This window comes from Paenibacillus sp. 2TAB23 (assembly GCF_052115165.1).
Lineage (GTDB): Bacteria > Bacillota > Bacilli > Paenibacillales > Paenibacillaceae > Pristimantibacillus.
Window position 1 is genome coordinate 57672 of the sequence record NZ_JBFRGD010000006.1, and the last position, 57671, is coordinate 115342.

Sequence of the window (57671 nt, forward strand, 5' to 3'; positions counted from 1 at the left end):
TTCTTCTTCGCGATAGATAAGATTCAAATGGTTTTGCATCGATACAAATCGGGTCCATCCATTTTTTTCGGCAACAAACAATGCCTTCTGGAACTGCCAGGCAAACATGGCTGAAGCACCAATGTATCTTGCTTTGCCTGCCTTCACGACATCATGCAGGGCTTCCATCGTTTCTTCTATCGGAGTATGGTAATCCCAGCGATGGATTTGATAAAGGTCTACGTAATCCGTTCCGAGTCGTTTGAGGCTTTTATCTATTTCACTCATAATTGCCTTACGCGAGAGTCCGGCACCGTTTGGACCTTGATGCATGCGGAAATGCACCTTAGTCGCGATAACAATTTCATCTCGGTTGGCGTACTCCTTCAAAGCCCGGCCAACGATTTCTTCGCTAGTACCATCTGAATATACATTCGCGGTATCAAAAAAATTAATGCCAAGCTCAAGCGATTTTTTGATAAAGGGACGGCTTTGCTCTTCATTAAGCACCCAAGGATGCGTCCAACGCTCCGCTACGCCATAGCTCATGCAGCCAAGACAAAGCCGAGATACGTCCAAGCCTGTATTTCCGAGTTTCACATATTCCATTTCAATATTCCTCACTTTCAGCTAGTTATTATTTCCTTCAACTATGGTTACCATTTGGTCTGCAAAAGCGAACCTTTCATTTCTCCAGAACAACTTTGTTCTCTCCGCCTGTGCAACTCAATTATGAGTTCAACTTATATAGACGACAGAGCTTTCTAAATCAAGGATGTAAGGGCGATAATTCTATATCCATTTTGTCGGCAACTAGCGTGTAGAACTCTGGAAGCCTCGGGTCTGAAGAACTAGGTATTTCTTCGAATGCCCTTATAAATAACCCTGCTGCGCCGATCGCAGTTATAATCTCGCCGACTGTCCAGCTTCGCACCAAAACCTTGCCAAGTTCAGACCGCTCATTCTCGGGCAGCAGCTTAGCAAAAGCCACTTCTCCCTCTTTCAGACGCTCATCAAAGTAAAAACCGTTGGGCTCTGTGAGGTTAGGCGTATTCATCCATGCACGTGCGAAAGGATGGAAGTCAGTCAAAATAAACCGGCCATTTCCCTTTAATTTACGACGAACGACAGCAAAGATGGAGCTGAGATCCGCAAAATAGTGCAATATGCCGAACTCCATCAAGACGATGTCATATACGCCTAGCTTCTCCTCATTCGGGATATGCAAAACATCGGCACAGATATAGTCGAGCTCTACTCCGGCGGCCGCGGCAGTCTGAATCGCGTACTTCCGATTATCGTCTGATATATCTACAACAGTAACATCAGCACCTAGCAGTGCCAGTGAAATGGCTTTACGACCGTGCGAGCCCAGGAGGTTAATTACTCTTTTGCCTGCTGGATCTCCCATATACTTTAACCAGTAACGGAGATGATACTTGTGTTCTCGCTTCAACTGCACGGCAAGTTCATCTGGTGTTCCATAGGCTTGAACCCATGCCTGGTACGCTTTCGTTCCCCACGCAAGCTTATTCGCAATGGCCATCTCTTCCTGCACGCATATACCTCCTGCTACATAGTCACCTGACGTTGGTATATAGTACCATTTATAAGGTAACTGTCAACATTTTTATCATTTCTGAAGCATACGAGGAGAGTCGAAGACGGCTATTTTATAACACTGCTTGTGAAAAATGCGCATGGTCTGTGAAGTGCATGTTGCGATAAAAAAGAAGAACTACCCTTTACGGATAATTCTTCCTCGATCTATTCAGATCACGCCATGCTATCGTACGCTTCCAAACTTCTTATTGCTGCTTATATTACAGCTATAGTGCTTTCCTCAACAATGGCGAGCCCCCAGCTATCTAACTCGATTTGCTCGCCAGAAATGATATTCCTGCCTGACAATAGCTCTATCCCGTTCCCATGAGGGTAAGGAAAGGACTTTGAATCACTTGAATAGTTAAAGTAATAGCGAATGGTCCGCCCCGCTTCATTGACTCCGCTCTTAACGATCAACGGGAAGCGAAGGTCCTGGTCAGGACCGTATAATCCTGCCGCCTTGCAGGCTCTCTCTAACACTTTGCCCGCAACCTCAGGACTTGGCAGGCAGCCGATATAAGTAGCTGTACCAAGGCCGTACTGGTTTTCCGTAATGGCTGCATAAGTACCCCAGTGAGGATGATCATACCAAGCGAGTACCTCCGCCATTGTTGGCGTCAGAAGCTCCATCCAGACCTCGACGCGGTTAGACTCCTCTTCAACGCCAAAAGGATTCCCTTTGAGTGAAACCGTATTCGGCTGCACGAACTGACTATACTGAACGCCGCAAGCCTTTTCAATGATTCCGGGCTGCATTCCGGTTCGGACCTTAATATGCTCATTAGCGAAACCGCTCTTAAACGTATATACAGCATGCCCGCCATTTTCCACGTATTGGTTTAGCTTCTCAAGAAGCTCGTCTGGAGCCGCGTAAAGCGCTGGCACAACAATCAGGTCATAGTTCCCGAACGACTCAGCAGAGCTCGGATTCAGTATATCGCAGCCAATGTTCATCTCATACAGCCGATCATAGAGCAGACGAACGATTTCATTGTAGCCTACTTCGCCTCCAGGCAACTTGAACCATTCCATTGCGGTTAACGCTTCGTTGCTGACAAGCAACGCGGCACGGTTTTTCTTTTTCAAATCGATGAGATTAGCAGATAGCCGCTTGAAGTCTCGACCAATCGTGACCGCTTCTTCATAAGTTGGATTCGTACCCATATCATGGCTGAGCAAGCCCTTCCAATACGTTTCAATGGAGTTGTGTATGGAATGCCAATGCCAATATTCGACCATATTGGCTCCGGAAGCCAGATGGCTAAAGGCTTGCAGCCGCAGCTGTCCAGGATAAGGCGTCCAATTCGGAAAGGCCTGCGCTTGCGTCTCAAGCACGAAGTAATTTTTCCCTTTTAGGGAACGTGTGGAGTCCCCTCCAAATGAGATTTCCTTGCCTGTCAGCTCATCCTGCGAAGGATGATAGATATCGACTCCCGCAATATCGAGTGCCTTTGCTGCTTCGAAGTGATCTACATCCTTCTGGACGCCAAATGAATACCCCCGCCAGTCAAAATCGAAGTTATGCGTCACGAACTGATCAGTACGTTTATATTCATTGACAATGGAAACCTGCCAGGCTAGAAAATCAGTAACCAGCTGACGTTGGAATCGGGAGAATTCTGCACCGAGACTGCCATTGATGGTACCAACCACGGACGGGAAATCCTCCCAGCTATTTATTCGGTTGCTCCAGTAGTCGAGGCCAAAATGCTGATTAAGCCGCTCCGTCGTTCCGAATTTTTCTTTCATATATTTAATGAACCGAAATTGAACATTAGGGCCGCTTGTCCCGTAATGCTTCGTTTCATTATCCACCTGATAACCAATAACCGCAGGATGGCTGCATACCCTTGCAATCAGCTTGCGAATAATCCTTTCCGCATAAAAGAGATAAGTCGAATTGATGATATCCATATTCTGTCTTGCTCCATAACGGCCAGGTCCATTCGGAGTCTCAGCCAGCACATCCGGATGCTCTTTCACCATCCATGTCGGCACGGCATACGTCGGCGTTCCGACGATAACGTGAATGCCAGCTTTATGCATAGCATCGAGCACACGGTCAACACTGGCAAAGTCGAAGATACCATTTTGCGGTTCATGCGTACTCCATGTCGATTCCGCAATGCGGACAAGATTAATGCCGGCAGCTTTCATCATGCGAATGTCTTCCTCAAGCCGTTCATAAGGCATATACTCGTCGTAATAAGCCACACCGTATAATAATTGTTGCATCTTCCATCTCTCCTTTTATGGCCTCTTGTTTTTTGTCACCTTTATTTTAAAGGACAAGCGAGCTTGTTTAAATGATAAAAACATGCGACCTCTATTAAAATATTGTCATTCCTATCATTTTAACCAACCATTAAATAATGTTATCATTAATAATCATACAAAATATTGCGATACAAGGAGATCGTCATGAACGAACATATCTTTTTGCCAAAGCCATTATTCACTAGGCACGCATGCTTTCCGGATTATATCGGCGGTTTTAGCGATAATCCCGATCATATGGTCAACCGTGAATTCCAAACCAAAGAATTTGATCTCCATCGCAATTATAATTTACATCTTGTGCTGGATGGCAAAGGATACCTTGTCACGGAAGGTAAACGTTATGAGGTATGGAAAGGTCAAGGTTTTCTGTATGGGCCCGGCATGAGACAACGATATTATTCCGATTCCAGCGAGCCTTGGAGCATTCGGTGGGTTCATTTTTACGGGGAACGGCTAGAGGAGCTTTTAGATGGCAGAGGTCTTGGTGAGCCTTGGTTATTTTCCTTATCTGACTTGTCGCCTACCGAGAGCTTAATGAATAAATTGCTAGCATTAGGCAGAACTTATCAGATTGATGATGAATATGCCGTAGCTTCTACTTTATACGAACTTTTAACAAGGCTCCAGGCAACCTCTGATCGACTGAATGTTCCCATTAATTACGCTTCCGATAAAATCCGTGCCGCTGCCAATTACGTTCGAAACCATAGCCATGAGTCTTTCTCAATCGAAAAGGCGGCCGCTCTCGCTGGATACAGCACGCATTATTTCAGTCGTAAATTCGGCCAGACATTCGGACAATCTTTTCCGGATTTTTTACTGGAATCCCGCATGATCCAAGCCAAACGCCTGCTTGCTTCAACTCGGCTATCCATCAAGCAGATCGCACTGGAAACGGGCTTCTCCCAAGCGAGCTACTTCAGCTCCTGCTTCCGACAGCTTGAGGGAATGACGCCTTTAAACTTCCGAAGCATCCATCTGATTGGCGAAGAGCAATAAGGATCGAAAAAAAGAAGCGGATGTCCAAGACGATCCGCTTCTTCCATAATTAAATGATAAATAATGGTCATTTTACACTCTTTGCATTTATCTTTAGACATAGTAGGCTAGCGTTTTTAGATTGTTTTTTTCGATTATTGCGTTGTTCCGGCTGTTTTGCTTGTAATCGAGACTTTTCCGATTTGTGGATTCCAAGCATTTGCCGTGTCTTGCATGAAAACAATTTTCAGGTACTTTGTCCCCGCTGGCAACGATTCATTAAAGCTTGCTTTATTCCAATTTCCCATCGTGCCAAGAAGTTCGTTTTTTATAGGTGTAACTTGTGTGTAGGTGATATTATCCGGCGATGAGTAAAAGTGAAAGTCTGTGATCGGCTCACTAGGCAAATACCACGAATCGATAGCAAACTTTTCCATGTCCATGTTTGCAAACGACTTGTAGACGATATATTCATTCAAATTTTTAAAACGCGCCACTCGAGATGCGTCGCCTTCCATCCTAAACGCATTAGCCGTGTCGAACAACAGGCTCGCCGTGCGGGAAAATATATTCGTATAATCATTCAGATCATCGACTACAGTCACCGTATTGATCGGCGGAGAAGGCGGCGCTAACGGGTCATACTGAATGGATAACTTATGGGAAATTCCATCCTTAACCTGTGTGTTAACTTCAAACTTGAGCGTAGGACTAAGCTGCAATATAGTGACTGACGGATCTTTCGAAATAATAGAAATACCGGATTTTGCAATTTCGTACGTAATCTTGTTCTGCGTATGTGTCGGATCAGACACGGCGATATCCAGTACGCCAGCTTGTTCCTTCAGCATGATAGAAGAAGCATTATAAGCGACAAAATCGCCTGCAATGCCTGCCGTCCAGAAATTAGCGCCTGTAATGCCCAAAACTTTATCTTTTACCGCCTGCACATTGGCATTATTCACGATGATTTCAATATCGGGATTGCTGCTGTAAGCGGTGGTTTGTGCTGCATTCTTGTTCGGCAGAAGTACGTATGCATAATCCTTATTGATAGGGTTAACGCCATGATCAAACCAAAGCGTCATATATTTTTTGGTTACTGATCCGAGTCCCGAGTTGCTAATATCCAGCCAGCTGCCGTTTCTCGCTTCTCTCAGACCTTTAATCGTCGCAGGTTGCGGGAAATAATATCCGCCTGTGCCTTCCAAATATACGGATGAGACAACGGTCATATCTTCCTTCCAGCCAAGCCCCGCCGGTTTGGCTGCCCCATTAACCACCAGCTCCTCATTCCCGTTATATTGGATGGTATGATGCAAGGGATTCAACACCGCTCCAAGTGGATTAGGCGCATAGAATTGAATCTCTGAAAGACGGTTGTATAGATCGGCATCGTTTCCGTGAAATACGATTTTAATATATCTAGCTGTTGTATCTGGAAAGTCATAAGCAACTACTTCCGAGGTCAATACGTCGTTCTGACCGCTGAATATAGTCGTCCATGTGGCGTCGTCGGTAGAGGTCTGAAGATCAAAAGAATAATGTCGAGATAGGCCTGCAAAAAAGCTTATTCCCGCATACCCGACCTGCATGCTGCTGCCAAGGTCATATTTCAGAAATTGTCCATCACCTAACGATGAATAGCGTGTTGTGATATCGGAATCGATTGTTTCTAGACGATTCGTTGCAGACAGTGCAGTCAAAGGGGCCACCGAAAGCGGGATAATGACATTCCCCTGCGTATTCGGAGCATAAATGTGAAGCTCTGTAATGTGGTTAAAATCGTTGGACGAATTTCCATAGCTAATAACTTTTACATATCTTGCCTGAGTGTCTGGGAAATCGTACACTTTAATATCGGCCGCGCTTCCTCCTGTCGTTGACTCACCGCTAAAGACCGTGGTCCATGATGTATTATTGTTCGACACTTTGATATCGAACGTTGTAGCTCTAGATACCTGACCAAGGAAATTGATACCCAAATATCCGACTGGCTGTACTTTGCCAAGGTCGTACTGGATCCACTCCCCTTCACCTAAGGAGGACCATTTTGAATCCAGATTATTATCCAACGTATTAATCGGCAGATTGCCATCATTTCTGCTATCGCTTACGGCAAATACTTTATGCCGCAAAGGTTCGTTTGCGATTGGTGTCGATGCTGGGGAATAAATATCAATCCCCTTGGAAATGCTCGCTTTGTTTAGCATCCGATTCTCAATCGTCGTCTCGATTTTCCTGCCGTCCGTACTGTTGATTCCACTGCCTAGGGCAACAATTTCATCGTCAAACATAAACCATGATTTTTTGGCTTTCAGCGTGTTGCCAGCCGCTTTCAAGTCCATTCCAGCTGTCGCGTAAGACTGGAGCAGCTCCGTTCCTCCTGTCCATATATTGGGGCTTAAATAATTCATGTTTGAATTATTGGCTCTAGTCATCGTATCCACCGTAGTACCAGGCAAACGGTACAAGTTGACCGTTGGCCAATAGTCGGTATATTGAATGAGATCATGATTGTACAGGTATGTCATGCCTTCGCTTGTATACCATCCCTTTTTATTATCGCCTATACCATCCGTTGAAATGACGGATTCGTAATTGGCCATGCGCTTGGAGGACATGCTGACACCGAATCCAAATCCCTCTTTCAGATGGACCGCTCTGTCCATCCCCGCGAACATTTTCGTTATTACCTGTTCGCCCCTCGGAATGACATTCGGGTCATTCAACACAGACTTTGCCAATAACATATTGCTTAAATTCAGATCTTTATAAAATCCGACCAAGCTATTCTGCTGCATCCAATACTTAACCATTTCTTTCATTCTCTGACCGTCGGCGGGCGGCGCTGACTCTGACAATCGCAAAATCGCACCCATAATTTTATGTCCCGTCACCTGATCCTGATTATAGGATCTAGCAATTTCTCGACCTCTAACCATATCCATCATGGCACCTTTGTAGATCAATGGCTCATACGAGTCATATACCCATTGATATACATTGTTTAGTCCTGCGTAAGTAGGATACCATTGTGAGTCAGCCAGCAAGTAGATAATATTGGAGATATCCTGAATCAGGGACGCTCCATACCCGCCATTGTAGGCGAAATTCTGATGCTGTACGAATGAGCCGTCTTTGTAGAAGCCGTCACCTGTTGTCACGTAATCCATCACTTGGGATAAAGCATCACTTGCGTTCGATAATTTGGTATCCGATTTCAAAATAATACCTTGCACAGCGAGATATGAAGCTTTCCAGACGCGGTTAGCGCCCGTAATTTCTGCACTTGGAACATTAGGATTATGCATCGTAACCTTGGTATGATCCGGAGAGAAATGTTGAATCATGTTCATATAATTGGTAATTCTCTCTGGCGTCTCCATCAATTCATCATACATGAGCAATACGGCATCCGAGAGCTGAATAGGCGTACCGATTTCGAGGTCATACCAATTAATCCATGTAGGCACTGGATACACCGTTGCATTGTAACGATTCATATACATCCATTCCAGTGCGCCGAGAATATCGGTTTTTAAGGCTGAATTGCCATAAAGACTCGAGCCCACGCTCTTATAGGCGATTGCCATCTCCTTGATTCGCAAATAGTTTTGCGTCAAATGATAGGGATTGCTAATTAGATTGGCATCATAAAGATCGGACCACAAATATAGCCGGTTAGGCGTTTTATTTAAGCTTCCCCAGCTGGTTTGACCGAGCATATTCACTTTATGTGCGACGTCCGGATCAGAGGCATTATATCCTGATCCTCCGGTCAGAGTAGCCATGTACTTGATTCTTAATTCGTCATATGCATCGTTGGTGTCTGCGCTTACTCTGCTTATATTCCCTATACCCGCTTGTCCAAATACCGAGAAAATTAGAGCCAAAATCAAGAGAGCGCCCAGCCTCGGCCTGAATGTTTTCAACATACGAAACACCGTCCCTTTCGAATTAAACGATTAGTCATTTTTATTACTACTAGCATCTTCCACACTGTTTGTCTGCAGCCTTAATTTGAATGCGTTTTCATTTTGCGGGAAACAAATTCATCATTCATTCACCCCCTTTCGACATTTATTATTTCATCCATCATCCGGTATGGACATGGCTGTATTTCAATAACATGAACTTTTATTAGGCATCGTGAGCATTTTGAAAGGGAATCCATCTGGCATGCTCCCTTTACTGCTGACCATGCAGCTCTATCCTCTATTTTGTACGCAAAAAGGCCAGATACACATGGCGTGTACCTGACCTTTTTAATAGGCTGCTTGCAGTTAATTGAACATCAATGGTGCTGCAGCTTTCAAAGAGTATTCAAAGCGATCAGCCGCAAATAGGTTCATTTGCAAAGGCAAGCAACTGGAAGGGATTTCAAGTAAGCACTGTCGAATAAGTAATGGGCAGATCCCTTGCTCGAAACAGCTTCAAACCATTTGGAAGGAGTGATCCTACTTGCGGTTTCTGAAAACGGATATTCGCCAGCCGTTAGCATTTATTTCAGCAGGACATTTGCAATCGCTTCGCTCTTGGACACATTCCCGCCGCGTGATCGACAGCTTCGAAATTATTATCGGCGTCAAAGGAACGCAGTATATTCAGCAGCAGAACGAACGTTTCGAAGTCGGACCAGGAAACGTACTGCTTCTTCTGCCGGGCGAAACGCACTTCGGCTACCAGCCGAGCGAAGGAGAGCTTACGTTCTACTGGGTGCATTTCCTATGTCCGGAGAACGCAACCATTTGCAAAGAGGAGGAGTGGCTCGAGGATAGAACCCTACGGGAGTCCGAAGAGCTGCTAACGATCAAAAACGAATATGCCTATTTGCCTCTATTTTTCCGATGCGGTCATCCAGACAAAATTGATATCCTGTTCCACCAGCTTCAGCATTTAGCCAACTCCAAGCTTATCCACTACTCTGCCCTGCACTACCGGATGACTTCTTTATTCTTAGAGCTGGCAGAGCAGGCGGATTCGGGCCATGCAACCGGCGCTCTCATACCGCCTGATCCATTGGTCGCCGAAATTGTAGAATGGATTCGCATCCATACGGCGGAGCCGCTAACAGCTTCCATTATCGCTGACAAATACGGGTACAACCGGGACTATCTTTCCAGACAGTTCAAACGCTTTTTAGGCAGAAACCTGCATGAGTATATTTTGGCGCAAAAATTGTTCAAAGCGAAATCACTGCTGGCCGGAACCAACCGAACCGTCAAGCAGATTGCGCATGACGTAGGTATTCCGGACGAAAAATACTTCATACGCCTCTTTCGCAAGCACGAGCATCTTACGCCAACCGGCTATCGCAATGCCTACTATCTGAAACATATGAACGTCGAATAAACGATCATCTCAATAGAAAACCTTCGCCAAGCTCATCCAGCGGATCAAGAATGAATTCGCACGACGCAACCAATCTGGCGCGTGCGGTCAAAGCCCAGACTAGTTCCCGGTCATCTTCCTCCATACCGTCTGTTGATAATAGCATGCATTCTACTAACCCGCCTGCAAGCCCAATGAACCGATAGGGGACACAGCTATTCGCCCCTTCGCCGCGCAGCTTGGCGAGCATTGCTCCGACCGCGGCCATGTGTGGAGCGCGCAGTAAAGTGCCATCGCGGCCGATAGCTGCGAGCACCAACTCGATGCCGTTCCTCTCCTCCGCGAGCAGCGCTGTTCTACCTGCTTCGCAGTTTCCTATATATCCTTCAATCTCATGAGCGTTGTGGGGATGAAGCGACAACCCGGCGTCGAGGGCCCGAACAACCCTGTACGAATCGAGCTCCAACAAAGCCAGCCGGCATATGGCAGACCGTCTGTTTTCACCGTCCGCTGGGCCAACCGCAATTGATCCATTCTCCGTCTCAAACACGATTCCGTCGGCATTTGCCAGCAATCCGGTTTCCGTCAAAGCCGAAGAAGCACCCAGCGCATCCATTCCGTCAACGCAGCAGGGTCCTTCCGAATCGAATATCATCAAGCCGTAATCGCCTTTTCGCGATGACGTCACAACACCGATTCGCATGGCAGCATGCCCTCTTGGCTCATGCTGCAGCCAGCGGAGTGGCGAACGTTTTGCATGCCATAACCGCAAAGCTTTTTCCGATATTGTCTCTAACTTGCTGTCCTCCGTGATATCGAACAGTACTCGAAGCGGCCAGCCAGCGACATGCACGTCCAACGGTTTGGCCATTCTACTGAATTTCATATTTTAAGTATTCTCCCTTCAATGATCATTTGGAGGCACGAACAAAAAACCTTCGTTGAGCGGATCTTCCGGATTGGAATAAAACGTATGCATGCCCATAATCCTAGCTGATCCGGCAATTTCCGTTACAACGGCCTGCTGCATTCCGATCATCGTCTGTTCCACCACTCTGCCATGAAACAATGAACCGACGATGCTTTCGTATACGAACGTCTCGTTAAGTCCGATTTTACCCTGCGCGAATAGTGCTGCCAGCTTAGCCGAAGTACCTGTGCCGCAAGGCGAGCGGTCGATGCCTCCCGGAGGCACGACGACCGCATTGCGTAAATCCGCGTTTGCATGCCGGGCATCGCCATAGAACTCGACATGTGTCACTCCTCGTATAAACGGAGATTCAGGATGCTCAACGACCAAGCTCTTATTAATCACTTGCCGAATGAGAACCGCTTGCCTAATGATAGCTGCCGCATTCGAGGGCTCAAGCTGCAATCCGCAAGTGCGGGCGTCTATGATCGCGAAGAAATTACCCCCGTAAGCAATCTCGCATGCCACGTCTCCGAGCCCTGGAACGTATACGCTGCTTACGCTATGCAGGAATGCTGGAATATTGCGGAACGCCACCTGGAGAGCGGTCCCTTCCTTGACTGTCACCTCCGCTCGAACAAGTCCAGCGGGTGTATCCAGCCTAATAACCGTTATCGGCTCCTCTACCGGCACAAGTCCGCATTCGACTAATGCGGTGCAAAAACCGATCGTATCGTGTCCGCACATTGGCAAGTAGCCTCCTGTTTCAATATAAATGACGCCTACGTCGGCTTCTTTATGACAAGGCGCCACCAAGCATGCCCCTGACATCACCTCATGTCCGCGAGGCTCGTTCATCAACAGCCGCCGAACGCCGTCATGATTATGTTTCATGTCGAGCATCTTCTCCGCCATCGTCGTTCCTTCAAGCTTCGGCATGCCGCTTATAATCGTTCGAGTCGGATTGCCTCCCGTATGGGTGTCAATGGTGCGGTACACGCGCGTTGCGTTCATGGCCGCCATCCCCTTCTTTCTTATTGAATCGGCTGAAACTCAAAGGTTCCGCCGGAATGCATGTCGTCTTGGCATCCGTAAGCAATTCTCCCATCAGCTTGCCGGTTACGGCAGCTAGGCTGATGCCGTCTCCTTCGTGTCCAGCTGCAATATAGAACCCCGGCAGATCTTCCACCTCGGATACGATCGGCAAATGGTCGGGTGTCCAAGGACGCAAGCCGGTATATGTGCGTATGATTTGGAAATCAGACAACGCGGGATAAAAACGGAGCAGTCGTCTGGCCATACAGGCGATGACTTCCGGCCGTACCGTCGTATCGAAACGAGCGAATTGCCTGCTGGAGCCGATGAGAAAGTTCTGGCTTTCGGTCGGCTCGAAGACGAGTGCCACGCCGTATTGTTCTGTCAAGTAATCGACTTGACGAGTGCCTCCGAATTTGGACATCAAGTAACCGAATTCCATCACCTTTCGAATACCGACCGGCTGCTGCCTGGAAGCGACAATGAGGTGCCCCTTGCGTGGAGTAATCGGAACGTCTACGCCGACCATTCCTCCGATCGTTGGCGCCCAGCAGCCAGCAGCGTTGACAACCTTGCCCGCAACCCAGGTGCCTTGGTCCGTTTCGACGGCATAACCATTTCCGCTCAGCTTCGCTACGTTTTGCACGGTCGTCCCCAAACCGATTACCGCACCGAGACGTCTCGCCTCATCGGCAAGCGCATAGGTCAGCAAATAGGGATTTACCGTCGAATCGGAACCGCATTCCAGGCCGCCGGGCAGATCGTCCGCGAAATAGCGAGACTCCTGGCGTATTTCGTAACGGTCGAGCATCCTAAACGGCAGCCCTAGACTGGCTTGCCGTGTTACCCAGTTTCGCGCCGCTTCCATTTCCGCTTCTGTCTCGCACACGAACACGCTGCCGGGAGCACGGTATTCGAACGGCTGCTCCAGCACCTGTGCCAGCTCCGCGACGATGCGCTGGCTCTCGAGCGACATTAGACTATCAAATCCGGGTTCCTTGTCGATGGCGAGAATATTCCCGTCGCATCGCGACGACGTTCCTTGGGCAATCTCTCCGCGTTCAAGCAAGGCGACGGACAAACCCGCCTTAGCTGCAAAATAAGCCACGGACGCACCAATAATGCCGCCTCCTATGACAAGCACATCCGCATGCCGTTTAATGGTCAAATGCTCCACCTACCGATACATATATTTACACTTTCAGTTGACAGTGTAATAATTAAGATACACTTTTCAAGGGAGGGGACCCTCGTTGCAACCATCTGCTACTGTGCATGATCAATCCGATCCATTCCATGAGCTGATCGGAAAAAGTCCGGCTTTGCTCTCTGTTATCGATATGGCACGCAGGCTCGCACATACTACCGCCACCGTGACGCTAACGGGAGAAACCGGAGTCGGCAAAGAAGTGTTCGCAAGGGGAATTCATTCCCTTCGCGAAGCGGCCGGCTCCCCGTTCGTTGCCGTTAATTGCGGCGCCTTGATGGCCAGCCTTGCCGAAAGCGAGCTGTTCGGCTATGAGAAAGGCGCGTTCTCCGGAGCGGATCCAAGGGGCAAATCCGGCAAGGTCGCGATCGCCCGTGGCGGCACGCTGTTCCTGGACGAAATCGGGGAGCTGCCGCTCGATTTGCAAGCGAAGCTGCTGCGTATTCTCGAAGACCGCGAATATTATCCGGTCGGCGGAACGCGTACCCTCCACTCAGACTGCCGTTTCATTGCAGCAACCAATCGCGATTTGGCCCTGCTCGTGGAACAGGGCAAGTTTAGGGAAGATCTGTATTATCGTTTATGCGTACTTGAGCTGGACATTCCGCCCCTGCGTCACCGTACCGAGGACATTCCCCTCCTCGCCGAGCTGTTCGCAAGACGGTTCGGCTGCGCCATGCCATTAGACAATGGATTGCATTTACTGCTTGCTCAGCATCCATGGCCGGGTAATGTCCGCGAGCTCCGGAATGCGATCGAGCGTTTATGCGTGTTGTCCGCAGGCGACTCGCTTAAAGCCGAGCATCTGCCTCCCGCGGTGCTGCGCAGCGCCGCTCGTTGGGAGCCACTCTCCGAGCAGCAAGCCGATATAACCCCCTCCTTGCCGAAGCAAGGTGCATTATCCGATTGGCTCGCGAATTATGAACGCCGTTTTATTGAGTCCGCGCTTCAGGAAACAAACGGCAATAAGCAGGCAGCCGCCCAGCTTCTAGGCATTTCACGAATGACGCTCTATAAGCGCATCAGTACGCTGTTCGGAAACGATTCAGCGAACTAAAGGCGTATCAGCTGCTTCGGGAATCGGGTGAGCTGCTCCACGAAGCCATCCTCATCAACATACAGATCATCTTCAATCCGAACCCCGCCTAAGCCGGGAATGTAAATGCCCGGCTCGATCGTCAGCAGCATGCCGCTTGCGATAGGCTGTTCATTCCAGCCGTGTACGGAAGGCGGCTCGTGGATCTCCATGCCGAGGCCGTGGCCGACGCGATGAGGAAATCGTTCTCCGTAGCCGCGACTTTTAATCCACGACCTTGCCGCTTCATCGACCGAAGCCAGCGGTGCTCCTGGATGCAGGGCGGCAATCGCCCGCCGATTTGCCTCCAGAACCGTTTCGTATATCCGCTCTTGCTCCGCCGTCCCCTGACCGACAAGGAACGTCCGAGTCATATCCGATAAGTAACCTTTATGAACCACACCCATATCGACGAGCAAAATATCGCCCTCGACGATCACATATTCTGAGGTTTCTCCATGAGGCAGCGAAGATCGTTCGCCTCCCAGCACCGTCGTCTTGAAGGCGGGGCCATCCCCTCCTGCCAGCACAATCTGCCTATCGATTTCCTCCGCAAGCTCATTTTCCTTCATCCGTCGGCGGAAAAAACCTAAGGCTGCTTCGAGTGCGGCATCCGCGAAGCCTGCCGCCGCTTTCACGAGATCCGCCTCTGCCCGCGTCTTACGGCCACGCAGCTGCCCGATGTCCACGCCGATATCGACGAACTCCGTGTTCGGCCATAACGCTATCAGCTCTTCAGCCGTTTTCCACGTCAATGTTTCTTTTTCGATGCCGCAGCGATTCGGCTCCCCGCCGCAATTTTCCATTAACGCTTCGGTCGCGGGCTTCCCGTCTGGAATGGGCACCAGCTTATCGATCCCCTGCACCATGCTTGCCTTTGTCTTATCCAATTCCGGAACGTACAATATCGTGGTTCCGTCAGTCTTTATCCATAGCGCCATAAATCGTTCCATAGGATCCGATCGGAATCCCGTTAAATACGCGATAGACGCCGGAGATATCACGATTGTCCCCTCTATGGCCCTCCTCTCCAGCTTTTCCAACAGCAAGCTCCTTCTGTTCCGGTACAGCATATTCAAATGGAATCCCACCTTACTTGAGCGGATTGGGAAGGCAGCAGCCCTCGTCATTACTAACAGCTGCAAAAACAATGCCACGAGCTGTACCCCTGCGAATTTTTCTACAGCTTCTTCGGCTGCCAAGAGATATCGATTTAAAATGAATGAAATTTCCCTTACGGCATCATCGGATGGCATGAAATTTGCATCTACATGAAGTATCCAGAGAGTTCGACAAGGAGGCTGTTTACATGAACGAAGCATCGATTATCGTATGCAGATGCGAGGAGGTCACATTGGAGCATATCCGTGAAACCTTACGCCAGCATGGCTGCTCTGCGCGCGAGACTAAGCTGCGCACGCGTGCAGGCATGGGAATATGCGGCGGCCGTACATGCCGGCCGCTGCTTGATCGCTTGGCGATTATGCCGGGTGGAAACTTTCCCTCCGAGCTCCCATTAAAGGTCCAGCCGCCGGTTCGTCCGGTGTCTTTCGCCGATTGGGGACAATCATTATGAGCTACGGCAGAATCGAACACCATCCCGTTTTTGGACCTCTCCCTCCCGCAGAAACCGTGTCCTTTTCCTTCGATGGGAGAAATTATAAGGCGCGCGAGGGCGAAAGCATCGCCGCCGCGCTGCTTGCAGGCGGCATTCGGACGCTGAGGCTCCATGAGGAGCACGGGTCGCCTAGGGGCATTTACTGCAACATCGGTCATTGCATGGAATGCCGAGTAACGATTGGCGGCATCACCGGCATTCGCGCTTGCCTAACGCCGGTGAAGGACGGCATGGATGTTCGTTCCGGAACCATCCTCCCAACGCCGTTCCGACAAATGGAGGAGGCAGAGAGGAGACCTTCCCTATGAACTGTTTATACGATCTTATCGTCGTCGGTGCGGGACCAGCTGGCTTGGCGGCGGCATGTTCTGCCGCGCAAGCCGGTTTGAAGGTGCTGCTGCTGGACGAATTCATGAAGCCTGGCGGCCGTCTGCTCGGACAACTGCATCAGGAGCCTAGCGGTGCCTGGTGGAACGGCATTCGGGAAGCCGAATTGCTCGTGCTCGGCGCCCGGGAAGCAGGTGCCGATATCGAAACGGGAGTGTCCGTAACCGGCTTGGAGAGGACCATCGATAATGGTTGGACGTTATGGACAAACCAACGGTGCTATCGCACGCCATTCGTCCTGCTCGCTACCGGCGCCGCCGAATCGGCGAACCCTTTGCCGGGATGGACGCTGCCCGGCGTCATGTCGATCGGGGCTGCGCAGGTGATGACCAATGTGCAGCGCGTTCGCATCGGGAATCGAGGCATCGTCATCGGCATGAGCGTGCTTGCCATGGCCATCGTATCCGAGCTGCGCCTAGCCGGTATCGACTTGGCAGCGATCGTACTGCCGCCCGGCAATGCGCTCAGCGGCAAGGCTTCCGATCCGAAAGCCGTACTTGGCTCGCTGCTGCGTTTCGCGGATCTAGCGCCGAACGCGATGCTCAAATACGGCGCGAAGCTTCTACAGAGCAGTATGCTGCGCAATCTCGCCTTGAGCCTATATCCAAAGCAAGGGATTCGAATGTTGGACGTACCGCTTCAGCTTCGCCGCTGCGCGATCGAAATTGTCGGAAGGGAAGCCGTTGAAGGCGTGCTCATCGCCGACGTCACACCGCGCGGAGAACCTATTGCCGGCAGCGAACGCGTCGTGGAGGCCGACTTCGTCTGCATCGCTGGCGGATTGTACCCGCTCGCGGAGCTCGCCGCCGTCGCCGGCTGCCCTTTCCGCTACGTACCGGAGCTTGGCGGACATGTCCCTATGCATGGCGAGAACATGCAAACACCGCTTCCCGGACTCTACGTCGCCGGCAACATTACTGGCGTAGAGAGTGCCAAGGTCGCCATTGCGCAGGGAACGGTGGCTGGTCTTGCAATCGCGATCAGCGCCGCATCTGCGAAAGCTCCCGATGAAGCCGAAATCAAAGATGCCATGGAGCATGTCAAACGGACAAGACGGGAAGCGCTCATTCAGTTTCATCCCGACATCGCCAATAGCCGAGCGAAATTGTATCAATCATAATTCGTCTAGCGCTCTCGCAAACAAGCCGCCTTCCGGGTGTTTCAACCCGGAAGGCGGCTTTCGTCATAACAATGGTCAGCTATTGAATAGAGCTGTGATTTCCGATCCGCTCAGTGAGCGGTTGTAAATACGGAAATCGTCTATTCCGCCGCTCAAATAGGCGTCACCGGAGTATTGTGAGCGGCCTAAATAATTTTGCGTCGTATTTCCGAGATTCGAGGGCTTGAGCGTCATGCTCGTATTCGTCGCTACGGATACACCGTCCACATACATCGTTCCAGTCGTCCCGTTCAACGTTATAGCAACATGCTTCCACACGCCGGTCGGGAATGCCGTCGTTGTCGATAATCTTTGCTCCCCGCCGCTGCCGCTCGTCGTAATCGCGAACCGTAGTCCCGCTCCGCCAGGTCGCGGCGTCAGGAACATATTCGACGTAGACCCTGTACCGAAGTCGAATATGCGCGTCCAGTTCGATGTATTGTCCACTTTGACCCAAGTCGCAATCGTGAAATCATTCAATCCGCTGACGATGCCGCTAGGCAGGCTTCCATAGCCGGTCGTTCCATTAAAAAGAACAGCATTGGCCGCATGGCCAGCGGCCCAAGTTGCGCCGCCGCTGAGTGCCGCGTTTAAGCCGTTGCCAGAGGCATCGGCGGCAGTCGTGCCGCTCGTTTCATTGAATAAGTATTGCGCAACCAGGTCCGTCGGCGGCTGTGTACCGTTCAAGCTGATTGTGAACGTCTTCGTAACCGGCACGCTAAGCGTGTCATAGTCCCGTAATTGCACGGTGAATGTATAGCTGTTCTGTGGCGCGCTGCCCGAGATTGTTCCGCTAACTGTCCCCTTAAAACGATCCAGTGTCAGACCCGGCGGAAGCGATCCGCTAGTTACATTCCAATCATAGAACGGTACGCCGCCTTTCGCTGTGAGCGTCTGGGAATAAGCGGTGCCCTTCGTGCCCCCTGGCAGCGATGTTGTAACGATGGATGGCGCGAGGAAAGGCGTCAAGGTTTTTTTCAGCTTCCAGCCTGCGTTCTCCGCGATCAACAGAGAGAGCTTCGTCATCATCCATCTTTTAGGATGGAACATATGGCTGCGCCCGCCGCTTTGCCCGCTCAGCCGATCCCAGTTCTGAGAACTCGCTTCCGGAATGTGGTAGCTGGTATCGAGCGGCACCGCGTTGCCTTGATAGGCTATAACTTCGGAATCGTTGGCTCCGCCGCTTGCGACATACGCTGCCATACCCGGCCAGTCGCTGTGGAAGGCGACGGCATGCCCGAATTCATGAGCGATCAAGCCAAGCAAATCGGTCTGGCAGTTGGAGGTGCAGGAAGAGCCAGGCATCTGCGTCAAATAATATTCTTCATCGTTCAGCGAAGTAAACGGTGTAAATCCAGTATAGAAGTCCAATATCGTAGCGAGCGAGCGCGGAATCGGTCCAGGCACCTGTACGCCTGCGCGTTTGTGGTAATTGCCGTTGGTGGCCGGAAATCCGGTTGAATATGGATCATTGATTCCGCGCAGGAAGATCCACATGCCGTTGTACGCGGCGTTGTTCGTTACCGAAATGGAGTTTTGCCAGTTATCCCCCGGAAGCGAGATCTGCTCCGCTCCGGAAGCTACCGTATCAAAAGAAGCTTCGTCGAAAAAGTAGAACCAGTCCTTGATCGCCTGCTCCGTAGCTGCTTTCACACCGGCATCGCCGAATATGTTCGTGATCGTATCGAAGCGGTAATCGAATTTGAGCGGCAGCGTCGGCTCAGCATTATCATCCTGATCGAGCACCCGTATGGCAATATTCTGACTGCTGGTCGCATTGTTGCCTTGAACCACTTGCAAGGTCAGCGTATGATTCTCGATCTCTCCGTTGCCGCCGATCCGGTCAGGATGAATGGCCAAATTGAAGTCCTGGGTCGAAGACGCATTAGCGAAAGTCAACGTCTTCGCCGCACCTGTCGCTGACATCGTGCTCGGCCTGTTCATCATCAGGCGCGAGGTGCCTTGGGTCGTTAAATTAATCGTAACGGGGAATACCGCGCTTGTAGGCGGCTTAACCGTTAGCTTGACGTACGGGTTGGCGATGTAGCCCTGCCAATCGACAAGCTCGATGCCGTTATCGTTCACCGTCCGTCCGAAAATATCGATCACCTCGGCGTAATTCGCCGCAGCATGAACCGGTCTCGGCGGACCCGAGAAGAGCATCGTAACAAGCAGCGCCCCGACCAATAATGCAGATATGGCTGCTGTGAACGTAAAGCTCCCCTTGCTTTGCATTGCACGTTGTTCCATTCCTTGAGCCTCCTCTTCCGTTTTCGAATTCGAAGCACGCAACCCATCACCGCTCTGCCATTACATGGTCATCCCCCCCTTCATCAGCCGGGTCTGTTCACAATGTCATAGCCCGGAAACGCGAAGGCAGAATGCGTTCCTCTTCCCGGTATTTCGCAACGGTGCGTCTAGCTACGATAATGCCTTCCTCCCGAAGCAATGCGGTAAGATGCGCGTCCGTGAACGGGCATAGCTTATTCTCGCGTGCAATTAATCCTCGTATGCGGTGCTTCACCGCACGTGAAGATACCTCTGCTCCGCCTTCGCATTCCAGACCGGTGGAAAAAAACACATTCATCGGGAGCACGCCGTATGGCGTATCTACAAACTTGCCTCGCACAGCTCTGCTGACGGTGGAGAGATGGAAACCAGTCTCGGCGGCGATCTGCTCCAGCTTAAGAGGCCGTATCGCTGCCACTCCTTCATCCAGAAACGGCTGCTGTTGCACGGCGATGGCGGCGGCCACTGCGTTTAGTGCACGCTTCCGAAAGCGCAGCATGCCGTCCAACCCGGCGGCTTCTTTGCGCTTGGCCGCGACCCATTCCCGCCACTCGGGTGAGCCGTCTCCCTCTTCAAGCGCGAGCCCCGGAAAGCTTACCCGGAAAGGAGCCGATTCGCGAACCGCGAATCCGATACCGTCTTCGGTTCTTCGCAACCTGATCTCGGCTATTGCATACGAAATTTGCGATTCACCATAGAGAAGACCCGGTCGGGGATCAAGCCCCCGCAAATATCGGACGGCGCGTTCGATTTCCTGCTCCGAGATTCCGAGCGATTTGCCGATAGCCTTCCAACGGCTCTTGCCAACGTCGCCAAGATGTCTCTGGATCATCTCCTTGGCAAACCCCGGCGCGCTGTTGTCGCGAGACACTTGCAGCAGCAAACATTCCTTCAGCGATGCGGCGGCAATACCCGCAGGCTCCAGCGTATGAAGCAGCCTAAGTCCCGCCGCAATGACAGTTATGGCAAGCCCCGTGCATGCCGCCGCCTCTTCAAGACCGATGTCCAGATAGCCGGATTCAGTCAAATTACCCGCCAAAAAGGCGGCAGCCCGCTTCTCCGCTCTCGACGCATTCATAAGTCTAATCTGGGCGAGCAGCGCTTTTTCCAGCGTTTCCCTCTCCGAGCGGAATGCCGCTAGACTTCCATGTTCAGTCTGATTGCCAACACCGCTTTGTTGTTTGCCCCCATATGAAAACCACGCCTCCTCTTCCAGCTGAATTAACGGATTGTCCAGTTCAACCTCCTGCAAGTAAGAGAATAGATCGGCTGTCGTCATCTGCAGCAGCATTAGCGATTGCCGCAGCTCAGGCGCAAGCGCGCAGCGCAGCTGCGGCAGCAAGCGCATATTCATAGTCGAGCCCGCCATTGTCATTTCTCACGCTCCGTTCATCGCGCTTTAACGGTATTGAATCGCGCATGTTTTCAGATGGGAGTAAAAGTCGAGAGCCGATTGGCCCTGCTCCCTGCTGTGGGAGCTGGAATCTTTCATTCCGCCGAAGGGTGCCTGATATTCGACACCTCCCGTCTCCTGATTGACGCGGACCATGCCTGCTTCCGCTTCTTCGAGAAACCGGAACGCGTTGTTCAGGTCTCTTGTGAATACGGAGGCGCTAAGTCCAAATACAGTCCGGTTAACGAGGCCGATCGCTTCGTCAACGTTATCCGCAGGGAGCATCACGGCAAGCGGGCCGAACACTTCCTCTTGCACGAGTCTATGATCGGCTCCGACTCCCTCCACAAGCAGCGGGGAGATATAATACCCTTCTCCCTCTCCATCGGCACTAGAGCCGACAGCGATTGTTCGCGCATCCGCAAGGGCGGTCTCCACGTACCGGTTAACAGACTTGAATTGCTCCAATGAGGCGACTGGACCGAGGTACGCTTCTTCGGTTTTTGCGTTCGCCATGCGAAGCTTCACTATCGCTTCGGCCGCTTTGGACGCAAATTCATCGTAAACCGCCCGTTCGACGATAACCCTGCTCGTCGCCGTGCATTTCTGCCCCGCTGAGCGAAAGGCGCCGCTAACGACGGCCGCAACAGCCGCATCGAGATCGGCGTCACGCAGGACGACGGCGGCATTTTTGCCGCCCATCTCGGTCTGGTACTTCAAATTCCGCGCAGCACTGGCAGCCGCGACCCGAAGCCCCGTTGCGGAAGATCCGGTAAAGCTGATCGCATCGATCTTCGCCTCCTCCAGAAGCGCCTCTCCAACAACGCTCCCCTTTCCAATAATCAGATTAAGCGTACCCGCGGGCAATTTAGCTTCGGCGAATATTTCCATGAGTTTAACCGCAGTAAGACAGCCGTTCTCTGCCGGCTTCCATACGACCGTGTTGCCGCATATTAAAGCGGGAGCGATCTTCCATATCGGAATAGCCACTGGAAAGTTCCAAGGCGTAATGACCGCAGCTATTCCGAGTGGAACGCGAACCGAATACTGCTTCACATTCGCGAAGGCCGAAGGAATAATCTGGCCGTTCGCACGAACACCTTCCGCTGCGTAATAGTGAAGCAGCTGGACGCCACGCGCCACTTCCCCGCGCATCTCGGCAATTGGCTTGCCCATTTCCCTGCTGGCCAGATTAGCAAGCTCAGCTCCATGGGCCTCAAGCAAGCCGGCCGTGCGATAGAGACAGTCGCCTCTTGCGGCTCCCGTCATCGCTGCCCACTTCGGCTGCGCGGTCCGTGCCGCGTCGACTGCCGCATACAATTCCTCCTTGCCCGACAAGTGAACGTAGCCCACCGTTTCTGTTAAATCGGAAGGATTTCGGATTTCGAGCATACCCGCTTCCGGCTTGCTCCACTCTCCGCCGATCCAGTTCCTGGATTCCATGCTGCTTCCCTCCTTCTGAATTTCACCTATTCGCTCGTCGCGTACGCATACGCCTCTCGAATGTCGTTCTGTTCCGCCTCCGTTAGCGGCAGACGCGGCGGGCGGGTCAAGCCCATAGGTCGACCAGCCAATTCCATGCTGTATTTGATCGCCTGAACGAGGCGCGGATTCGCATCCCAATGGAATAACGGAAGCAATTTGCGATAAATAGCGATCGCCTCTTCCAACTTGCCCTGCTGTGCCAGCTTGAACATGCGGACGCTCTCCGACGGCAATACATTCGTAAGGCCGGCAATCCAGCCCGCTGCACCAAACAGTCCGCCCTCCATAGCCAAATCATCCACGCCGATCATGATCTGAAGATCGGTCAGCCTTTGAATATCATGTACTCTCCGAATATCGCCGGAAAACTCTTTGACGGCGACAACATTCTCGATGAAGGACAGTTTTTGCAGAAAGGCGGGCTTCATGTCAGTTGGATAATCATGCGGGTTGTTGTATACGACGATCGGCAGCCCAACCGCAGATAGCGATTCGTAATGATGGATCACTTCGGCCTCGGACGGCCTATAACTGATCGGCGGCAGTGCCATAATGCCTGCTGCGCCGGCTTGCTTGGCATGTTCCGCCCATTGAACGGCCATTCCCGTAGAAGGCGCAGCCGTTCCGACGATGACAGGCACCCGCCCTGCAGCCGCAGCAATTGCAGTCTCGACTACCGTTCTTCGCTCTTCTGGCGATAAAGTGGCGTACTCTCCGACTGAACCGGTCGGGACGATGCCGTCTACGCCTTCGCGGATCAACCAGTCGACATGCTCCTCTAAACGGGTAACATCCACATTTAGCTTGTCATCAAAAGGGGTAACGATAGCGACATAAACGCCGGAAAATAAACTCATATTTGCTTCCTCCTCGGTACGACGGCTCGGCTCGAGCCGTCCAATTTAGAGCGCGATCAGCGCTTTGGGACTTGATGTGAGTACGTCCACGCCATTCGGCTTTATAAGCACGTCGTCTTCGATGCGGACGCCTTCAACATTAGGAATGTATATGCCTGGCTCAATAGTCAGGACGTTGCCCGGTTCCAGGATCGAATCGCTTTGCCGCGATAGACGAAGCTGCTCGTGTATTTCCAAGCCGATACCATGCCCGAGTCCGTGTCCGAAATATTCGCCATAGCCCCGTTCCGCGATGACATCACGGCCGAGGGCGTCTCCCTCCTTGCCGTCCATTCCGGGACGCAAGCCTCGAATCGCTTTTTCGTTGGCGGCTAGCACCGTATCGTAAATCTCACGCTGCCTCTCGTCGGGCTTGCCTACGAACACCGTCCTTGTCACATCCGACATGTAACCGTTCACGACCGCGCCGAAATCAAGCGTTACGAATTCGTTATTGCCGATTTCCTTAGCGCTCGCCACGCCGTGCGGAAGCGCCGAGCGATAGCCCGAGGCGACGATGAAGCCCGGCCATCCGCATTCCGCGCCGAGCAGCCGGATACGGTATTCCAGCTCCGCCGCGATTCTCCTCTCAGTCGTGCCAGTACGGATGAGAGGCAATATATGAAAGAACGCCTCTTCCGCAATGCGGGCTGCTTCCCGGAGCGACGCGATTTCGGTTTCATCCTTGACGTTGCGAAGCTTCTCCACGATTTCTTCGGTCGGCAAGCACGCGATGCCGGATAATTCCTCTTGCAGCATTTTCGCTTGCGCCAAGGTCAGCCGATTTGCCTCGACGGCGAGCTCTCGAACGCCAAGCTTGCGGATATGCTCCGCGATCGACGCGAGAGGTTGATCCCCGTGCCGCTCCACTTCGAAGGTCGCCGCCTGCTCCTTCGCTTGCGAAAGATACCGGAAATCCGTTAGCAGCAAGGCATGCTCGCCCGTTACGACCGCATATCCGGAAGATCCTGTAAACCCGGATATATACCGGCGATTCGGACCATGCGAGATAAGAATAGCTTCGAGCTTCCTCTCTTTCAACACGGACCGCAGCCGTGACAACCTTGCATTCATCATCCGATGTCCCTCCTTAGCCTTTAATGCCAGTGAGCGTAATCCCTTCGATAAAGTAGCGCTGCGCAAGGAAAAACAGCAAAATAATCGGTGCGACCATCGTAGCCGATGCGGCCATCAGATAACCCCACTGCGCATTGTAAAGCCCTTTGAAGGAAGCCAGGCCAAGCGCCATCGTAAAGTTGGATTCCGAGCTGAGATACAAGGTAGGCTCCAGAAATTGATTCCACACGTCATTGAACGAAAACACGGTTATGACGAGCACAGCAGGCTTCGAGAGCGGAATAATGACCCGCCAAAGCACGGTCAAAGGGCCCGCCCCGTCCATGTAAGCCGCCTCGTCGAGCTCCCGGGGAATGGAAAGGTAAAACTGACGCATTAGAAATATTGCGAACACGCCTTGCCCTGTGTAGACGCCTGCACCGAACCAGGAAGGAAGCGCGAGCGGAACGAACGAATCAAGCGCCCCTACTTCCCGCCATAGGACGAACATCGGAATCAGCGTCGCTGCTCCAGGCAGCATGCCGGTTGCCATCAGCACGCCGAACACGATATTTCGGCCCGGCCATCTCAGCCTTGCGAACGTATAGGCGGAGATGATCGTCGTTACAAGGACGCCGCTGACCGTAAGCAATTCAAGCGTCATCGTGTTCAGGAAGAAGCGGCTGAACGGAACGGCCGTAAGTGCCTCCGGATAATTGCTCCAACGAAAAGGACTCGGAATCCACTCCGGCGGGAAAATGAATATCTGCGCATTATCCATCAAAGAGCTTCTAGCGAGCCAGATGAGCGGCAAAATCATCAGCAAGCTGAGCAAAATGAGCGTTACATAAGTGAAAATGCGGGGACTCGTTCTGCTCACTACTTTCCTCCCCCTTCGTAATACACCCATTTGCGCGACGTCCGGAACGTAATGAGCGTCAGCACGACGATTATGATGAATAAAATCCAAGACAACGCTGATGCATAGCCGATTTTCGTCTCCGTGAAGGCAACGCGGTACAGATAGACCACATAGAGCAAGGTGGCATTATTCGGTCCGCCCTGCGTCATGACATACACGCTGTCGAAGCTTTGGAAAGCCCCAATCTGCATCATGACCATGTTGAAGAATATCGTCGGCGTCATCGAGGGCAAGGTAACATGGTAAAATTTGCGCCACGCTCCTCCCCCGTCCACTTCGACCGCCTCGTACAAATGTGCGGGAACGGATTGCAGCCCTGCCAAAAAAATAATCATATAATTGCCGACGCCCCACACGCTCATAAGCGCAATCGATGGAATCGCTGTTTCCTCCGCATAAATCCATTGGCTTCCGGGCAATCCCACAAATTCAAGCATCGAGTTGAGCAAGCCGAAGTCGGGGTTGAACAGCCACAGCCAGAGCATCGTGCTTGCAATCCGGGGGACTATGGATGGCAAAAAGAAGATCGTCCGGAAAATGGACAAGCCTTTCACTTTGCGGTTAAGGAGCATCGCCAGCCCGAAAGCGGCGATAATGGCCACCGGAACCGTGGCGAGCACATAATAGACCGTCACGAACAGCGACTTCGTAAATACCGGATCCTTCGTTAATATCGTCTCGTAGTTTTTCAAACCGACGAATGAGGATTGACCGCCGATTTCCCAATCGGTCAAGCTGAAGAAAAAGGACGCAATGATCGGTCCAATGGCGAAGAGGATCAATCCGAGCGTAACCGGAAGCGCGAGCAGCATGCCCCAACGGCGTTCCATCTTAAGCAATCCTGATTTGTTGCGTTGTTTCATATTGACTCCCTCCATCCGGAATAGGTGAGCGATGCGGCAATCAGGGGACGGAAGCGCAGCGGCAGCCACCACTTTCCGCCCATTGCTCTGATTGAATGCCGTTTATTCGTTCGGATATTCCCCTTGAATGAGGGGCTCAATCTGCGGCTTCAGCTCGTCGAGCGCTTCTTGGGCCGTCTTCTTATTCGTCCATATAAGATCGAGTCCTGGCGTAAGCTTACTGTTGATTTCAGGCCAATTCTTGATCGCCGTTGACGGGGATTTGACGGCGTAACCTTTCGTATATTCGATTCCTGCCTTCAGAAATTCCGGTGGATGCGCCGGATTGTCGGTCCACTGCTTAATGGAAGCTTCCTCCGTATAGTATTTCTCCTCCGTCGGCATCCAAAGGCCCGTTCTATACAGATCGACCTGATCCGGGTTGTTATGGTACAAATAAAACTCCAACGCTTCGGCAGGATGTTTCGTTGATTGGAATACGACCGTCGTGCCTGCCAGAATAACCGTCTTCGGCTCCTTTAGCTTCGGCAATACGCCAATGCCATAGTTCAACTTTTTGTTGTTCGTCAAGTCGAGCAGCGCCCACGTTCCGTCAAGCACCATCGCGACTTTGCGCGTTTGAAGACGAACATGGTTATCCGGCATGTTTTGCTGTTGAATCAGATTTGGGGAAACGTGATGGACGTAGATCAAGTCCTGCAGCTTTTGGAACACCTCAACGGATTCCGGCTCATTAAGCGCGTAGCTTTTTCCTGAATCATCCAGAATCCCTGCACCGTTGCTCTCGAGAAGCGGACCGTAAGTGCCGCGGTCCGTGCCGAACGAGAAGCCGTAGGTGTCAATGTTCTTCTCATCGAAGTTCGGATCTTCCGCATTCCGTCCTTTGTTGTCCTTTGTCAGTTTCTTCGCGACGGAGACGAACTCATCCCACGTCCAAGCTTGCATCGGGTCGGACGGCGGGAGTGGTACGCCAGCTTCCGAGAAAATGTCTTTGTTGTAGTAAAGCACCATGATTTCGAGCGCGGTAAAGTTGGCAACCGCTTTGCCTGGCTCCGTGAATAAATATGAAGCTTTCAGCTTGTTCTGCAGCTCGGGGTAACTGTCGTAGTATTGGCTGAAATCAAGCAGCTTGCCTTCGCTTCCCCATTTGTTCGTCAAGCCATCTCCCAAATAAGCAACGTCCGGCAGCTCGTTGGCCGCCATAAGCGTGTTCATCTTCGTGTTGTAATCCCCTGGTACGTGCTCGCCCGACACTTGGATGTGCGGATGAGATTCATTAAACGATTTGAGCATCTGCTCCATAGCCTTTTTCTCGTCCGTGCTGCCCCAGTACATGAACTTCAGCTTAACCGTTTCCTTCGGTGCGTCGCTTGTTTCTGCCGGCTCCTGCGAGCCGCTTGGGGACGACGTCGCCTCGTTGCTGCCGTCGTTCGAGCTGCAGGCTGCAAGGAAGGCAAGCATAACTGCCAACAATAGGAAAAACCACTTTCGTCTGCGTATCGCCATCATGTAGGGATCCCCTCTCCATATGGAAATATATCTTACAAATCTATTATCCTGCTTTTCAACTGTCGCCTATATAAGGTTGCTCCATGTCCTCTTTGTTTTGGTTCGATTGTTTCCGCCTTTACAAACAAAATCGATATCCCTGTTGATCAGAGATATCGTTTGCGAAATTCCGAAGGCGTCAAGCCCATATTTTTTTTGAAAGCGATGCTGAAATAATTCGTATCGGAATAACCGACAGCCTCGGCGATCGCCGACACCTTCTGACCTGGATCAAGCAGCAGCTCTCGAGCTCGCTCGAAACGAACGCGGGTCAGGAAATCAGCGAAGCACTCGCCGGTCACCTGCTTGAAGCGCGAGCTGACATACTTTGGGCTTAAGTGCAAATAGTCCGCGAGACCATTCAGACTAGCATCCTTATGCAAATGCTCGCGAATCCAATGGCGCGCATCCTCGAACATTTTGGGAACGGCAAACTCCCGCGATTCACGGATCCATTGCCCGACCTTTTCGAAGTAATCGGAGATGAAGGCTACAATCTCGCTTCCACTTGCCATACGCGACATTTCGAGTAGCGGATCGCGGCAGAAGCGCGCGCCTCTATCCGGCAGCGGAAAGTCCTGAACGACGCGCATGACGTACAGCACCAGCTGTGTCGCCATAAGCTTCACTTGACGCGATGGCAGGCCGGCGAACTGCGCCGTCCATTCCAGCAGGATGGATGAAACCGCCCCATCGTTCCCCGCGCGGATTTCGGATAGCAGAATCAATTCCTTATCAAGCAGAGTACGATTGCTCGTTGCCGCGATTTGCACGCTTTCATACGGAATGATCTGACCATCTCCTACCCAGCCCTTGTGCTCAGCAGCATGAACCGCTTCCCTGTAGGCCTCCGGAAGCAGCTTCAGCTCCTGCACCAGCCGGCTCGCACCGATTGTAATCGACACGTCCATGTACGATTGGACAGCGGCACGCACACTCTTGGCCGCCTCCGTTACCGTCTCCTTGCCGGCGGCAGACAGCACGATGAGCATCCGATCGGGAGAGGTGGCTGCACCGTATGCTTCAGAACAATGCTGCGCCGCTTCTGAAGAGAGCTTGGCGAATGCGACGCCGTAAAGCTGGCGATCATCGATCGTCGACAGCCGAGACGGGATGACATCCATCTCGCAGCACAGCACAGCGAAAGGCGGCCTCGCTTCCGCTAGCGGTGAATGAGCGGCGCGGAGCGCCTCAATGGCGTCTCCCCACGACCGCCGCTGCAGCAGCAAGTCCAACAGTGCATATTCCTGCATGCGGTGACGCTCCCGGCTCCGCCTTGCATCGCTGCTTTCGTCCAAGCGCCCGCGCCTCGACAGCCGCTCCTCCGCACGATGCAAGCCGGACGCCAGCTCTTCCTTTGTAATCGGCTTCAACATATAATCGACGGTTTCGAGCGTAATCGCCTCTCGAATGAAAGCCATGGAATTATAGCCTGTCAGAAACAGCAGCTGCGTCTCTTCGTCTATTGCCCGAATTCGCCTCGCCACATCCAGTCCGCTGAAATCCGGCAGATTGATATCAAGCAGAACAATGTCCGGTTTCAGCTCCTTGTAGAGGCGAATCGCCGTTTCCCCGTCTTCGGCAGCTCCCACCACCTGAATAGGAAGCTCCATCTGCGCAATCAGATGCTTCAAGCCTTCGCGAATGTGGTGTTCGTCGTCAACGATCAGCAATCGACGCATCATATCCCCTCCTAGGGCTGCCCCTCATGAATTGGAACGTACAAAGTAACCGTCGTATATTTCCCTAGCTCGCTTATAATTTGAACCCCATATTCGGATCCGTAGTGACGAAGCCGTTCATGTACGTTTCTTAAGCCAAAGCCGATTGCGCCACCATCCGATTGCTGTCTATCCAGCGTTCGCCGAATCTCGTCAAGCCTTTTCTCGGGTATGCCGTTCCCGTCATCGCTGATCGTAAAGCGCAAGCGCCCCTGCTCACGAAAGCCGGTCAGCATCAGATAAACAACGTCTTTCCTTAATTTTGCCCCGTGATAGATGGCGTTCTCCACGATGGGCTGAAAAATCAGCTTTGGCACGCGGCAGTCTAGAATATCCTCGTCGATCTCCGAAATCCATTCCAACTTGTCTTTGAATCGGAATTGCTGGACGCGCACATAAGCGCCGGCATGCTCCGCCTCATTAGCGACACGAATTTCCTCACTGCCTTGACTAAGCGCTATTCTGAAAAATTTGCCGAGAGCTCCAATCACCTCGGACATCTCGTTCTGTCCGTTCGTAAGCGCCAGCCCATTCAGCGATTCCAACGTATTGTAGAGAAAATGGGGGTTAATCTGCGCCTGCAAAGCCCGAAACTCTGCTTCCTTCCGTGACAGCAGCGCTTCGAATACCCTGTCGTTCAATTCTTTGTTTTCCTGCATCATTCGCTCGAACCGATCCCCGATTTGACCTACTTCGTCGAGCGGATCGAAGGGAGGGAGTACTGGAGCTTTGCCAGTCGTCGTGCCCATCAAGCGGTGCAGACGGCGAAGCGGACGCCTGATCGTATCGCTCACTCGGTAAGTGACGATCCAGCCGATCACGAACACCACGAGAAAAATTTCCACCGTCCATCTGCCGATCTGATCAGCGTCCTTGAACAGCGCATCCGCATCCGCCAAATGCAGCAGCGTCCATTGATTCGCTGCGAGCGGGGCGTAAGAGACCATCGTCCGTTTGCCGTTCCAGCTCGTCCATCCTTTATCCTTTGTCGGAGAGTCAGCAGCACCAACCGCTACTTCACGCAGAGCGCGATAATCAGCTTTCGCATCCTCCGGCATTTGATAGACCGGATTTCCTCCGCTGTCCACAATCCAGAACTGTTCCTTCTCATTTGGGTTTAATACCGATATGCCGCTAAAAAAATGCACCTTCTCGATTTCCAGCATTAAAAATCCAATATCATCGTAATTTCCTTCAGTCTGCCTTAGCAGCTTTCCGACGTACAGATGCTCATCATCATCTGAAGGGTCTAGGGCTCCTTGAAAGGGGGAGCCGTCATGCCACATGATGCGATTGTCGCTTCGCAGCTGATCATAGTAAATGCGGGCTTCCAGCTCAGTAGGGAGACCCCCGAAGCGGATCGAATCGTTGCCTTGATAGAACGATTGATGCTCGCCGCCTCCGGGGGCATATATAAGTGTGGATATGATGTAGGATTTCGTCTGCGTTTGCGCTCGAATAATTTTATTCACCCGATCTACGTTGCGAAGAAATTCGTAATCGTCAGTCGGGCGCAGTTGCAAGATCGCTTGTACTTCGGGGTTGCCTAGAATGGCATTAGTCATATCGTGAAGATCGGCAATGGTGCGGTTCAAGAAACTCTCGCTCATTTGCCTCGATTGCGTCGCACGCTCCTCCGCTTTACCGACGAGGGAATGTACCGCTATGCGGTGAAAAGTAAAGGTAAGGACGAACATCGGCACGATCGTAAGCAGCAAGGTAAGCATCAGAAATTTACCCCGTATCGTACGGATTTTCCAAACGTTCCCTCGCCGTAATTTCATCCATCATCCGCCTTCCTTTCGGTTGAAGGCATTTTATTCGTATCCAAGCTCTCGTTCTCGTATCCAGACCGACATTTCGCCTTCCTCGCGGTTGGCCCAAGCATAATAAGGTACAAAAACGGCTTTCGTTTGTTGTTTGGCATACCGTTTAGTGGTGTACAACTCGGTGGATACGTCGCCATAAGCCGTTCTCCAAGCATCCTTCGACGCAATGACATAAACGCCTTCCAGCAGATCCGGCACGAACGCCCCTTCGAATGCCGCACTGGATGACAGCTGCAGATCGCGAAGGTTCGCGCCGTTATCCACTTCCTCCAAGCAATAGAGGACCGGCCCGCGTTGGACAGCCGTTTTGCCGCTTGCTTCCCGAAGCTCGGGATGCGCCCGTACCAAGGCGACGCTCATGTCCAGCTCCAGCTCGACGATATCGCCTTCGCTCCATATTCGTTGGATTTTCACATATCCCTTCTCGGTAATGCCAGTAGCATCAATCTCGACACCGTTCAAACGGATGACGGAGCGCTTTGACCAAGAGGGAAGCCGAAGCGCAAGCGCAAACTCTGCCGAACCGCTGGATATTTCAAGCACAACGTTGCCCGTCCAAGGATACTCTGTCTGTTGGTGAACGGTGATTTTTCCACCCTTGAATGTCTGCTCTGTGCGGCTGCCGATATACTGATGCACGTACAGCTCATCCTCATTCACAGAGTAAATATAACTGCTCAAGGAAGCAATGAACCTAGCGATATTCGGCGGGCAGCACGCGCAGCCGAACCAAGGTTGTCTACGAGTTCTTGCACTTGGGATATCGTCCCTACGACCGCTGACGACGGGCCAAACCTCCAGTGGATTGACATAAAAATAGCTGCGTCCGTCTAACGAAATACCGCTAAGGAGGCCGTTGTACAACACCCGCTCAATCACGTCAGCATAGTGCGAATCCCCCTCAATCTGGAGCAGACGCTGTCCCCAGTTCAGGAAGCCGATCGCGGCGCAGGTTTCGGCGTATGCGCGATCGCTCGGCAAATCATAGTCAAACGAGAACGCTTCGTAATAATCCGAAGAGCCTATGCCTCCCGTCACGTACATTCTGCGCTGCACGACGTTGTCCCACAGCGACTTGACCGCCGCAAGCAGCGAATCATCGTTGTATTCATCAGCGATATCCGTTGCGCCAGCGAACAAATACACGGCACGTACGGCGTGACCGTCAGCCGTCTCTTGTTCGCGTATCGGCTCGTGCGATTGGAAGTACTCCATCGGCCGGCGATCAACGCGTTCCTTACGGCCGGCGGCGAGCCGCTTTTCCAGCTCAACGTCGAAATATTTCGGTTCCCGTCCCCGCTCCTCGACGAAAAACCGGGACGTTTCCAGATACGACTTATTGCCGGTCAGCTTATACAGCTTGACTAGCGCAAGCTCGATTTCCGGATGGCCACAGTAACCAGGGAGCTGCCCTTCGCGAGCTCCGAACGTCGCGACGATATGATCTGCGAATTTGCACATAATATCGAGTATTTTCTGGTTGCCCGTCGCTTCGTAATAAGCGACCGCAGCTTCCATGAAGTGGCCGGCATTGTACATTTCATGGTCGTCCCTTACATTCTCCCATTGCTCACCGGGTTTCAGAAGCTGATAATATGTGCCGATATAGCCATTGTCCATCTGCGCGCTGCCAATCAGCTCGATTGCTGCGTCCGCCAGCTTCTCAAGTCCCTCGTCTCGATGCTGCTGCAGTACAAAGCCAACCGTTTCCAGCCATTTCGCCAAATCGCTGTCCTGGAATACGAAGCCGTGATGTCCGCCTATTCTGCCTTCCGCAGCAGCGCGAAAATTGGCAATCGTGCCGCTTTTCTCTGCCCCTTCAATCCAATCGTTAAGCGCTTCCCACTGATAAGGAACGACAACGTCCCTCACTAGATCCTGTCTAGAACTCCAAAATCGATCTATGATGGTCGCTTTCGAGACCGCTACCGGATTCATCTTTCTCATCGGTTTATCCCTCCGCCGTACATGGAATGCCTAACTCTTTCAAATTACCATGCGGAGAGAGTGCTGTCAGTCCGTCAAAACAATACAATTGGTAGATAAAACCGACTTTTACAGGTTTAAGCCTAATTGAGCCTGCATGGCCCACTGTGTATTTTTAAGTGAGAAAGGAAAGGTCGCTGCTATGAAGCTTCGAAGTCCTAGCGTGTTGTAGCAGCATGCCGATATGCCGAGGGAGGATATTTATCAATGAGCTCGGAGAAATAAATGAAATATAAAAAGCCGCGTAACATAGACGCGGCAATTTGTTCTACTATGTGGGCAAATGATGTATTCATATTTCTAAACAACTTCAAATTCAAACGTTTGGCAATAAAACGAAAAAGAGTCTTCCTCATCTTCTTTAACTTTAAAACGTATCCCTTCCAATTGGTCCTTGGATATATCAACAATATCGATATACAAATTCAAAATACCCCAAATATTCCCGATTTTCAATTCGAATACATTCAAAAAAGTTACTGCTAATATTTGATCATTCTCGTAATATGGATAATTGCATAAAGTAATTATGAAATTTTGCTCTATACCGCCGTCTTCACTAAACTTGCGAGAGTAATGATAGGAATGTAAATATCGAAACTGATCATGCAGCACATTAAAAGATGAGATTAATTCTAGTGATTTCTTCATCGGTCAAACACTCCATCTACACGTACTTCTAAGTTCAATTTCCAAAACAATAAATGCTGTTGACTGCGTCAATTCGAATGATCAAATCATGTGCATAAAGATAAAAAAATGTCGCGCCTTTATTATGAAAGTCCTAAAAATCCCGCTTCAACCAACGGTCAAAGCGGGAATTAGTCATACTCTATATTACCGGGGCCGGTGCACCAAACTCAGCCCACTGCTCTTTCGTCGGGCCGTAAAGATCCGGCACACGAAGGCCGGCTTGACGCATTAGAACCGTCATTTGACCGCGATGATGAATCTCATGCTTGATGAGAACATCCAGCATCAAGCCGTTCGGCCATTGATCGCCATACATATCGGACATGATGAACAGATTCTCATCCTTCCAACTGGACTGTACCGCATCTAGGAGTGCTTGCGAGGTCCGCTTATAAAGCGCTGCTATCTCCGCTGCCGAAGCTGGCACCGTCACATCTTCGCCCGGTCCTTCAAATGTTAATCCTGTCCGCGTTGGCATTTCATGCACCGTCTGCACAAGATGCCATGCAAGACGTCCAAGCGTTCGATGTTCGCTCGTTATCTGTTGTCCAAGAGACTCATCTGTAAGCGCCTCTAGCGTCCGCAGCGTTGCTGCTGTTTCATAACTCCAAGCTGCGGTAAAGTCCTCGATTTGTTTAAACATATCCAACATCTCCCTTTTATAATGGATTCACGCCATTATATCATTTTTTATTTCCATTTTAGCAATGGGCTAAGCATAATATTTTACTAACTAATCTATTCTCCATGCTTCTTTAAAAACGGTAATTGATCTAATTAGCAGGTACTGTTGTTATGCTCGGGTTTGCTTCATCCTGATACATAAAAAGTCCATATTCCGTCATTACTGAGGAATGACCCAGTTGGCGAAGCATTGCAGACAGGTTTCCTCGGTGGTACGTACCATGATTCGCAACTTGTATAATAAATTCTGAATATCTCGTATTCAAAATTCCAGCATAAGGATTATCCAAAACTACCTCTTTCTCAAGATCCTCATGTTCGTTTATACAAGCTTTGAATCTCATGGACAAATCATCATACATCGTCTCCAATTCCTCAAGACTTTTTGCTTCTGCATCCGCCTCCATTTGAATAGATGCTTGCATCGCTTCATTCATGCTTTTACCCATCAGGATATCCAGCCAACAGCAATCAACCCTGTAGATATGGGCCATCACTTTCGACACTGAAGAAAACACGCTTTGAATCTCTTGCTTGTATACATGCTGCGGAAGCTGCTTTAATCGATTAAAGATTATTTTATTTGCCCATACATGATAGTCATAAAATCTCGTACTATGATTTGTCATTTGAATAACCTCCAGTTTAGGTAGCGTACTTATGTATCCATCATACAATGGCTACCCTGACTACAGTATGTCAGGGTTATACGAAAGAGCAGTTCCTCCCGTGAAGCAGCTTTGTCAATTTCGGCTTTCTATCTCCTTTATCACTATCATGTCCCGATGTTTCAGAAAAATAAGGATAGACTAGCCCCAATCATACAAACAGCGGCTGCCATAGGCATAAAAATAAGCCCTAGACCGCCGCTGTTTTATTGAACTTTCTTTACCCGAATGCTTCATGACTACCCAAGCAACCTTTGTTTATCTTTAACCAAGCTTTGACTGTCCTCATCCCATACGACAGATATCTCAAAGGTTCCTTTTTCGAAAAATAGGGGCAATCTACGTTTAAACCATGTCTGCATCGGCAGGTTCATGGCATCATTGATATCCACCCAATACAATTCACCTTCAGGCGGATTCGCAAGCAATTTCCCTTCAACTTTAGTTACTAGATAATTGAAGACCATATATCTGTATTTCGTTTTAGGCACGACATATTCGTCTATTCCTTTAAAAATCAAGTCCTCAGGTTTTGCAATTAATCCGGTTTCTTCCCTAAGCTCGCGAACAGCCCCTTCGGTAAAACTTTCAGGAAATTCGACCTTTCCTCCGATACATTGACCACCCTGTCTCCAGAGTGGTCCCTTATATTCGCGTATAACCTTCTTTTATTTATGAAATCAAAATTTCTTTCTCCATAATAAAATCGTCCATGACAAATCCATTGCCGATATCCGCAATTTGCTCTTGTACGATCTGAAATCCTTTTTTCTCGTATACCGCAATAGAGGATTCGTTATCACGGTTGACTGTCAGCCAAATATGGCTTAGATTTCGGTCTTTGCACAGCTGCTCAAGGAATGCCGAGGCTTGGCTCGCATAGCCCTGTCCCCGGTGCTCCTTGCTTATATAAAATTTGCTCAGGAAGAGCTTGTCCTCTTCTTCTCTGACCGACATATACCCGACCACGGATTCACCATTATGGATGAAGTAATATTCATAGCCCTGATGGTCAATCTGGTCCGTAATCGCAGAAATCGATTGGAATTTGCCAATCATGTATTCAATTTGTTCAATTGTAATAATGGATACGTAATATTCGCGCCATATCGCTGCCGCCAATTGAGCAACCACAGCGACTTCTTCCGCAATTTTCACTTGAGGAAATATAACTTTCATGACAGGTGCCGCCTTCCATTGATCTTTCATTTCATGCTTCTGATAGAATATCATATATTCGCAGAAATGGTTTAGTCGTAAATATCAACGAACATACCCTGTTCAAAATCTCCTTAAAACAAAAACTCTATTATTTTCTGTGCAGTTTCCTCTGGTGGTGTCAACATACCGTTATCTTTGACCATTTCGAATAACGCTGAAGTCTCAAGCATTCAATCCTTGCTCTCTAAACTTGCATAACTATATTCCAAATGCTCGCTAATGATTAAAGCATTCAACTGGTACCCGAACTTGATGCCGCCATCTATGCCGATCATTTGTTTCCCGAACCATGGATCAAATTGTTTCGAATGATGCAGCCTGGCGGTGACCTCGTGCCCGAATACAATCTTTTTAAAAATAGGCAATATTCCATCATGAGTATGGAATTTACCCCTAATCCAGCGATAATCCTTGGTAGAAGTATGGCGCCAGTGCGATAATTCTGGATCGATACCCGCGTGCACATAGATATGATGTTGATCTTCTGTAAAGTACTTTAGATTCCGAAGGAAATGAACTTCTGTTGCATACTTCTGCTTGATATAAATTCGCGCCTTCTCATCATCCAACTCATCCACATACCAAGGACAGAACGAACGAATGGTTTGCCAGCCTCCATTGCGAGCTGACGTATATGGAGAAAGGATATAATCTCGATCATCCAGCCAATTTAAAAACATATCGTCATGGTTGCCGCCAATACAACTTACCCCGCTTAATTTATCCAATCCTCTTACATGCTGCACGACTTGTAGAGATGAAGGTCCGCCATCTACATAGTCGCCAAGCAAAACAAGCCGGTCATGAATAGCGTTGTATTGAATCATATCAAGTAACGATAAAAAAGTCTGATAATAACCATGAATGTCTGAAATAACAACGGTTCTCCTCATTCTACTGTGCTGACCTCCTGATCTGCTCGACCACGCCTCAGCCATTGTTGAGTATCGACATGCAGAGCGAGTATAACTTTTGAGTGAAAACAATTCCTTTTTTAAGATCCAACTGGTCGCTTCTCTAGCATTTCAAAAACGGATTGAATCTCATACCATTCGATTGGGCACCTAATAACTAGCTTAATTTAACGAAATGTTCGAAACGGCGCAGCAGGCAGACCCTCCGCACCCATCAGGTTTGCATGGGTAACATTTGCCCAGCCATATCGAACGTATCGAGGCATTCTAACCTTATCACTTTTGACTCTTACTGTACGCCCGTGAATTACAGCCTCTGCCGGCAGAAATTCTCCACTCTCAGCAGCTATCTCGAATCCCAGTAATCGATTCCCTTCACGAATCAACAGTCCTGCTTCTGCATGATCGTAGTGAACTACGGCATCACCTTTTTCAAAGCTGATTTCACGATAAACAGGTCCGGAGCTCTTAACCGCTCTGCCATATATTTTATCTAATGCCAGCAAAGCTAAACGCTCACCGACAAGCTTTTTATCCACCGGATGAATGTCTGCCGGGTCTCCGCATTCCAATACTACAGCCATTGCCGTGAACGGAACCCGATCGGCTGTTTGCTGCTGCGCCTCTCTGAGGCGTGGCCACTCCTCCCCCATCGGATTATTATTGTCGAAAATCGGAAGCTGTACGAATAGAAACGGAAGCACTGGATCGTTCCATTGTTTACGCCAATCTAAGATTAGGGCTTCCAGCAATTGACTATACAATTCCGAACGGTCAACATCGCTTTCTCCCTGATAATAAATAACACCCTTTAATACATAAGGGAATACTTTTCGCAGCATCGTTTCATATAAACCGTAGGGACGCATAAAGCTATGCGGACTTAAAGGAGGCGGCCAAGGATATTTCCCAAGCTCTTCTCCCTTATATCCAGATTCGAGTTTTCGATTGTACTGGTCAACTGCCTCGTCATATTTTCTGCTAACTTGCTCAAATTTCTGCCAATCAAAACCTACCATTTGTTCTGTGAAATCCTTGGTATAAATCGAAAGCTCTGCATCAGCATCCATCACCTCTTCCGCCACCCAACAAGAAGCGGAGGTTCCCCCCCAATTGCAACCGATAACCCCGATCGGCACTTGCTCTGAATCGATCAGTGCTCTCGCATAATAATAGGCGACCGCAGATATATCCCCAGCCGTTTCCGGTGTGCATGTTCTCCACATGCTTGAGAACGTAACTCCCTCTTGTTCAAATGCTATCTTGGGCACCTCATAAAAACGCAATAAAGGCACGTTCGCAGCAGCTATAGCCTGTTCAGCTTGATGACTTGAACGCAAAGGCCATTCCATATTGGACTGGCCTCCTGCTAGCCAGACATCACCAAACACGACATCCAGYAGTGTAATGGTGCTTTCTGCCGTTTCCACAATTAGCTCACAGGGCTCTCCAACCCCCATTGCTGGAAAAGCTACACGCCATTGACTCTCATGCACCTCAGCAGAGCCGCTTATGCCTCGGCAAGTCACCGTTACTTTATCTCCATTTGTCCCCGTTCCCCAAACCAAAAAATCTTTATTCCGTTGAATAACCATGTGATCATTAAATAGTGGATCCAGCTGCAGCGGCTTACTCATTATCAATCACTCTCCCAATCCTTTATGGAATTGAATAGTTTCATCATACCTCTCCCAATTTAGGATTTAAATACAATTTTTCATCATCAAAGACATTCTTTATTTCAGTAGGTAGAAGCAGGCTCTATGAAACTAAGATCACATTCTTATCCATTTAAAGTACCGTCAACATGATGGACGCTGGAGCCTCGAACGACTTGTTATCCCATAACAAAGAAACGGTCCCTCCATCATGGGAAGAGACCGCTCCTACTAAGGATTCATTACGTTATCCAAACACTGATGCACTGGACTTCCCAATCATTATTGCACAAAAATTTCAATCAAACGCTTAAGAATAAAGGCGATTTCCGCTCTGCATGCTTCGCCTTGCGGATCGAATTGCCCATTCGTTTGCCTGTAATCAGATTTGAGCAATTCGGCGACGCTCGCTTTGGCCCATTCGCTGATGCTCCTCTCATCCGCAAATGAACTTGCTTCCTTTGCCCGTACTCGCTTGCCCCATAGGTGCAATGAGATTTCACCAATTATTCGGCAGGACTATCCTCCCTGTAATAGCTATACCAAGCAGCCTTCCAGCGGGTGTCATAAGTACCCTCTTTTAAGTAGGTAAACGTAACGCCTCTTTGTCTTAAAGATGACAAATGCATCACCATCTTTAAATCTTCAATCACCCAGACCTTACCGCTCTGATCTCTTAAGTCTAAAAACTTGAGGCCTTGTGCTTCTAAATACTCAGTCAAGATAAAGACGGAATCTGTGGAAGTCTTTATTTCTACGCTATTCCTGGAATCGTCCCAGTAATGCACTTCCATCCCGGCAGCTGTTTCCATTACGTGAAACTCCTGCTCAAATAACGCTTGTCTTTCTTCTTCTGCGTTCCGCATTTCTTCCGTCCAATAGCAGCTCAAATTACGCTCCAGACTAATTTCTCTATAGAAGAATTGTTCCGTATCCTCTTTTTCTGACTTTACAACATTTGTTAGTTCTTCTTCAGTGTCAATTGGAGCTGAGACATTCGAAATCTGAATGTTTTCTACATTGTTCCACTCCTGTCTAATCCGCCCTGCTCTATTTATTATTTCATCCTGAAGCGCCGTCGGCTCGTACTCTCCCACTTGCATGGACTTTTCCTGCTGTAGCAGCTCACGTGGAATGTTCAATTCCTCCAACTTCTGAAACAGTGGAAGTAATGCCCTTTCGGGCTGCCGGAAGAACTCTCCACCTCTGATTCTTACGAAGGTCCAACCAAGACGCTCTAGTATGGATTGCCTGTCCATATCCTCACTAAGCTTTTCGACCGGATGCCATTTGTCCCCATCACATTCCACAGCTAAGCGTTTACCGCCTCCTTCAATCACCATATCAATGCGGTAGGCTCCTACTTTCCATTGAGGAAATACTCTATAGCCTTCCTGCAGAACACGACGCATAACCTGACGCTCAAATTCGGATTCCAGTTCAGGCTCATGCTGACTCAAGATTTCATCAGCGGTATACGGGTTCCTAAAATATTCAATTAAACGTTTCCGCAGATCCCCTTCTTTAAGTTGAGTTGATGTATCGAGCGAATGAACCAGCCATAGTTGGTCACGGGCCCGGCTAACTGCGACGTTGTAGCGCTTTTTGGTTCGATTTCCAGGATCTGAAATAAGACGCAGCGGTACAGATTCTTCAGATGCATCGACCATGGACAAAAAAACTACATCGCGCTCATCACCTTGAAACTGGGCAGAATTTCCACATCGTATCTTTCGCTGCTCATATTCTTTAGCTGGTATGTGTTTTTGCAAATACTGGTCAATTAAAATAGCTTGTTCTTCCCCAAGCAAAGTTATTACCCCAAAAGTGGCGTCCTTATATTCTTCCTGCTCAATGGCTGAGAGAATAAGCGAAGCGACAGCCTGCGCTTCCGCCTCATTCTTTTTATTATTCCTGCTTCCGCTCTCTACTCGGTACTCGATAATGTAAGGCTTGGTGGATACCCCACTTGCATCTCTAAGCGGAAGAATGGATCCATTATAGGACAATCTGTTACTGAACTGAATAATTGGTTCTACACAGCGAAAATGTTCCCTAAGTTGGGTCATTCCCGCAAATGAGGTTTTAGCCAGATCATAAATTGAAGTGCTCCCGTCATACAGGGCAGCGTTAGGAATACCTTCCAGATGGGCATCCATCAGCTTTCTCGTTTCTTCCAGCCGCTGTCCTATTGCCTCAGGGCTCACTTGTTCATCATCACCAACTACAACTATTTGTGTACCCAAATAAAGCGCCGTTAGTGCCATAATATCTGCCTGGCTGGCTTCATCCACTATTACAACATCAAAGTGGTTATCTGAAGGGTTAAAACTATCCACTACTCTATAAGTAGGCATAATCCAAACGGGAACTGCAGACTGGCAGATGGGCATAAGCTTACGGGCTTCAGCAAGAAGATGAGGAGCAGACTTCCCGGTCCGCTTTCCTGCTCTTTTCATCAATAGTTTCCAGCCGTGAAGCGCATTCTGCTGCTTAAGCGTAGTCTTTCGTGCAAGTGCGAGCCAAGCCTTTTTCTCGACCAACTGCAGAGTTACCGATTTAAAGTGGTTACGGATTTCCGCAAGTTCTTCTTGTAGCAATTGTGTTGAAATTGCAGATCTTCGATCTAATTCCATATCTAATTGTTTAAGCAGCCAGATCGTTTGAGCTTCATTTGGAGCCTGAATTCCATTGTGAACCCCTCGCCTGTTTCTAATCGCCAGTGCCCAATCAGGAGCACTCTCCTCCAATTTTTGGAGCCATTCTTGTCTTTGGCGTATCAGAGTGCTTTTTCCCCAAAATTGCTGTATGGCACTATAAGCTTGTCCATACATATGCTGATCCAACTGCATAATACTCTCCTGAAGGCGACTTGCCGTCACTGAACGGGAATCCGCTAGAGATTGTACGGTTTGCCACACTTCCTGTATCCGTTGGTTAACTATATTCCATCTCTCTGCATATATATATGAATCTATGATATCTGGGAGTTCTTGCTCGACCAATTGCTGCAGATGAAGCCACTCGGCATGCTTCTCTACTGGAAGCTGCTTGGCATTAAACAAAGCATCCCACTCGAGCCCTTCATTCTCTAGAGCCTGTAACAGAGGATTAAAGCTTGATTGCCTCCAATCCAACAGACCACGGATTTCCGTCTGAATATTCTCCATGTACTCTTCGAGCTGCGACCCAAACTCGGCTAAATCGTAACCTCCTCTAACAGTTACCTGCCGGTTCCAACGAGTTATCGATTTAGACCGTTGATATTGGTAAGCTATGACTGACAGCAGTGCATCAATGTAGGCAACATCCAGTTCCTCAATTTCCTTGCCATGAGGTAATATGAGTTCACAAACCTTTTTCCACTGCCGCTTAAGCAATAGCTGAAGTGAATTCAGTTTACCCCCATTTTCCAGATGGCGTTTTATTTCATTAAGCACTGGAAGGAGAGAATGCAAATCACCGTCGCCCAAATGTTCAAATCCAAATTTGTATCTAGCTGTTCTTGCTGTACGGTACAGGCCTAACCACTGATCTACCTCTTCAAGCAATTCAAGCCAATCGTTCTTTTCATTCTCTTTGATAAAGATTAGTTCAAGCTTCCAATCCTCTTGGTTGCTAATAACTATCGTTTGACGCAATTGAACAAGCAAAGTGCGCAGTTTATCCGGCTGTACCTCCTTGTTAATTGCCCAATAAGGTATATGTTTATTCTTGTCCATACTTAGCAGCTTCTGATTTTCTTCAACAAGCCTATTAAATTCTTCAGGAGTAATAAGCATTTCTGTGTTAATGGATAAGTATTTGAATTCATTCTCATCCTCAACAGTAATCTCTCCAGAGCTGAAATATAAGCTGTTCAACTCAGAAGGAGAAAGTGGAAAAGCATGACCTGCGACAATACTCCCGGGGATTAAATCCAATGTTTCCTGTCCTGCAGAGATCATTTTCGCTGCTTTGGACGGATCATATTCAGAACCCCACAATACAATCGGTTGATAGTCGCTCTCTCGAGAGATTCGAAGGCTATTATTAATTACTTTGAGCTGCTCCAGTATTGATTTGCGTTTGGTTGATAAAACAACAATTTCCTGTTCTGTTTGTTCCAACGATATTGTGCTTAAAGTCGATGTAATGATGTCAATGGAGTTCTCCAGTTGTTTCTGTCCGCTGACATCGTCCAATACGCTGACGCATAAATTTTGAAGTTCACTCACTACCTTATCGCGCAGAACGCTCAATGCTCTTGAGGTGTGGCTGGTTACCAATACACTTTTGCCTTCTGCAAGAAAATGACCGAGCAAGTTGGCAATGGTGTGCGTCTTTCCAGTACCCGGTGGCCCTTGTACCAAAACCGAGCCAAACCGTCCCAACTTCAGAGCAATATCCAACTGCTCCGAGTTTGCCTCCTTAGTGAATAGAATCTCTTCATTCTCTCCATTAACATTCATATTAGAATATGAAAACTTATTTTCTCTCTGGGGTGCAGATCCTATGTCAATTCCAGTAATTCTGGCTATCGCCTGCGGAAAATCTTCTCTTACGTTCAAATCCTTAATGATTTCTTCAATTGCATGATCAAATCCAATGGTACGCTTACGCAAAAAAATTACTGGCTCTCTTCGAATAATTACTGCCTTCTTCTCCTGAGTTAAATCTGCTCCTTCACTGTCAAAAGGAATAAACTCCGCTTTAGCAGATAAGTAGCTGGATACCTTTTTCAAATAGTTATCCGTACCTTCATATCCCAAGGGTAAACAAGGAGAATTCAACAAATCCTCGGTACATTTTTTTATTGATTGTGAACTAACTTCAAGCGTGTCTCTAAATAAAGCACTGTGAAACTTAGGCTCGTCTTCAGAAGCAATCAGTGTAAACTCCGGCACATCGGGATTGAAACACAGTTGTACTTTCTGTATCAACACGGGATGGTGAATAATCTCTGGCTGTAGTTCCCAATATAATATCCCATCCCCCATCATTAGTTCGACAGAATCCCTTTCACGATCAATCCATGAAAAGAGCATGTACAAATCCTCGAACAACTTTATGGTTCTGCGTACAGGCCATTCATTTTTTTTCCATTCTTCACGCTCTTTACACCATATCGTCCAGGTCAGAACTCTTTCTTCGTTCTGATCGAAACGTTCCTGATACGCTTCATAACCGCCTGTTTCCTCAAGCTCACGGTAGCTTTCTAGACTTTCCACTCTATCCGGCTGTGTTTGAATTTTGTCCCAATCCGGCTTCAGCCAGCGCAACAGCTGCTCAGGTGGTTTTGGACAGGGGCTCGGATTAGGTCTCCTAACTGTTAGCAAGACATCAGAAATCTGATCCTCTATACGTTTAGAAGATTTATTTTCGTGTATAAAATCACAGATTACATTGGGATTAACCGGTAAATCAGAAAAGGATTGCGACCATAAATGGCTTGAAGTCCTCTTTATTACCGGCTGTTTCAATTGATGCATAGCCTGCAGATAGGAAAACACTTGAATAAGCTTCTGTTTAGCAGTAATGCGCTGATCCTCGCTGATCTCCATAGAAATTCCTTCTTTCTTCCTTTTACGACAAAAATACTCTTTTTGAGACTATTATAATATAAACATTTGTATTAAAACATCTTTGATTTGGTCACTCTTTTCGAATCAACCCTTTAACTTTAATAAGTAGTATTATCGAATCAAGATATACAATGAATGATTTGGGAAAAGTGATCCAGTCAGGACGATAAATTTAAAAATTAGGCGTCACCATTGATCTTAACATTGATTACCAAATACATATTACACGATGTAAGAAGCGCATTGGACGAGTGTGATATCATCAAATCAGCTCTCAAACTTCCTAACTTCATTAAAGAAAAAACTCGAATTCTTCAGGATTGTTTATCCTCTTTTAACCATAAAAAATATCCCCTCCAAGTGTCTCCCTAACCTCCATTGAAGGTTTTTCGAGTGTCTACTTAAAGGGGATCAAATATCATATAATCGATGCAGCTTCGAATGTATTTGTCATTCGACATATTCTATTTTAATTTTTAGATTTCAGACGAGCATTTCCATTATAACAACGGAGCACCTATCGAGTAACAAACGATCATCAACAGGATAACCGTAATGTGGTTCAGCGAGAAAATGAACATTGAACGGGCCCACTTGTCTTCCTGCTTCTTACGGTATCCGTTAATGCTCAGAATCAACCAGCCCAAGCTTAGAATCGCATTCGCGATAGCGATGTAAGGATTAAACGACCAGAACAAAATGCTGCATAAAAGCAATGCAACCAAGTACACGTTCATCTGCAAGTACGTTCTCCGAATACCCTTGGCGACCGGCAGCATCGGGATGTTAGCCGCCCGGTATTCCTCCATGCGGCGAATCGCTATCGCGTAAAAATGCGGCATCTGCCAAATGACCATTAACAGGAACAAGGCAATAGCACCAGGATGCAAAACGTCAGGCGAGATTGCGGCCCAACCGATCAGTGGAGGCATCGCGCCTGACAAGCTTCCTACCTCCGTATTGTATACGGTTCTACGTTTCGTCCACATGGTATAAGGCACGACATAGAGGAAAAGCCCCAGAAATCCGAAGACAGCGGACAGCGGCGAAGCCATAAACAGCGCGACAAGACCGCCGACCGCGATCCAGATCCCCATGATTAGCCCGCTCCAGACGTCAATGATTCCGGACACGGTTGGCCTATTTTTCGTCCGCTTCATAATGCTGTCAATATCGCGGTCGTACAAATTATTAAAGATGCCAGCTGCTCCGATGACCAAGGACGATCCAATCAAAGCCAGCAATATGTTGCCTATCTTATCGAAAAAGGATATATGATGAACGAACGTCGCCATACTTAGCCCTGCGATCATCGCGATGAGATTCGATTTAATAATGCCAATCTTTATGGTTTCAAAAAGTACCTTTGTAACAGAGGTCGGAAATCGTTCGATACTAATCGCATTGCTTTGGTTCGGCATGACCATGACACTTCCTCTCAGTAATTTCACTTCTATAGGTTACCATATTGCGCCGTTTATGTACTGCTCTCCAATCAACCCTCATCATTCTGTCAAAAATCTATGTCACTTTCGTGAATAATCCGGTTGCGAGCCCTAGGTATTGTATTTCTATTTATATATGGTAGTATTTGAGGGCAATAAATGGTTCATGATGTACATTTAATTGTGCAACATTGCATGCTTCATGAAAGTAGGGGAAAAAATGAATAAAGAGATATCCGAAAAAAAGCTAATCTATTTGGATGGCATGAGAGGGCTCGCGGCATGCGCCGTGGTTATTTCGCACTACATCCAAGTATTTTATCCAGCTGCGTTAAATGGAAGACCGCAACAAGCTCATTTTAAATGGGATATCTGGTACGGTCATTCTCCAATTAATTTATTTTATAATGGACAATTTGCCGTTTGCTTGTTTTTTGTGTTAAGTGGTTATGTACTCAGTGTCAAAATGTTTGAAAAAGAGCTCGATAGTGAAACTTACCAAAAATGGTTGCATTCCAGCGCCATACGAAGATACATTCGCCTTGCCATACCTGCAGCGGTATCCGTCTTGCTAGCGTATCTAGCAATTATTACAAATGCCTTTCATCTCCAAGAAATATAGGGAACAACATGGACGGATATGAAAAAGAACTACTACGTTTTAGATACAAATATATATACCGTTATGAAGGCTGCTATTTTTGATCCGTTTTTCCGTTTTGAAGCACATCCTTACAATCCAGTCCTTTGGACAATGGGCTATGAGCTATTAGGTTCTTTTTTAATTTTCGGTTTTCTTGCTCTATTTGGTCGAGTGAAACAAAGATGGATTGTGTATGTGGTCTTATCCATTACGTTTATACAATCTTATTTTGTCGCTTTTTTGTGGGGAATGCTGCTTGCCGATTTGCTCAAGCACAAATGGATACAAAACAAAATAGCGGCAGTACTTGTGCTTTTAATGGGGATTTATTTAGGTTCGGCACCTTATACTTCATTAATGGGCACTATCTACGAACCTATAGAAGTGTGGACAAAGATGATCAATCAATGGATTCAATTTAATATTGATCCACGACTTTTTGCACGAACCCTAGGTTCTGCTCTGATTTTGTTTGCTATGCTTCGTTTAAAAGTGCTGCAGCAGGTGTTTGGATCGAAACCGTTTGCTTATTTAGGACAGATTTCATTTTCCCTTTACCTTATTCATTTTACTTTCCTAAATACGTTCTCCGCGTTCCTGTTTAGTAAAGTGATTCATCACTTTAGTTATAATCTTGCCTATGCAATTACTTTCATTATCTCCATGGTGCCCTTATTTATTTTGTCGCATTACTATATGAAATATATCGATCAAGGTGCATTAAAACTAGCTCGAAGAGTTGAAATAAAGATGACCGCATTACCCCAAAAAAGCAGAGTTAAAAACAACAAATGGAACGCCGAAGTTTAAAGGTATCTTTAGTGGAAAAACTTTCAATTGAACAGCCAAAAGTGCAGCAAATACCCAATGCCTCGAAGGTATTGGGTATTATTTTGCATGCATAGAATAGTAAACAAAATGGATGAAAAAACGCTCAACCCATAATCCCCTCGGCTTCCATTGATTTGCGATAACGATTAGGGGTTTGGCCATAATAATCCTTGAATTTCCGGTAAAAAAAACCTGGTGATTCATAACCGATTTCAAGTGCAATCTCATCGATATTTTTAGAGGAATGCTTTAACAAATGAACGGCTTGCACCATGCGCTGGGTTTGAACCAACGATAGAAAGGTTTGACCTGTTCGTTCCTTCAACATATTTCCTAAGTAATTCGCATTAAAGCCGAAGGCCTCGGCTAAGCCCGTTAATGTGCAGTTCCGGAAGTTCTGTTCGATATAGTGAAGAATATCAATGATGCTGCCCTGCCCGTTCGATTGGTTGAGCTCGAAATTTTTATCCGTACGATAGACTCTCATGAGCTCGGTAAAGACAAGTGGGATGTAGTAGCCCACCATATCCATGGACAATTCGTCGGTATCAAAGTATTCACACATCATATTCTTGAAAAGATGATGCAATTGATGCCGATTCTCCGAGTGAAACCGTACATAACGGTCATGGCTCTGATCCTCCGATAAGGCATGGGATAGGAAGCTGGAGACTATTCCGGTTCGATTCAGCCCGCCTAATAATCTTGGCAAAAGGGAATCCTTTTTGATAATGATATTAATAAGGATATCGTTTTCTCCAAGGGGATAAATACGGTGAAGAACATCCTTATCCAGCATACAAACCTGACCTTGGTTGATATGAACCAGATTTCCATTGATCTCCTGCTTGCATTCCCCGGAATACATATAATTCAACTCGATAAAGGAATGGTTATGCAGCGGCATCGGAGCATAGCGGTGATGCTTGCTGATGAATATCGACCCTTGATCAAAAAAATAATTCTCCTGCATGCGGAAAACAGTGCCATCATTTTCCGCTCTCCTTTCATTCCCATCAAATTCATTGACGTTGGAACGCGTAATGATCTGAATTTTCTCTATCGAATCAAGCTGTCGCAAATAGTGATCCAGTTGCAGATGATCCATGACGTCTCGCCTCTCTATTTGTATGTTCCCTACTGCTTTATAACGCTTCAAAATATCCACGGACTCTTTTCCATTAGAGGAAAGACCTAGTTAGCGGCAAACCATGAGAAATTGATGTGCCAGTCAAATGTAATGGGATTATTAATCATAATTTATATATTACCATCTTGTCGTGATACAAGAAATGTAACCGTTAGCCTTTCACCGAACCAATCATCCTGCCTTGCACAAAGTATTTTTGCAGGAGCAGGATATGCGGCTAAGATTGGCAATGTTGTGATGACCATTGTCGCCATTATGATTGATTGCGAAGTGTCTGTAATGTTCACAATTCCTGCATCGGCAGCGAGTACCGGCATTGATACCTGAAGCACTTGGAAGAATCCCATAGGAAGAAGAAAATACGCGATAACTGTAAAACGGATAGTTTTTTCTGTACTGTCATCATTGATGGATGCATAAGAAAGCATTTAAATTAATAGTGAGATTATTTTCCGAGAGGGGAACTATACGTGGCGAACATTCAAGTGATTAAGGATCATACGATTATTAGAAACGAAGCTTTTATTGCAATAGCGGAACAGCTAAAACCGGAGCTCATCAGTACGGAAGTCCATCCGGTTCACCTTATAGATGTCATTTCTGATGCCTCTGCCGTACATGGATGGAGAGCGAACGTCTTGGAGCCCGCTGAAGAGCTCCGCCATAAAAGCTTCGGCAAAGGTGATCAATTCATTCTGGACTATGGCACACATCTTGTCGGGTATTTGGATGAAATCCATATCCGTCCAGTCGGCAGCCCGCCTGATGCGCCTCTTCATCTCAAAATTACCTTCGGCGAAATGCCGATCGAAATGGCTGAGCCCTTCAGCTCTTATGAGGGCTGGATCAGCAGCTCTTGGCTCCAAGAAGCAGTCTTCCACGTGGATATATTGCCAGGCGTAATAACCCTGCCCCGTCGTTACAGCTTCCGTTACGTGAAGATTGAAGTAATTGCTGCTTCCCAGAAATACCGTGTCTCCTTCGACAAGATTGTGTGCCGCACGGTTACTTCCGCCGATGTCAGCAAGATCACGCCGCTAAAACACTCGGACGAGCTAATTCAGAAAATGGATGAGGTTAGTATCAAAACCTTGCAGGATTGCATGCAGCTCGTATTCGAGGATGGCCCCAAGCGGGACCGCAGGTTATGGCTGGGGGATCTTCGGCTTCAAGCACTGGCGAACTATGAAACCTTCAAAAATTACGATCTAGTGAAACGAAACCTATATTTGTTTGCCGGCGTCCCTAACGACAACGGACAAATTACAGCCAACGTCTTTACGTTTGCGGATTTGATCGCGGATGACACGTACCTGCTCGACTATTCAATTTTCTTTGTCACTACCTTATACGACTATTATGCTGTCTCGCAGGACCTGGAAACCTTGACCGAGCTATGGCCGTTAGCTCTCAGACAATTCGAGATTGCTTTTGGATACTTGGATGAAAGCCATCTCGTCCGAGATTCGAATTCCTGGTATTCCTTCATCGATTGGAATCAGGAATTGAATAAGCAAGCGCCAACGCAAGGCGTGTTGATCTACGCTCTCCGGATAGCTATTCAAATAGCCGAAATTGTAGGCCGTGATACCGTAGAAAGGTTGAAGCAACAGCTCGATCTAATCGTAGAATCAACAAAAGAGCATTTATGGGATGAGGCAGCGGGCTTCTTCATAAGCGGCGTGGACCGTCAAGTCTCTTGGGCCAGCCAAATCTGGATGGTTCTTGCGGAAGTATGGGAGCCACAGAAAAATAAGGAGCTGCTCACTCGTTTATTGGAAGTGAAGCCGGATGTCGGAGTAACGACGCCTTACCTGTACCACCATTTGGTGGAGGCACTCATTCTTGTGGGTGAAACAGAGGTCGCTATCAATCAAATGAAAGCCTACTGGGGTGAAATGATTAAAGACGGGGCTGATACTTTCTGGGAGCTTTACGATCCCAACAATAAATCCTTCTCTCCTTATGGCAATCCAATGATCAATAGCTATTGCCATGCTTGGAGCTGCACGCCGACTTACTTGATTCGGAAGTATAACTTGTAGGTGATAAGGAATTTGGGGCCGGTTTCTCTTGTCCATGGATGATGGACAAAGGGAACGGCCCCTTATTATTAGAAATCATCCTGCAAGTGACTGGATATCCTCACTGTCACCTGCGTGCCTATTCCGATCACGCTTTGAATGGCGATGCCGTATTCACTGCCATATTGCACCCTAATTCGCTCGTGCACATTGTAGATTCCATAACCCTTGGACTGCTTAACCAGGATGTCTTCGGATAATTTCTTATCCATCCCTGGTCCGTTGTCCTGAACCGTAAATACAATGGCTTCGCCATCCAACTTGCCGCTAATTCTCAGCTCGCCTTTTCCTGATCGCTTCTGATCGATACCGTGCTCAATCGCATTTTCTACGATCGGCTGCAGCACCAGCTTGATCATCCGGTAATCGAGAATATCGTCCTCCAACTCGTAAATCACGTCAAAATCATGGTCATGCATTATTAATTGCATTTCGAGGTAGGATCTCGTATTCAGAAGCTCGTCTCTGACAGACATCATATCATTGCCGCGATTTAACGTCGTTCGATAGAAGGTAGCTAAGATCCCTGCTACGTTGCTGATGTCGGTTGCTTTGATTTCAATCGCTTTCCAGTTAATGATGGACAAGGAGTTGTACAGAAAATGCGGGTTGATTTGCGATTGAAGGGCTCGCAGCTCCGCCTCCCGTTGAATGATCTTGCTTTTGTACCCTTCCTCGATCAATAGATTGATACTAGTCAACATTTTCACGAATCGAAGTTCGAGCTCTCCGATTTCATCTTGGGAATGAACCTTCAAGTTGATCGTGAATATGCCTTCTTCGACCATTCTCATCTTCGTATTTAAACGATGAATCCTACGAACGAACACGCGCGTAAACAACCAAATCATCCCTAATAAAATAACGAAGCAAGCTGCTTCTATGATGATGGTAGCCCGAATAATCTTCCACGGTTTTATCGTTAATGCCTCCGAGGAAGCGATGAGCGAAATGGTCCAGCCTGATTCTTTCATTGTTCTATTGAGCCATATATATTGAGCGTTCTCGGTGTTCGGTTTCAGCTTGGATTGTTGGAGCAATTGACGCACTGCCGCCAATTGGTCTTGCGAATCATTGCTCGCATAAACAATATTCAACTGCTGATCCGTAATGACGACCGTGGATCCATTCAATTCCGATGGTTTCAGGGAATTAAAGAAGAACTTCGGAATCAGTTCCATATAAATCAAGTTTTTCTTATCGTAATTAATATCCCCGAATATCCGCCTTACGCCGAAAATTCTCCCGTTTTGCGCATACCAATGCGTATCCGCCGAGTTTAACGATTCTTTATACCAGAATTCATGCTCTACCTTCGATATCGGCATGATGGAATTCAAGCGTTCCGTTAGATTATTCTCCGTATATATCGTGATCCGCGCGATATCGCTATTCAAGAAAAGCGCCGTATTGAGCAAAGGATCCACAGTGTCTTTCAAATCGATATACATGTCATAATAACTTTTATATTCCTCATTGAAAATATGGGAGAAATTTGGGTTGTAGCTGATCAATTCGATCGCCGCGTTAAACCGCTGCAGCTTATAGGTAAGACTGTCCTCCATCTTCTTCAAGCTGTCTTGAAGAACGATGTTCGATTGCTGGACCTGGAGCTGTTTCGATTGCTGGTAGGAATAAATACCCAAAATCATAAGCGGAATCATAATAACGGCTATATAGGATATAAACAATTTATGCTTTATTTTCCACTTGTTTTTAAAGTTGATTTTCATGGTAGTTCGCCTTCTTTCCTTCCATATAGACTTATTATAGCAAGACTGATCTATATGGACAGGAAACTAGCAGCAGGTATTATTCTTTGACAGCGCCAAGTACGATTCCGCTGACAAAATATTTCTGCAAAAATGGATAAATGAGCATGATCGGAACCATGGACACCATGACCTTAGCTGCATTAAGCAGTTGACTCGACATATTCGACAAGCGTTTGATTTCTTCGGGATCTGTCGTATTCATGATCGAATTGACGCTGATAATCAATTGTTGAATGTAAGTCTGCAAAGGCCAATTTTCTTTATGCTGCATGAGAATCATACCATCGAAGAAGGAATTCCAATGCCCTACGATGGAAAATAAAGTAACGGTAGCAAGGGCAGGCGTAGAAACGGGAACGAAGATGAGAATCAGCGTCTTCCAAGGACCTGCACCATCGATATTGGCCGCATCCTCGAGCTCCTTAGGAATGCCTTTGAAGAAATTCATCAGCAGTATGACATTAAATACGGGAACGGCAGTTGGCAGCACGAGTGCCCATATGGAATCGAGCAGTCCGAAAGTATAGATTGTCATATACCACGGAATCAAGCCACCGCTGAATAGCATGCAGAAGACAATAAACCACATATAAATATTGCGTCCCGGGAAAAACTTATCGGACTTAGATAAAGGATATGCCATCAATATCGTAATGATAAAATTGATTGCTCCTCCAAGCAATACTCTCTTGACCGAAACGCCGAATGAAACGAAAAAGCCTCGGTCGCTAATCACGGATTTATAAGCATTCAAATTAAAATCTACCGGCCAAAAATATACCTCGCCAGACATCGCCGCTATTTTTCCGCTGAAGGAGATAGCAAGGGTATTCAGGACCGGAGCCATTGAAAGAAAGGCAATTAAGGCGAGGAATACATAGATCATCATATCAACGGCACGACTATTTCCTTTAACCATAGTTCATCACTCCTGTCAGAAAATACGATAGTTGGCAAATCGGGCTGCAAGTACGTACGAAATCGTAATCAACAAAAAACTAACCAAAGACTTGAGCAGTCCGACTGCTGTTGCCAGCCCATATTGAATCTCAAGCAAGCCGGCACGATAAACATAAGTATCAATAATATCGCCGGTTTGATAAACGATAGGATTGTATAGATTGAGAATTTGCTCAAAGCCGGCATTCAGCACATTGCCTAAGGCCAGCGTAGCCAGAAGAATAATCGTTGTCATTAAACTAGGGACCGTAATATGGCGAAGTCTTTGAAACCGAGTAGCGCCGTCGATGGCTGCCGCTTCATAAAGGTTCGTGTTAATTGATGTAAGTGCCGCAATGTAAATGATCGTATTAAATCCGAATTCCTTCCATACGTCACTGGAGACGATAATGGCGCGAAACCAGCTGTTGCTTTGCAAGAACATGATGGGGTCGCCACCGAACCATTTAATCATATGATTAATTAATCCGTCCAAGCTTAATAGATTGACAAGAACACCCGATAGAATAACCCATGACATGAAATGGGGCAAATAAACGATCGTCTGAATCGTCCGTTTGAATTTCACGTGATAAACCTCATGAAGCAGCAAGGCAAATCCAAAAGGAACGATAAGTCCTGCGACTATTTTCATCAAAGCGATCGTCAGCGTGTTCACAAAAATGAGCTTACTGTCCGGCAAGCTGAACATATACGTGAAATTATCCCATCCTACCCATTCCGAATGAAAAATTCCAAGTGTAGGTTGAAAATCTTGAAAAGCGATAGCGATTCCAAACATTGGAATCACACTGAATGCAATCAGTAATAAAATTCCCGGTAGCAGCATGACATGGTAATTCCAAATAAAAGATCGACTTCTCATAGCATCTCCACCTAAACATGGTATTAGTAAGAGGGGCATCCTTGCTTAGCTAGATGCCCCTCACTCAACGATTGTGATTACGACATTATTTACCTGCGACAGCCTCAGCAATTTCTTTGGTGATTTCGTCGCCGCCAATATTTTTCCACGTGGAAACGAATTTATCGAATTCATCGATCGGTGCAGTTCCCGTAATGATTTTTAAGAAGGTTTCATTCTCGAGTTTTTCCAGGTTTGCGCCTTTTTTGAGCATAGTAGCCGTTTTGCCGTAAAAAATCGGATCGATTTTCTTGATTTCTTTGGCGCCCGTCACAGCAGCACCTGTATAGAAAGCCAGAGAATCCGCATATGCAGGAAGATCTTTTTTCGGATCTTTGTTGTTTTTCAGTACGGAATTTACCCGTGGAATAATACGGGCAGGCAATCCAGCTGAAGTATTGTCTTTAATGGCTTGGTCATAAACCGGAATGTCCCGGGCAAGCGAATCCTGGTAATCAAGCTGCAGGTTCAGCGGGTAATTCTGCCAGCCTACGCCTAGATCCTTATAAAGCTCTTGCGAAGCCGGATCGATAAGACGGATGCCCTCGTATTCTACGTTCAGCATTTTGATAACCGCTTCCGGATTTTCAGCTTTTTTGTTCACGACCATGAACATGCCCGATGGAACCGAAGGCACGATGTTGCGATTTCCTTCTCCATCCAGAGGCACGGCCAGTGGTATCCAATCCGCGTTCGGATTCGTCTTCACCGCATCGGACAATGCCCAGCCCGCGAACCAAGGCGCGAATAGGATGCCCGCTCTGCCGCTGGATACGAGACCTGCGTTGTCTTCCCACTTGCGGGTGAGAAACTCTTTGTCGATAAGGTCTGCAGCATACATATCGCGTAGAACTTTAAGCGCTTCTTTGGTCTCCGGGGTTGTGGAGCCGTACACGATGTTGCCGCTGCTGTCCTTGAACCAGTTCTTCGGGTAGGAGTGATTTACGTTGAATACAGGATCAAAGGTAAAGAATCCTCCGTCGGTAACGACTGATTTTTCACCAAGCAAGCCTACAGTATCTGCCTTATTGTTGCCATCTGGATCTTGCTCCTTGAAGGCTTTCACAATGGCGGTTACTTCTTCCATCGATTTCGGAGGCGTAAGCTTCAGCTTATCCAGCCAATCTTTCCGAATCCAGAGCAACTGGTAGCTGCCATCGATATTCGTATTCGGCAGAGCTAGAAGCTTACCGTCAATTCTTCCCGTATTAAGCACTCTATCGTCGGTATAAGAACCGTAATATTCCTTAATTAATGGCGAGGCGTATTGATCGTACACGTCTGTTAGGTCAGCCAGCATCTTCGCTTGCGCCATACGCTTGAATTGCTGCTCGTCAACAATCATGACATCCGGCGTATTATTGCTGGCGATAGCCAATGTTACTTTTTGATTATATGCGTCCAGATCTTCCACCGAGAAATCATATTTGACCTTTACGTTTAATCGGTCTTCCACGTATTTCAGATATTGATTGCTTTCCAGCGTATCGCCTGTTGGCAAGTTATTGCCGGAAACGCCTTGTCTTCCAAGCGTGATGGTAACGGTTTCATTGTACTTCCCGAAAGGCTTATCCACTTCCGGCTCTGTATTTGTTTCTGTTTGCTGTGGCGTATTATTTCCTGCGTTTGTTGCATTTGAAGCATTGCCGTTATTGCCGCCGCTGCTGCATGCCGCTAACCCAAATACCGTAACTGCGCAAAGTAAAGCGAGTATTCTCTTTGTCTTCATGACCATCCTCCATTAATTCGTTCTATCTTGCTCCTCTATCATAGCAACAGCCCCTAGGTGGCTGATATCTCACATATTTGTGATATAGATCGATTTTTTACGAAGATGATTCTCTGAATTTTGCAGGAGTGACCCCATAGTAGTTCCGAAAGGTTTGAATAAAATAAGTAGAGCTTCTGTAGCCCAGCAGCGTATACATATCGACGATTTTCATATTCGATTCGGTGAGCAGCAAAGCCGCCTTCTCCATCCTGACTTGCGTGATGTACCGGATCAGGCTTTGGCCCGTTTCCTTCTTGAATAGATAGCTCAGATAGCTTGGCGTCAAATAAACTCGCTCTGCAATGCCTTCCAACGAGAGATCTTCACCGTATTCCTTTCCGATCAATTCCCTTATCGTCCGAATTAGCTTAAGATTAGAATCATCTTTCGCCTTCATTTCCGTACTTATTTCAATTTTATCGAAGATCGCAAACATAAAATCCTTCAAATCATGCAAAGAAACCGTTCGATAAATACTATCCAAATATACATTCATCTCGGTAAATTCAAGTTTGTTTTCCCTGGTTACTACTTTCTTCATGATTTCCGAGCATATAAATTTAGTGTACAGCGAGGAGAATTGACCTTTCGTCTTCAGATAAGAGAAAAGCAGCTCTAAGCTGTATTTTGCCACCTCAATATCGTTGTATTCCAAACACTGGTAAACCTTCTCCAATATTTGATTCAGCTCGATGTCATTGAAATTTGCTTGGGTGAATTGCTCGTCGGAGAACAGGATCGCTTGATCCTCCATAAAAAATCTAAATTCGAGCATCCGCTCCATTTCGGTGTACAAATCATGTACCTGATCCAGTCGGTCAACCGCTTTTCCTACGACAAGGCCGAGATTCTCGCTCAAGGCCTCCCTGGTCTTCTGTATGATCGTTTCTCCAAGCACTCTAAGCGTTTCTTTGTCGATGGGCCGGTGATGGTTGATGAATAAGACGCTTTGGTTCTCATCCATGTTCACGTAATCGAATTCATAGCTGATCACCTCTGATAACAGCGCTATAAAGGAATCATGGTGAATATCAAAAAACTTCCTGCCGCAATCGACAAGAATCAAATGGATCCATGTGTGGTTAGACTGATCCATCGATCGGTCAAGCTCACGTGAATTTACGGCATTCGACTTACCGTTCAAGGCATCC

General features: G+C 48.0%; 42 protein-coding genes and 2 pseudogenes (2 of these 44 cut by a window edge). 8 read left to right on the forward strand and 36 right to left on the reverse strand.

The features are described 5' to 3' along the window. From AB4Z29_RS11185 to AB4Z29_RS11195, 3 genes are all read right to left on the reverse strand, one after another. Positions 1-588 carry the 5' portion of an aldo/keto reductase gene (locus tag AB4Z29_RS11185; protein WP_441943135.1) on the reverse strand. 399 nt of this gene lie to the left of the window's left edge, so the window shows 588 of its 987 coding nt (coding positions 1-588); the start codon lies at positions 586-588; the stop codon falls past the left edge of the window. Between the two features lie 160 nt (positions 589-748). Further along, positions 749-1537 carry a class I SAM-dependent methyltransferase gene (locus AB4Z29_RS11190; RefSeq protein ID WP_441943136.1) on the reverse strand — a complete coding sequence of 263 codons (789 nt, stop codon included), beginning with the start codon at positions 1535-1537 and terminating at the stop codon, positions 749-751. A gap of 260 nt (positions 1538-1797) precedes the next feature. Beyond that, positions 1798-3819 (reverse strand): beta-galactosidase, encoded by a 2022-nt coding sequence (locus tag AB4Z29_RS11195; protein WP_441943137.1) that lies wholly within the window; start codon positions 3817-3819, stop codon positions 1798-1800. Between the two features lie 186 nt (positions 3820-4005). Here AB4Z29_RS11195 and AB4Z29_RS11200 point away from each other — a divergent pair, with 186 nt between their 5' ends. After that, positions 4006-4863, forward strand: coding sequence for an AraC family transcriptional regulator (locus AB4Z29_RS11200; protein ID WP_441943138.1), 858 nt, complete (start codon positions 4006-4008; stop codon positions 4861-4863). A 134-nt stretch (positions 4864-4997) separates the two neighbouring features. Here AB4Z29_RS11200 and AB4Z29_RS11205 read toward each other — a convergent pair whose 3' ends face one another. Beyond that, entirely contained in the window at positions 4998-8780 is a 3783-nt protein-coding gene (locus AB4Z29_RS11205) for a polysaccharide lyase family 8 super-sandwich domain-containing protein (protein ID WP_441943139.1), read from the reverse strand. 526 nt (positions 8781-9306) lie between these two features. On the opposite strand from AB4Z29_RS11205, the gene AB4Z29_RS11210 reads away from it, so the two are divergent. Next, positions 9307-10197 carry an AraC family transcriptional regulator gene (locus tag AB4Z29_RS11210; RefSeq protein ID WP_441943140.1) on the forward strand — a complete coding sequence of 297 codons (891 nt, stop codon included), beginning with the start codon at positions 9307-9309 and terminating at the stop codon, positions 10195-10197. A gap of 4 nt (positions 10198-10201) precedes the next feature. Here AB4Z29_RS11210 and AB4Z29_RS11215 read toward each other — a convergent pair whose 3' ends face one another. Genes AB4Z29_RS11215 through AB4Z29_RS11225 form a run of 3 tightly spaced genes read right to left on the reverse strand, consistent with a single transcriptional unit; the run spans position 10202 to position 13289 of the window. Continuing rightward, complete coding sequence (locus AB4Z29_RS11215; protein ID WP_441943141.1) at positions 10202-11062, reverse strand: proline racemase family protein; 861 nt, start codon at positions 11060-11062, stop codon at positions 10202-10204. A gap of 18 nt (positions 11063-11080) precedes the next feature. Beyond that, the gene (locus tag AB4Z29_RS11220; RefSeq protein ID WP_441943142.1) at positions 11081-12100 is read right to left on the reverse strand and encodes a proline racemase family protein; all 1020 of its coding nucleotides are present in this window, start codon (positions 12098-12100) and stop codon (positions 11081-11083) included. Next, positions 12069-13289: an NAD(P)/FAD-dependent oxidoreductase gene (locus AB4Z29_RS11225; protein WP_441943143.1), complete on the reverse strand. Its 1221-nt coding sequence runs from the start codon at positions 13287-13289 to the stop codon at positions 12069-12071. Before AB4Z29_RS11225 ends, AB4Z29_RS11220 begins: the two co-directional genes overlap by 32 nt. 85 nt (positions 13290-13374) lie before the next feature. Here AB4Z29_RS11225 and AB4Z29_RS11230 point away from each other — a divergent pair, with 85 nt between their 5' ends. Further along, positions 13375-14385 carry a sigma-54 interaction domain-containing protein gene (locus AB4Z29_RS11230; RefSeq protein WP_441943144.1) on the forward strand — a complete coding sequence of 337 codons (1011 nt, stop codon included), beginning with the start codon at positions 13375-13377 and terminating at the stop codon, positions 14383-14385. Here the strand turns inward: AB4Z29_RS11230 and AB4Z29_RS11235 are convergent. Next, positions 14382-15659, reverse strand: a complete 1278-nt coding sequence (locus tag AB4Z29_RS11235) for a M24 family metallopeptidase (protein ID WP_441943145.1) — start codon at positions 15657-15659, stop codon at positions 14382-14384. The genes AB4Z29_RS11230 and AB4Z29_RS11235 overlap by 4 nt on opposite strands. Before the next feature lie 53 nt (positions 15660-15712). On the opposite strand from AB4Z29_RS11235, the gene AB4Z29_RS11240 reads away from it, so the two are divergent. From AB4Z29_RS11240 to AB4Z29_RS11250, 3 genes are read left to right on the forward strand one after another with little or no spacing between them, the layout of a single operon-like run. Continuing rightward, entirely contained in the window at positions 15713-15979 is a 267-nt protein-coding gene (locus AB4Z29_RS11240) for a (2Fe-2S)-binding protein (RefSeq protein ID WP_441943146.1), read from the forward strand. Then, positions 15976-16329: a (2Fe-2S)-binding protein gene (locus AB4Z29_RS11245; RefSeq protein WP_441943148.1), complete on the forward strand. Its 354-nt coding sequence runs from the start codon at positions 15976-15978 to the stop codon at positions 16327-16329. The genes AB4Z29_RS11240 and AB4Z29_RS11245 overlap by 4 nt, the downstream gene beginning before the upstream one ends. Further along, positions 16326-17528 (forward strand): NAD(P)/FAD-dependent oxidoreductase, encoded by a 1203-nt coding sequence (locus AB4Z29_RS11250; protein WP_441943149.1) that lies wholly within the window; start codon positions 16326-16328, stop codon positions 17526-17528. Before AB4Z29_RS11245 ends, AB4Z29_RS11250 begins: the two co-directional genes overlap by 4 nt. A gap of 75 nt (positions 17529-17603) precedes the next feature. Here the strand turns inward: AB4Z29_RS11250 and AB4Z29_RS11255 are convergent, their stop codons facing one another. The 21 genes from AB4Z29_RS11255 to cyoE form a co-directional block, all read right to left on the reverse strand. After that, complete coding sequence (locus tag AB4Z29_RS11255) at positions 17604-19730, reverse strand: LamG-like jellyroll fold domain-containing protein (RefSeq protein WP_441943292.1); 2127 nt, start codon at positions 19728-19730, stop codon at positions 17604-17606. 184 nt (positions 19731-19914) lie between these two features. Then, positions 19915-21231 (reverse strand): RNA polymerase factor sigma-54, encoded by a 1317-nt coding sequence (rpoN, locus tag AB4Z29_RS11260; protein ID WP_441943150.1) that lies wholly within the window; start codon positions 21229-21231, stop codon positions 19915-19917. A gap of 24 nt (positions 21232-21255) precedes the next feature. Next, a complete protein-coding gene (locus AB4Z29_RS11265; protein WP_441943151.1) occupies positions 21256-22692 on the reverse strand; it encodes an aldehyde dehydrogenase family protein in 1437 nt (478 codons plus the stop codon). Between the two features lie 26 nt (positions 22693-22718). Next, the gene (locus AB4Z29_RS11270; RefSeq protein WP_441943152.1) at positions 22719-23591 is read right to left on the reverse strand and encodes a dihydrodipicolinate synthase family protein; all 873 of its coding nucleotides are present in this window, start codon (positions 23589-23591) and stop codon (positions 22719-22721) included. A gap of 45 nt (positions 23592-23636) precedes the next feature. Further along, complete coding sequence (locus tag AB4Z29_RS11275) at positions 23637-24707, reverse strand: M24 family metallopeptidase (protein ID WP_441943153.1); 1071 nt, start codon at positions 24705-24707, stop codon at positions 23637-23639. Between the two features lie 13 nt (positions 24708-24720). Beyond that, the gene (locus AB4Z29_RS11280) at positions 24721-25596 is read right to left on the reverse strand and encodes a carbohydrate ABC transporter permease (RefSeq protein ID WP_441943154.1); all 876 of its coding nucleotides are present in this window, start codon (positions 25594-25596) and stop codon (positions 24721-24723) included. Beyond that, entirely contained in the window at positions 25566-26471 is a 906-nt protein-coding gene (locus AB4Z29_RS11285) for a carbohydrate ABC transporter permease (protein WP_441943155.1), read from the reverse strand. The genes AB4Z29_RS11280 and AB4Z29_RS11285 overlap by 31 nt, the downstream gene beginning before the upstream one ends. A gap of 102 nt (positions 26472-26573) precedes the next feature. Continuing rightward, positions 26574-27980 (reverse strand): ABC transporter substrate-binding protein, encoded by a 1407-nt coding sequence (locus AB4Z29_RS11290; RefSeq protein WP_441943156.1) that lies wholly within the window; start codon positions 27978-27980, stop codon positions 26574-26576. 146 nt (positions 27981-28126) lie between these two features. After that, the gene (locus AB4Z29_RS11295) at positions 28127-29704 is read right to left on the reverse strand and encodes a response regulator (RefSeq protein ID WP_441943157.1); all 1578 of its coding nucleotides are present in this window, start codon (positions 29702-29704) and stop codon (positions 28127-28129) included. Positions 29705-29712: 8 nt separating this feature from the next. Further along, positions 29713-31524 carry a cache domain-containing sensor histidine kinase gene (locus AB4Z29_RS11300; RefSeq protein ID WP_441943158.1) on the reverse strand — a complete coding sequence of 604 codons (1812 nt, stop codon included), beginning with the start codon at positions 31522-31524 and terminating at the stop codon, positions 29713-29715. Positions 31525-31557: 33 nt separating this feature from the next. Then, the gene (locus AB4Z29_RS11305; protein ID WP_441943159.1) at positions 31558-33516 is read right to left on the reverse strand and encodes a glycoside hydrolase family 127 protein; all 1959 of its coding nucleotides are present in this window, start codon (positions 33514-33516) and stop codon (positions 31558-31560) included. Between the two features lie 339 nt (positions 33517-33855). Beyond that, entirely contained in the window at positions 33856-34206 is a 351-nt protein-coding gene (locus tag AB4Z29_RS11310; RefSeq protein ID WP_441943160.1) for a hypothetical protein, read from the reverse strand. A gap of 181 nt (positions 34207-34387) precedes the next feature. Further along, positions 34388-34891 (reverse strand): DinB family protein, encoded by a 504-nt coding sequence (locus tag AB4Z29_RS11315; protein WP_441943161.1) that lies wholly within the window; start codon positions 34889-34891, stop codon positions 34388-34390. A gap of 130 nt (positions 34892-35021) precedes the next feature. Beyond that, the gene (locus tag AB4Z29_RS11320; protein ID WP_441943162.1) at positions 35022-35561 is read right to left on the reverse strand and encodes a DinB family protein; all 540 of its coding nucleotides are present in this window, start codon (positions 35559-35561) and stop codon (positions 35022-35024) included. 278 nt (positions 35562-35839) lie between these two features. Continuing rightward, on the reverse strand, positions 35840-36259 hold the full coding sequence (locus tag AB4Z29_RS11325; protein ID WP_441943293.1) for an NUDIX domain-containing protein: 420 nt from the start codon (positions 36257-36259) through the stop codon (positions 35840-35842). A 13-nt stretch (positions 36260-36272) separates the two neighbouring features. After that, positions 36273-36779: a GNAT family N-acetyltransferase gene (locus AB4Z29_RS11330; RefSeq protein ID WP_441943163.1), complete on the reverse strand. Its 507-nt coding sequence runs from the start codon at positions 36777-36779 to the stop codon at positions 36273-36275. A gap of 212 nt (positions 36780-36991) precedes the next feature. Further along, on the reverse strand, positions 36992-37714 hold the full coding sequence (locus AB4Z29_RS11335; protein WP_441943164.1) for a metallophosphoesterase: 723 nt from the start codon (positions 37712-37714) through the stop codon (positions 36992-36994). 188 nt (positions 37715-37902) lie between these two features. After that, positions 37903-39372, reverse strand: a complete 1470-nt coding sequence (locus AB4Z29_RS11340) for a sialate O-acetylesterase (protein ID WP_441943165.1) — start codon at positions 39370-39372, stop codon at positions 37903-37905. Between the two features lie 303 nt (positions 39373-39675). After that, on the reverse strand, positions 39676-39885 hold the full coding sequence (locus AB4Z29_RS11345; RefSeq protein WP_441943166.1) for a hypothetical protein: 210 nt from the start codon (positions 39883-39885) through the stop codon (positions 39676-39678). 14 nt (positions 39886-39899) lie between these two features. Continuing rightward, positions 39900-44936, reverse strand: a complete 5037-nt coding sequence (locus AB4Z29_RS11350; protein WP_441943167.1) for an AAA domain-containing protein — start codon at positions 44934-44936, stop codon at positions 39900-39902. A gap of 521 nt (positions 44937-45457) precedes the next feature. Beyond that, on the reverse strand, positions 45458-46378 hold the full coding sequence (gene cyoE, locus AB4Z29_RS11355) for a heme o synthase (RefSeq protein ID WP_441943168.1): 921 nt from the start codon (positions 46376-46378) through the stop codon (positions 45458-45460). Between the two features lie 244 nt (positions 46379-46622). Here cyoE and AB4Z29_RS11360 point away from each other — a divergent pair. Beyond that, positions 46623-47855 (forward strand): annotated as a pseudogene (locus AB4Z29_RS11360) (acyltransferase family protein). Between the two features lie 124 nt (positions 47856-47979). Here the strand turns inward: AB4Z29_RS11360 and AB4Z29_RS11365 are convergent. Next, on the reverse strand, positions 47980-48984 hold the full coding sequence (locus tag AB4Z29_RS11365; protein ID WP_441943169.1) for an AraC family transcriptional regulator: 1005 nt from the start codon (positions 48982-48984) through the stop codon (positions 47980-47982). A gap of 193 nt (positions 48985-49177) precedes the next feature. Further along, positions 49178-49328: pseudogene (locus AB4Z29_RS11370) on the reverse strand (carbohydrate ABC transporter permease); the annotation flags it as partial. A 168-nt stretch (positions 49329-49496) separates the two neighbouring features. On the opposite strand from AB4Z29_RS11370, the gene AB4Z29_RS11375 reads away from it, so the two are divergent. Next, entirely contained in the window at positions 49497-51071 is a 1575-nt protein-coding gene (locus AB4Z29_RS11375; protein WP_441943170.1) for an alpha-L-rhamnosidase-related protein, read from the forward strand. A gap of 68 nt (positions 51072-51139) precedes the next feature. Here AB4Z29_RS11375 and AB4Z29_RS11380 read toward each other — a convergent pair whose 3' ends face one another. The 5 genes from AB4Z29_RS11380 to AB4Z29_RS11400 all read right to left on the reverse strand — a co-directional run. Continuing rightward, entirely contained in the window at positions 51140-52843 is a 1704-nt protein-coding gene (locus AB4Z29_RS11380) for a sensor histidine kinase (protein ID WP_441943171.1), read from the reverse strand. A gap of 79 nt (positions 52844-52922) precedes the next feature. Beyond that, a complete protein-coding gene (locus AB4Z29_RS11385) occupies positions 52923-53804 on the reverse strand; it encodes a carbohydrate ABC transporter permease (protein WP_441943172.1) in 882 nt (293 codons plus the stop codon). 15 nt (positions 53805-53819) lie between these two features. Continuing rightward, a complete protein-coding gene (locus AB4Z29_RS11390; protein WP_441943173.1) occupies positions 53820-54710 on the reverse strand; it encodes an ABC transporter permease in 891 nt (296 codons plus the stop codon). Between the two features lie 85 nt (positions 54711-54795). Further along, entirely contained in the window at positions 54796-56478 is a 1683-nt protein-coding gene (locus tag AB4Z29_RS11395; protein WP_441943174.1) for an extracellular solute-binding protein, read from the reverse strand. A 97-nt stretch (positions 56479-56575) separates the two neighbouring features. Continuing rightward, positions 56576-57671 carry the 3' portion of a response regulator transcription factor gene (locus AB4Z29_RS11400; protein ID WP_441943175.1) on the reverse strand. Its footprint extends 455 nt past the window's final position, so 1096 of the gene's 1551 nt are visible here — the last part of the coding sequence; its start codon lies beyond the right edge, outside the window — the gene reads right to left on this strand; it ends in the stop codon at positions 56576-56578.

Bases quoted from the DNA above. Each gene is read 5' to 3' on its own strand.
- AB4Z29_RS11335 (WP_441943164.1), bottom strand. From the start codon at position 37,714: ATGAGGAGAACCGTTGTTATTTCAGACATTCATGGTTATTATCAGACT.
- AB4Z29_RS11310 (WP_441943160.1), bottom strand. From the start codon at position 34,206: ATGAAGAAATCACTAGAATTAATCTCATCTTTTAATGTGCTGCATGAT.
- AB4Z29_RS11300 (WP_441943158.1), bottom strand. From the start codon at position 31,524: ATGAAATTACGGCGAGGGAACGTTTGGAAAATCCGTACGATACGGGGT.
- AB4Z29_RS11220 (WP_441943142.1), bottom strand. From the start codon at position 12,100: ATGAACGCAACGCGCGTGTACCGCACCATTGACACCCATACGGGAGGC.
- AB4Z29_RS11265 (WP_441943151.1), bottom strand. From the start codon at position 22,692: ATGGAATCCAGGAACTGGATCGGCGGAGAGTGGAGCAAGCCGGAAGCG.
- AB4Z29_RS11245 (WP_441943148.1), top strand. From the start codon at position 15,976: ATGAGCTACGGCAGAATCGAACACCATCCCGTTTTTGGACCTCTCCCT.
- AB4Z29_RS11385 (WP_441943172.1), bottom strand. From the start codon at position 53,804: ATGGTTAAAGGAAATAGTCGTGCCGTTGATATGATGATCTATGTATTC.
- AB4Z29_RS11330 (WP_441943163.1), bottom strand. From the start codon at position 36,779: ATGAAAGTTATATTTCCTCAAGTGAAAATTGCGGAAGAAGTCGCTGTG.
- AB4Z29_RS11315 (WP_441943161.1), bottom strand. From the start codon at position 34,891: ATGTTTAAACAAATCGAGGACTTTACCGCAGCTTGGAGTTATGAAACA.
- cyoE (WP_441943168.1), bottom strand. From the start codon at position 46,378: ATGCCGAACCAAAGCAATGCGATTAGTATCGAACGATTTCCGACCTCT.
- AB4Z29_RS11275 (WP_441943153.1), bottom strand. From the start codon at position 24,707: ATGATGAATGCAAGGTTGTCACGGCTGCGGTCCGTGTTGAAAGAGAGG.
- AB4Z29_RS11235 (WP_441943145.1), bottom strand. From the start codon at position 15,659: ATGCCATCCGATGATGCCGTAAGGGAAATTTCATTCATTTTAAATCGA.
- AB4Z29_RS11215 (WP_441943141.1), bottom strand. From the start codon at position 11,062: ATGAAATTCAGTAGAATGGCCAAACCGTTGGACGTGCATGTCGCTGGC.
- AB4Z29_RS11280 (WP_441943154.1), bottom strand. From the start codon at position 25,596: ATGGGTGTATTACGAAGGGGGAGGAAAGTAGTGAGCAGAACGAGTCCC.
- AB4Z29_RS11255 (WP_441943292.1), bottom strand. From the start codon at position 19,730: ATGCTCTTCTCGGGTCCGCCGAGACCGGTTCATGCTGCGGCGAATTAC.
- rpoN (WP_441943150.1), bottom strand. From the start codon at position 21,231: ATGACAATGGCGGGCTCGACTATGAATATGCGCTTGCTGCCGCAGCTG.
- AB4Z29_RS11320 (WP_441943162.1), bottom strand. From the start codon at position 35,561: ATGACAAATCATAGTACGAGATTTTATGACTATCATGTATGGGCAAAT.
- AB4Z29_RS11365 (WP_441943169.1), bottom strand. From the start codon at position 48,984: ATGGATCATCTGCAACTGGATCACTATTTGCGACAGCTTGATTCGATA.
- AB4Z29_RS11290 (WP_441943156.1), bottom strand. From the start codon at position 27,980: ATGATGGCGATACGCAGACGAAAGTGGTTTTTCCTATTGTTGGCAGTT.
- AB4Z29_RS11395 (WP_441943174.1), bottom strand. From the start codon at position 56,478: ATGAAGACAAAGAGAATACTCGCTTTACTTTGCGCAGTTACGGTATTT.
- AB4Z29_RS11195 (WP_441943137.1), bottom strand. From the start codon at position 3,819: ATGCAACAATTATTATACGGTGTGGCTTATTACGACGAGTATATGCCT.
- AB4Z29_RS11200 (WP_441943138.1), top strand. From the start codon at position 4,006: ATGAACGAACATATCTTTTTGCCAAAGCCATTATTCACTAGGCACGCA.
- AB4Z29_RS11205 (WP_441943139.1), bottom strand. From the start codon at position 8,780: ATGTTGAAAACATTCAGGCCGAGGCTGGGCGCTCTCTTGATTTTGGCT.
- AB4Z29_RS11250 (WP_441943149.1), top strand. From the start codon at position 16,326: ATGAACTGTTTATACGATCTTATCGTCGTCGGTGCGGGACCAGCTGGC.
- AB4Z29_RS11305 (WP_441943159.1), bottom strand. From the start codon at position 33,516: ATGAGAAAGATGAATCCGGTAGCGGTCTCGAAAGCGACCATCATAGAT.
- AB4Z29_RS11380 (WP_441943171.1), bottom strand. From the start codon at position 52,843: ATGAAAATCAACTTTAAAAACAAGTGGAAAATAAAGCATAAATTGTTT.
- AB4Z29_RS11350 (WP_441943167.1), bottom strand. From the start codon at position 44,936: ATGGAGATCAGCGAGGATCAGCGCATTACTGCTAAACAGAAGCTTATT.
- AB4Z29_RS11285 (WP_441943155.1), bottom strand. From the start codon at position 26,471: ATGAAACAACGCAACAAATCAGGATTGCTTAAGATGGAACGCCGTTGG.
- AB4Z29_RS11390 (WP_441943173.1), bottom strand. From the start codon at position 54,710: ATGAGAAGTCGATCTTTTATTTGGAATTACCATGTCATGCTGCTACCG.
- AB4Z29_RS11295 (WP_441943157.1), bottom strand. From the start codon at position 29,704: ATGATGCGTCGATTGCTGATCGTTGACGACGAACACCACATTCGCGAA.
- AB4Z29_RS11240 (WP_441943146.1), top strand. From the start codon at position 15,713: ATGAACGAAGCATCGATTATCGTATGCAGATGCGAGGAGGTCACATTG.
- AB4Z29_RS11270 (WP_441943152.1), bottom strand. From the start codon at position 23,591: ATGAGTTTATTTTCCGGCGTTTATGTCGCTATCGTTACCCCTTTTGAT.